Annotated in this window: 45 protein-coding genes and 1 tRNA gene (1 of these 46 only partly in view); 23 read left to right on the top strand and 23 right to left on the bottom strand. The window is 64.7% G+C overall.

The window, feature by feature from the left end; translation table 11 throughout:
- Positions 1-1,011, top strand: a complete 1,011-nt coding sequence (locus AC13C7_RS17230; RefSeq protein ID WP_482868194.1) for an asparaginase — start codon at positions 1-3, stop codon at positions 1,009-1,011.
- Positions 1,012-1,111: 100 nt separating this feature from the next.
- Here the strand turns inward: AC13C7_RS17230 and AC13C7_RS17225 are convergent, their stop codons facing one another.
- On the bottom strand, positions 1,112-3,247 hold the full coding sequence (locus AC13C7_RS17225; protein WP_482868193.1) for an ATP-binding protein: 2,136 nt from the start codon (positions 3,245-3,247) through the stop codon (positions 1,112-1,114).
- Between the two features lie 262 nt (positions 3,248-3,509).
- Here AC13C7_RS17225 and AC13C7_RS17220 point away from each other — a divergent pair, with 262 nt between their 5' ends.
- The 5 genes from AC13C7_RS17220 to AC13C7_RS17200 all read left to right on the top strand — a co-directional run bounded on the left by AC13C7_RS17220 (position 3,510) and on the right by AC13C7_RS17200 (position 12,880).
- Positions 3,510-8,927, top strand: coding sequence for an alpha-2-macroglobulin family protein (locus AC13C7_RS17220; protein ID WP_482868192.1), 5,418 nt, complete (start codon positions 3,510-3,512; stop codon positions 8,925-8,927).
- Positions 8,927-10,969: a penicillin-binding protein 1C gene (gene pbpC / locus AC13C7_RS17215; protein ID WP_482868191.1), complete on the top strand. Its 2,043-nt coding sequence runs from the start codon at positions 8,927-8,929 to the stop codon at positions 10,967-10,969. Before AC13C7_RS17220 ends, pbpC begins: the two co-directional genes overlap by 1 nt.
- 281 nt (positions 10,970-11,250) lie before the next feature.
- Positions 11,251-11,553, top strand: a complete 303-nt coding sequence (locus AC13C7_RS17210) for a hypothetical protein (protein WP_172318248.1) — start codon at positions 11,251-11,253, stop codon at positions 11,551-11,553.
- A 306-nt stretch (positions 11,554-11,859) separates the two neighbouring features.
- The gene (locus AC13C7_RS17205) at positions 11,860-12,168 is read left to right on the top strand and encodes a hypothetical protein (protein WP_172318250.1); all 309 of its coding nucleotides are present in this window, start codon (positions 11,860-11,862) and stop codon (positions 12,166-12,168) included.
- Positions 12,169-12,565: 397 nt separating this feature from the next.
- A complete protein-coding gene (locus AC13C7_RS17200) occupies positions 12,566-12,880 on the top strand; it encodes a hypothetical protein (RefSeq protein ID WP_446170440.1) in 315 nt (104 codons plus the stop codon).
- A gap of 118 nt (positions 12,881-12,998) precedes the next feature.
- On the opposite strand, the gene AC13C7_RS17195 is transcribed toward AC13C7_RS17200, so the two are convergent.
- The 3 genes from AC13C7_RS17195 to AC13C7_RS17185 all read right to left on the bottom strand — a co-directional run bounded on the left by AC13C7_RS17195 (position 12,999) and on the right by AC13C7_RS17185 (position 17,119).
- Complete coding sequence (locus tag AC13C7_RS17195) at positions 12,999-14,174, bottom strand: acetyl-CoA C-acyltransferase family protein (RefSeq protein ID WP_172318254.1); 1,176 nt, start codon at positions 14,172-14,174, stop codon at positions 12,999-13,001.
- A 93-nt stretch (positions 14,175-14,267) separates the two neighbouring features.
- On the bottom strand, positions 14,268-15,863 hold the full coding sequence (serA, locus tag AC13C7_RS17190; RefSeq protein WP_172318256.1) for a phosphoglycerate dehydrogenase: 1,596 nt from the start codon (positions 15,861-15,863) through the stop codon (positions 14,268-14,270).
- Positions 15,864-15,952: 89 nt separating this feature from the next.
- The gene (locus tag AC13C7_RS17185; RefSeq protein WP_482868190.1) at positions 15,953-17,119 is read right to left on the bottom strand and encodes a phosphoserine transaminase; all 1,167 of its coding nucleotides are present in this window, start codon (positions 17,117-17,119) and stop codon (positions 15,953-15,955) included.
- Positions 17,120-17,256: 137 nt separating this feature from the next.
- Here AC13C7_RS17185 and serB point away from each other — a divergent pair, with 137 nt between their 5' ends.
- Both serB and AC13C7_RS17175 read left to right on the top strand, forming a co-directional pair.
- Positions 17,257-18,126, top strand: a complete 870-nt coding sequence (serB, locus tag AC13C7_RS17180; protein ID WP_482868189.1) for a phosphoserine phosphatase SerB — start codon at positions 17,257-17,259, stop codon at positions 18,124-18,126.
- A 227-nt stretch (positions 18,127-18,353) separates the two neighbouring features.
- Positions 18,354-18,578, top strand: a complete 225-nt coding sequence (locus AC13C7_RS17175; RefSeq protein ID WP_446121276.1) for a hypothetical protein — start codon at positions 18,354-18,356, stop codon at positions 18,576-18,578.
- Between the two features lie 286 nt (positions 18,579-18,864).
- Here the strand turns inward: AC13C7_RS17175 and AC13C7_RS17170 are convergent, their stop codons facing one another.
- The 5 genes from AC13C7_RS17170 to AC13C7_RS17150 all read right to left on the bottom strand — a co-directional run bounded on the left by AC13C7_RS17170 (position 18,865) and on the right by AC13C7_RS17150 (position 27,522).
- Positions 18,865-19,773, bottom strand: a complete 909-nt coding sequence (locus AC13C7_RS17170) for a Hint domain-containing protein (protein WP_172318262.1) — start codon at positions 19,771-19,773, stop codon at positions 18,865-18,867.
- Between the two features lie 160 nt (positions 19,774-19,933).
- Positions 19,934-24,472, bottom strand: coding sequence for a glutamate synthase large subunit (gene gltB, locus AC13C7_RS17165; protein WP_482868188.1), 4,539 nt, complete (start codon positions 24,470-24,472; stop codon positions 19,934-19,936).
- A gap of 91 nt (positions 24,473-24,563) precedes the next feature.
- Positions 24,564-25,244, bottom strand: coding sequence for a hypothetical protein (locus tag AC13C7_RS17160; protein WP_482868187.1), 681 nt, complete (start codon positions 25,242-25,244; stop codon positions 24,564-24,566).
- Complete coding sequence (locus AC13C7_RS17155; RefSeq protein WP_172318266.1) at positions 25,241-25,951, bottom strand: hypothetical protein; 711 nt, start codon at positions 25,949-25,951, stop codon at positions 25,241-25,243. The genes AC13C7_RS17160 and AC13C7_RS17155 overlap by 4 nt, the downstream gene beginning before the upstream one ends.
- A gap of 137 nt (positions 25,952-26,088) precedes the next feature.
- Entirely contained in the window at positions 26,089-27,522 is a 1,434-nt protein-coding gene (locus AC13C7_RS17150; protein ID WP_482868186.1) for an NAD(P)-dependent oxidoreductase, read from the bottom strand.
- Between the two features lie 230 nt (positions 27,523-27,752).
- On the opposite strand from AC13C7_RS17150, the gene AC13C7_RS17145 reads away from it, so the two are divergent.
- The gene (locus AC13C7_RS17145) at positions 27,753-28,556 is read left to right on the top strand and encodes an undecaprenyl-diphosphate phosphatase (protein ID WP_172318270.1); all 804 of its coding nucleotides are present in this window, start codon (positions 27,753-27,755) and stop codon (positions 28,554-28,556) included.
- Here the strand turns inward: AC13C7_RS17145 and AC13C7_RS17140 are convergent.
- Positions 28,547-29,539, bottom strand: a complete 993-nt coding sequence (locus tag AC13C7_RS17140; protein WP_172318272.1) for a complex I NDUFA9 subunit family protein — start codon at positions 29,537-29,539, stop codon at positions 28,547-28,549. The genes AC13C7_RS17145 and AC13C7_RS17140 overlap by 10 nt on opposite strands.
- 153 nt (positions 29,540-29,692) lie before the next feature.
- Between AC13C7_RS17140 and AC13C7_RS17135 the strand changes: the two genes are divergently transcribed.
- The 7 genes from AC13C7_RS17135 to AC13C7_RS17105 all read left to right on the top strand — a co-directional run bounded on the left by AC13C7_RS17135 (position 29,693) and on the right by AC13C7_RS17105 (position 33,612).
- Positions 29,693-29,779 (top strand) — tRNA-Leu (locus AC13C7_RS17135).
- Positions 29,780-29,817: 38 nt separating this feature from the next.
- On the top strand, positions 29,818-30,429 hold the full coding sequence (locus tag AC13C7_RS17130) for a ribonuclease D (protein ID WP_172318274.1): 612 nt from the start codon (positions 29,818-29,820) through the stop codon (positions 30,427-30,429).
- Between the two features lie 4 nt (positions 30,430-30,433).
- A complete protein-coding gene (locus AC13C7_RS17125) occupies positions 30,434-31,030 on the top strand; it encodes an LPS export ABC transporter periplasmic protein LptC (RefSeq protein WP_482868185.1) in 597 nt (198 codons plus the stop codon).
- A gap of 10 nt (positions 31,031-31,040) precedes the next feature.
- Positions 31,041-31,526 (top strand): lipopolysaccharide transport periplasmic protein LptA, encoded by a 486-nt coding sequence (gene lptA, locus AC13C7_RS17120; protein WP_482868184.1) that lies wholly within the window; start codon positions 31,041-31,043, stop codon positions 31,524-31,526.
- Positions 31,527-31,530: 4 nt separating this feature from the next.
- On the top strand, positions 31,531-32,292 hold the full coding sequence (gene lptB, locus AC13C7_RS17115; RefSeq protein ID WP_172318280.1) for an LPS export ABC transporter ATP-binding protein: 762 nt from the start codon (positions 31,531-31,533) through the stop codon (positions 32,290-32,292).
- Between the two features lie 229 nt (positions 32,293-32,521).
- Complete coding sequence (gene hpf, locus AC13C7_RS17110) at positions 32,522-33,088, top strand: ribosome hibernation-promoting factor, HPF/YfiA family (protein ID WP_446121256.1); 567 nt, start codon at positions 32,522-32,524, stop codon at positions 33,086-33,088.
- A 59-nt stretch (positions 33,089-33,147) separates the two neighbouring features.
- Entirely contained in the window at positions 33,148-33,612 is a 465-nt protein-coding gene (locus AC13C7_RS17105) for a PTS sugar transporter subunit IIA (protein ID WP_482868183.1), read from the top strand.
- A gap of 1 nt (position 33,613) precedes the next feature.
- Here AC13C7_RS17105 and AC13C7_RS17100 read toward each other — a convergent pair whose 3' ends face one another.
- The 8 genes from AC13C7_RS17100 to cysQ all read right to left on the bottom strand — a co-directional run bounded on the left by AC13C7_RS17100 (position 33,614) and on the right by cysQ (position 42,798).
- Positions 33,614-35,047, bottom strand: a complete 1,434-nt coding sequence (locus tag AC13C7_RS17100) for a nodulation protein NodH (RefSeq protein WP_482868182.1) — start codon at positions 35,045-35,047, stop codon at positions 33,614-33,616.
- Positions 35,048-35,050: 3 nt separating this feature from the next.
- Positions 35,051-36,748, bottom strand: coding sequence for a DUF5927 domain-containing protein (locus AC13C7_RS17095; RefSeq protein WP_446121250.1), 1,698 nt, complete (start codon positions 36,746-36,748; stop codon positions 35,051-35,053).
- Positions 36,745-37,755: a glycosyltransferase family 2 protein gene (locus AC13C7_RS17090; RefSeq protein ID WP_446121248.1), complete on the bottom strand. Its 1,011-nt coding sequence runs from the start codon at positions 37,753-37,755 to the stop codon at positions 36,745-36,747. The genes AC13C7_RS17095 and AC13C7_RS17090 overlap by 4 nt, the downstream gene beginning before the upstream one ends.
- Before the next feature lie 7 nt (positions 37,756-37,762).
- Positions 37,763-38,971 (bottom strand): glycosyltransferase family 4 protein, encoded by a 1,209-nt coding sequence (locus AC13C7_RS17085; protein WP_482868181.1) that lies wholly within the window; start codon positions 38,969-38,971, stop codon positions 37,763-37,765.
- Positions 38,972-38,975: 4 nt separating this feature from the next.
- Positions 38,976-39,866: a UTP--glucose-1-phosphate uridylyltransferase GalU gene (galU, locus tag AC13C7_RS17080; RefSeq protein WP_172318294.1), complete on the bottom strand. Its 891-nt coding sequence runs from the start codon at positions 39,864-39,866 to the stop codon at positions 38,976-38,978.
- A 139-nt stretch (positions 39,867-40,005) separates the two neighbouring features.
- On the bottom strand, positions 40,006-41,205 hold the full coding sequence (locus AC13C7_RS17075; RefSeq protein ID WP_482868180.1) for a glycosyltransferase family 2 protein: 1,200 nt from the start codon (positions 41,203-41,205) through the stop codon (positions 40,006-40,008).
- Positions 41,202-41,999: a 3-deoxy-manno-octulosonate cytidylyltransferase gene (locus tag AC13C7_RS17070; RefSeq protein WP_172318298.1), complete on the bottom strand. Its 798-nt coding sequence runs from the start codon at positions 41,997-41,999 to the stop codon at positions 41,202-41,204. The genes AC13C7_RS17075 and AC13C7_RS17070 overlap by 4 nt, the downstream gene beginning before the upstream one ends.
- A 1-nt stretch (position 42,000) precedes the next feature.
- A complete protein-coding gene (cysQ, locus tag AC13C7_RS17065; RefSeq protein WP_172318300.1) occupies positions 42,001-42,798 on the bottom strand; it encodes a 3'(2'),5'-bisphosphate nucleotidase CysQ in 798 nt (265 codons plus the stop codon).
- A 130-nt stretch (positions 42,799-42,928) separates the two neighbouring features.
- On the opposite strand from cysQ, the gene AC13C7_RS17060 reads away from it, so the two are divergent.
- On the top strand, positions 42,929-43,753 hold the full coding sequence (locus AC13C7_RS17060) for an ABC transporter permease (protein WP_446121237.1): 825 nt from the start codon (positions 42,929-42,931) through the stop codon (positions 43,751-43,753).
- Positions 43,750-44,367 carry an SH3 domain-containing protein gene (locus tag AC13C7_RS17055; protein WP_482868179.1) on the top strand — a complete coding sequence of 206 codons (618 nt, stop codon included), beginning with the start codon at positions 43,750-43,752 and terminating at the stop codon, positions 44,365-44,367. The genes AC13C7_RS17060 and AC13C7_RS17055 overlap by 4 nt, the downstream gene beginning before the upstream one ends.
- Before the next feature lie 52 nt (positions 44,368-44,419).
- Here the strand turns inward: AC13C7_RS17055 and AC13C7_RS17050 are convergent, their stop codons facing one another.
- Positions 44,420-45,025, bottom strand: coding sequence for an alpha-ketoglutarate-dependent dioxygenase AlkB family protein (locus AC13C7_RS17050; RefSeq protein WP_482868178.1), 606 nt, complete (start codon positions 45,023-45,025; stop codon positions 44,420-44,422).
- A 191-nt stretch (positions 45,026-45,216) separates the two neighbouring features.
- On the opposite strand from AC13C7_RS17050, the gene dnaK reads away from it, so the two are divergent.
- Together dnaK and dnaJ are read left to right on the top strand one after the other, a co-directional pair.
- Positions 45,217-47,136: a molecular chaperone DnaK gene (gene dnaK / locus AC13C7_RS17045; protein WP_172318308.1), complete on the top strand. Its 1,920-nt coding sequence runs from the start codon at positions 45,217-45,219 to the stop codon at positions 47,134-47,136.
- Between the two features lie 79 nt (positions 47,137-47,215).
- Positions 47,216-48,370 carry a molecular chaperone DnaJ gene (gene dnaJ / locus AC13C7_RS17040; RefSeq protein WP_446121232.1) on the top strand — a complete coding sequence of 385 codons (1,155 nt, stop codon included), beginning with the start codon at positions 47,216-47,218 and terminating at the stop codon, positions 48,368-48,370.
- Positions 48,371-48,584: 214 nt separating this feature from the next.
- On the opposite strand, the gene AC13C7_RS17035 is transcribed toward dnaJ, so the two are convergent.
- Together AC13C7_RS17035 and AC13C7_RS17030 are read right to left on the bottom strand one after the other, a co-directional pair.
- Positions 48,585-49,472, bottom strand: coding sequence for a cation diffusion facilitator family transporter (locus tag AC13C7_RS17035; protein WP_482868177.1), 888 nt, complete (start codon positions 49,470-49,472; stop codon positions 48,585-48,587).
- 177 nt (positions 49,473-49,649) lie between these two features.
- On the bottom strand, positions 49,650-51,911 hold the full coding sequence (locus AC13C7_RS17030) for an NADP-dependent malic enzyme (protein WP_474888307.1): 2,262 nt from the start codon (positions 51,909-51,911) through the stop codon (positions 49,650-49,652).
- A gap of 181 nt (positions 51,912-52,092) precedes the next feature.
- Between AC13C7_RS17030 and mutS the strand changes: the two genes are divergently transcribed.
- Positions 52,093-54,732, top strand: a complete 2,640-nt coding sequence (gene mutS, locus AC13C7_RS17025; RefSeq protein WP_235952615.1) for a DNA mismatch repair protein MutS — start codon at positions 52,093-52,095, stop codon at positions 54,730-54,732.
- On the opposite strand, the gene AC13C7_RS17020 is transcribed toward mutS, so the two are convergent.
- A complete protein-coding gene (locus tag AC13C7_RS17020) occupies positions 54,729-55,331 on the bottom strand; it encodes a nucleotide exchange factor GrpE (protein WP_172318316.1) in 603 nt (200 codons plus the stop codon). The genes mutS and AC13C7_RS17020 overlap by 4 nt on opposite strands.
- 11 nt (positions 55,332-55,342) lie before the next feature.
- Entirely contained in the window at positions 55,343-56,407 is a 1,065-nt protein-coding gene (gene hrcA, locus AC13C7_RS17015; protein ID WP_446170636.1) for a heat-inducible transcriptional repressor HrcA, read from the bottom strand.
- A 123-nt stretch (positions 56,408-56,530) separates the two neighbouring features.
- Here hrcA and rph point away from each other — a divergent pair, with 123 nt between their 5' ends.
- A complete protein-coding gene (gene rph, locus AC13C7_RS17010) occupies positions 56,531-57,244 on the top strand; it encodes a ribonuclease PH (protein ID WP_474888304.1) in 714 nt (237 codons plus the stop codon).
- Positions 57,244-57,671: the 5' portion of an RdgB/HAM1 family non-canonical purine NTP pyrophosphatase gene (rdgB, locus tag AC13C7_RS17005; RefSeq protein WP_482868176.1), read on the top strand. The gene runs 181 nt beyond the window's last position; the window shows 428 of its 609 coding nt (coding positions 1-428); it begins with the start codon at positions 57,244-57,246; its stop codon lies off the right edge, out of view. Before rph ends, rdgB begins: the two co-directional genes overlap by 1 nt.

Below are 57,671 nucleotides of genomic sequence, written 5' to 3'. Positions count from 1 at the left end.
ATGGGACAGGTACAGAGTTTGGTGGAGATCTGGCGCGGTGCGATCTGCGAAAGCCAGCATCGCGGCCACGCCGTTATCTGGGATTCGGGCGGCGATATCGTGGCCTCCTGGGGCGATCCGCGGGCGGTGATCCTGCCCCGGTCGTCATGCAAGATGCTGCAAGCACTGCCGCTGGTCGAAAGCGGTGCCGCGGATGCCTTCGGGCTGGACGAGGCGCGGCTGGCCCTGTCCTGCGCCTCGCACCAGGGCGCGAAGGTGCATACGGACATGGTGCGCGCATGGTTGGATGAGTTGGGGCTGGACCCCGAGGCGGCGCTGCGCTGCGGGTCGCATGAGCCCTATGACAAGCAGACCGCGAACGACTTGATCCGCGCGGGCCAGACGCCGTGCCAGGTGCACAACAACTGCTCTGGCAAGCATTCGGGGTTCCTGACGCTGACCAGACACCTGGGCGCGGGGCCGGAATACCTGGACCTGGATCACCCGGTGCAACGGGCCGTGCTGGCCGCGGTCGAGGAGGCGACCGATGAGGACAGCCCCGGCTACGGCATCGACGGCTGCTCCGCGCCCAACCATGCCTGCACCATGACCGGGCTGGCCCGCGCCATGGCGAAGTTCTCCGCAGCGACCGGCGATGGCGATGTGCGTGACAAGGCGATGTCCCGCCTGACCCGCGCCATGGCCACGCACCCGGTCCTGGTGGCGGGCGAGGGCAAGGCCTGCACCAACCTGATGCGCGCGATGGAGGGCCGGGTCGCGGTCAAGACCGGGGCCGAAGCCGTCTTCGTCGCCATCGTGCCGGAGCGCCGGATGGGCGTCGCCGTCAAGATCGAGGATGGTGGCACCCGCGCGGCGGAGGCGGTGGTGACGCAGATCCTGGTGGGCCTCGGCGTGCTGGACGCGAACCATCCGGTGGCGGTGAAATACACGCATGGGCCGATCGTGAACCGGCGCGGCATCAACACCGGCCACATGAAGCCGGTCGAGGCGCTGGCGGGCTGGTCGCTTTAGGGTTCGTCGCGTTCATACGCATTCACGCAACGCCCTCTAACCTCTTGATGACGCATGTCCGAGAAGCTCAAAACCGGTTCCCACTTTTGAGCGACATGCTCTAACCCTCGGGCAGGACCGGCAGCACGGTGTCAGGGGCAAGGGCGGTGATCTTCTCGATGATCAGCGGTTTCTTGAGCGGCTTGGTCAGGTAGTGGTCGATCCCGGCCTCGAAGATCCGCGACTCGTCGCCATCCATCGCGTGGGCGGTCATGGCGACGATGGGCACGCGGGGCAGGCCGGTTTCCGCTTCATGGGCGCGGATGAGGCGGGCGGCCTCCAGCCCGTCCATCTCGGGCATGGAGATGTCGGTGAAGATCAGATCGGGCGGCGCGGATTTGTAGGCGGCCAGCGCCTCGGCCCCGTTACCCGTCATTTCCATCTCCAGGGTCAGCGGTTTGATCATCTTGGCGAACACAAGCTGGTTGGTCTTGTTGTCCTCGGCCGCCAATAACCGCAGCTTGCGCGGGGCGGGCGTCTGTTCGGGGATGATGAGGTCGGGCGGCGGTGCCTCCTCCTCCTCCGCCTCGCAGGCCGCGATCAGGGCCGCGCGCAGATCGGCAAGCGAAAGGCCCGCGAATATCCCGTCACAGCCCGAATCCCTGCAGCAGCGCGTCACCGGCCCGTCATGCCCCGCGGCGCGCAAGGCCGACAGCGTGGCCTTATCCCCCGCGCAAAGCAGCGCCAGGTCCACTGGCCCCTTCAGGCGCGCCGGGTCCACCACGGTCTGCACCTCGGCGCGCAGTTTCAGAAGCTGGCGTTCAAGAACCGCGCGGCTAGGCAGTTCCGGGCCGATCACGGCGATCCGCTTCAACCCCTCGGGCAGCGGCGGCACCGGCCTTGTGTCATCACCCTCGGCGCGGGCAAGCCGCAGCAGGAACCCGAAGGTGGACCCCTCGCCCGGCACCGAATCGAGCCACATCTTGCCGCCCATCAGCCGGATCAGCTTGGCCGAGATCGCCAGACCCAGCCCGGTGCCCTCATATTTGCGGTTGGCCTGATCCTCGACCTGGTTGAATTCGCCGAAGACATGCGCCTGTTTTTCCTGCGGTATGCCGATCCCGGTATCCTCGACCGCGATGCGCAGGGCGATCTGGCCATCTTCGCCCTCCTCCCCCAGCACGCGCACGGTGACATGGCCCTTCTCGGTGAATTTCACCGCGTTTCCGATCAGGTTGGTCAACACCTGCCGCACCCGCCCCCGGTCGCCGATCAGCTTTTCGGGCAGGAAGATGTCGTAATCGACGATCAATTCCAGATCGCGGCCCTGGATGGTGGGTTTGAGCAGCCGGAAGATCTCGTGGATCATCCCCTCAAGGTCGAACGCCTCCTCATGCAGCACCAGCTTGTCGGCCTCGATCTTGGAGTAATCCAGCACGTCGTTGATGATGACCAGCAGCGCCTCACCCGAGTTCTTGATCGTATCGGCATACATCCGCTGTTCTTCGTCCAGTTCGGTATCGCGCAGCAGGTCGGCCATGCCGACGACGCCGTTCATCGGCGTGCGGATCTCATGGCTCATATTCGCAAGGAAAGCCGATTTCGCCCGGTTCGCCGATTGCGCCAGGTCGCGGGCTTCGCGCAGTTCCTGCTCGCGCTCGATATCGGCGGTGATGTTGAGGGCGAGGCTGACCATGTCACCCTCGGGCGAGCGCTTGTCGACCAGCTTGACATAGCCGCCATTCCAGAGCCTGAGCGTGCGGGGCGGGATCGGGTCCTGTTCCCAGCGCCCGATCATGTCGTCGATCCAGTCATCGGGATCGGTGCCCTCGACGTCGATGATGCCTTCGTCCACCGCGATGCGCAGGATCGCCTCATAGCTGGCGCCGGGGCCGATTTCGGCAATCCCGTCAAAGACCTGGATAAAGGCGTCATTGGCCGCCACCAGCCGCCAGTCGCGGTCATAGATGGCAAAGCCGTCCTCGATGATGGCCAGCGAATCCCAGAGCCGCCGTTCGGCCCGCTGCGCGTGTTCGGTGGCCACCTCAAGATCGGCGCGCACCTTGGTGGTCTGGCCCACCAGTGCCGCGTTTTCCTGGCGCTGTTCGATGACCTGGTCCGACATCGCGTCGGCATGGGCGGCGAGGCGCTTGTTGGCCGAAAACAGCTCCTCCGATTTCTGCGCCAGGAGGCGTTCGGCGGCCAGCCGCGCGCGGCGTTCCTTTGCCAAACGGTCCTCCATTCCGGCAGGCGTCATCGGGCCCCTCTTGTCTCGCGCAGCGTCATCCGCCCGTAAACTGCCGTGAATTTGATTGAGATAGGATTAACGCCGCGGCCTTTCCGTGGACAGACCCGGGCCCGGCATGCGATGCTGAGACAAAGATTTTTGATATAGAGCGTTTCAGGTTCTCATTGAATCAGGGATCGATCTTCGCGTTCAGCCCTGAAAGGGATGAGGCAGGGAAAACCGATGCAATAGGAACCTGAAACGATCTCGCTTTTTTGAGCAGGAGGATGCGATGCGAGGGTTTCTGGCCGCGATAATCTGTCTCTTCATCTCGGGCGCGGCACTGGCGCAGCAGGCCCCGGTGGCCGAGCGATTCTATTCGTTGGCGCGCGGCGTGGACTATCCGGGCGGCGATCTGGGGCCGATCTTCGACACCAGTTTCGCGGCCTGCACCGCCGCCTGCCTGAACGACCCCGATTGCGTCGGCGCCACCTTCAACCGGGCCAGAAACGCCTGTTTCCCGAAATCCGAGATCGGGGCAAGCGAGCCTTTCGACCTGGCCGATTCGATCACCGTGCGGCAGACCGTGCCGGGGGTGCTGGACCGGCTGCCTGCCCGCGTCGCGGCGCTCGATTTCCTCTCGGAAACCGACCTGAGCCGCGCCCGCCAGCAGGCGGCTGGCCTCGCGCAGGACCACCCGGCAGAGCACTGGACTACGCAGCAATTGCTGGACGCGGCGCGCGATCAGCGCGTGGCGGGCGATCTGCGGCAGGCGATGCGCTTTACCGGCGCGGCGATCACGCTGACGGATGATCCGAACCATTGGGCCGATTACGCCCGCCTCGCGCTGGCCGTCGATACGCCCGCCAGCCGCGAGCGCCGCAACCTCGACCAGACCGCCCTGCGCGCGGCGACAAATGCCGTGCTGCGCGCGGAAGATGGCCCGCAACTTGCCCTGACGCTGGCCGTGCTGGCCGAGGCGCTGGAAGCGAATGACAGGGGCCGCGACATGATCCCGGCGCTGCGGCTTGGATTGGAAAACGCCGATATGGCGGCACTGGAGGAGGCGCTGGACAGGGCCGTGCGGCTCTATGGCTTCCGGGTGCTCTCCACCGAGGTAGAAAGCGATGCCGAGGCGCCGCGGATTTGCGCCGTGTTCTCGGAAGACCTGTCGGAAAGCGCCGATATGGGGGCGTTCCTGCAAACCACCACGTCCGGCCTGTCGGTGCAGGCCGAGGGGCGGCAGTTCTGCATCACGGGCGTTGAGCATGGGGCCCGCTACGAGGTGACGCTGCGCGCGGGCCTGCCCGCCGCCTCGGGCGAGACCCTGCGCCACCCCGCCGCCCTTGCGCTTTATGTCCGCGACCGCACCCCTGGCGTCCGCTTTCCGGGGCGTGCCTATGTGCTGCCGCGCGCGGCAAACGGGGCCCTGCCCATCGTCACGGTGAACACCGACGCGGTGGACCTGTCATTGCACGCGATCACCGACCGCAACGTCCTTCGCAGCTTGCAGGAGGATTATTTCGGCCGCCCCCTGAATGAATGGGAGATCGACCGCTTCACCACCGAACTGGCCGAGACCGTCTGGACCGGCACGGGCGACGTCACCATGCGCCTCAATGAAGATGTCACCACCAGCCTGCCGATGGGCGAGGTTCTGGCGGGGCTGGAGCCGGGTCTCTACGCGCTTGAGGCAAGGATTCCGGGGCCGGTGACGCGCGACCAGCCGCCCGCGACGCAATGGTTCCTGGTCTCGGACCTGGGGATTTCGGCAATGACGGGCGAGGATGGCGTGCATGTGATCCTGCGCGCGCTGTCCGATACCTCGGCGCTGGCGGGCACGCCGGTGCAACTGATCTCCGGCTCCAACCGCATCCTGGCGACGTTGCAGACCGACACGCAGGGCTACGTGCATTTCCCCCCTGACCTGGCCGCCGGACGGGGTTCGACCGCGCCCGCGATGGTGGCGGTGGATACCGGGCAGGATTTCGCCTTTCTGTCGCTGACCGAGGCCGAGTTCGACCTCTCCGACCGGGGCGTCGAGGGCCGTGCGCCCGCGCCTGCCATCGACGTGTTCCTGACCACCGAACGCGGGGCCTACCGCGCGGGCGAGACCATCCACGCCACCGCGCTGGCCCGCGATGGGCGGGCCGGGGCGATCACCGGCCTACCGCTGACCGCGATCCTGACGCGCGCCGACGGGGTGGAGTATGCCCGGACCCTGCTGGAGGAGGCGGGCGCGGGCGGTTACGTCTGGGCCATGCCGCTTGGCGGCAATGTCCCGCGCGGCACCTGGCGGCTGGATGTCCACGCCGATGTGGATGCCGCGCCCTTGGCGACGCAGACCCTGCTGGTCGAGGATTTCTTGCCCGAACGCATCGACGTGGCGCTTGGCCTGCCGGACGGCCCGCTGCCCGCCGATGCCAGCCCGGTGCTGGAGGTGCAGGCCGATTACCTCTTTGGTGCGCCTGCCCCCGATCTGCCCATCGAGGGCGAGATCGTGATCCGTCCCACCGCCACGCTGGAAGCCCATCCCGGCTACAGCTTCGGGCGGCATGACGACCGGCCCGGTGCGCAGTTCACCTCTCTGCCTTCGGGCGCGCGCACGGATCAGACCGGGGCCGCCGCGCTGCCCCTCGACCTGCCGGAGATCACCGGCGTGCCGCATCCGCGCAACCTGATCGTCACCGCGCGCGTCAGCGAAGGCTCGGGCCGCCCGGTGGAACGCCAGATCACCCGCCCGCTGGCACCGACCGGCACGCTTCTGGGCCTTCGCCAGATGTTCGACGGCACCCTGCCCGAGGGCGCGGAAGCACAGTTCCAGGCCATCGCCGTGGGGGCCGAGGGCGTGCCGGTGCGCTGGACCCTGAACCGGGTCGAGCGGCGCTATCAATGGTATACGCAGAACGGCAGTTGGTACTGGGAGCCCGTCACCACGCGCACCCGGATCGCCACCGGCGAGGCCGTGGCGGGCAGCACCCCCATCGACATTGCCGCCCCGGTGGACTGGGGCCAGTTCGAGCTGAGGATCGAGACGCTGGACGGCCCCTATTCCAGCAGCTCAATCGGCTTTTCCGCCGGGTGGTATGGCAGTGGCGACAGCAGCGGCACGCCGGACCTGCTGGAGGTCTCACTAAACGCGGAGAGCTACACGGTCGGCGACACCGCCACCCTGCGCATCGTGCCGCGCAGGGGGGGCACGGCGCTGGTCCGTGTCGTCTCGAACCGGCTGATTGACATGCAGGTGGTCGAGGTCGGCGACGATCCAACCGAGATCGCGCTGGACGTGACCGAGGACTGGGGCGCGGGCGCCTATGTCACCGCGACCCTGCTGCGACCGCTTGAGGGGCTGGATGCCCGCACGCCTGCCCGCGCGCTTGGACTGGCCCATGCCAGCGTCGCGCCGGGGGATCATGCGCTGGACCTTGTGATGCAGGCCCCCAATACGGCGCAACCCCGCGACAGTTTCGAGGTCGCGCTGAGCGCGCAGAACCTGCAACCCGGCGATACCGTCCATGCCTCCATCGCCGCCGTCGATCTGGGCATCCTCAACCTGACCGGGTTCGAGCCCCCCGATCCGCGCGGGCATTACTTCGGCCAGCGCCGCCTTGGCGTGGCCCTGCGCGACCTCTACGGGCGCATCATCGAGACCGGCGGCGAGCCGGGGCAGGTCCGCTCCGGCGGTGGCTCGGCCCTGGGGATGCGGATGCAGGCACCGCCGCCGACCGAGGCGCTGGTTGCCTTCCAGACCGGCCCGCTGACCGTGGGCGATGACGGCATGATTCGCGCCCGGTTCGACATGCCCGCCTTCAACGGTACCGTGCGCGTCAGCGCGGTGGCGTGGTCGGAAACCGGCGTCGGGCAGGCCACTGCGGATGTGCTGGTGCGCGACCCCGTGGTCGTCACCGCAAGCGTGCCGCGCTTCATGGCCCCCGGCGATTCTGCCCGGCTGCTGCTGGAGGTGACCCATGCCGAGGGCCCGACCGGCGAAATGCCCATCGAGATCGCGGCCTCGGGCGGCCTCAGCCTCGGCACCGGGCTTGCCACCGTGACGCTTGGCGACCAGGAGACCGAGCGCCTGCGCATTCCGCTGCAGGCGGGCGACCGCGAAGGCGTCGAGCAGATCACCATCACGCTCACCACCCCGAATGGTCAGCGCCTCGCCCGCACCCTGACCCTGCCGGTGCAGGTCAATGACCCGGTGGAATCGGCCACCACGCGCTTCACCCTCGCCCCCGGCGAAAGCTACCGGTTCGATGCCGCCGTGCTGGCGGGCTACCGGCCCGGATCGGGGCAGGCGGTGCTGTCTGCCGGGCCGCTGGCGCGTTTCGATGCGCCGGGCCTCTTGGCGATGCTCGACCGCTACCCCTATGGCTGCACCGAGCAACTGACCTCTGCCGCGATGCCGCTGCTCTACATGGCGGATGTGGCCGAGACGCTGGAGTTGGAGACCGCCACCGGCCTCGCCACCCGTATCCAGGACGCCATCGAAGCGATCCTGGCCAATCAGGCGGGCAATGGCGGCTTTGGCCTCTGGGGGGCCTATTCCGGCGATCCGTGGCTCGATGCCTATGTGACCGATTTCCTCAGCCGCGCGCGGGCCGAGGGGTTCGAAGTGCCCGACCTCGCCTTCCGCGCCGCCATCGACAACCTGCGCAACCAGGTCGCCACCGCCAGTGACTTCGAGAACGGCGGCGAGGCGATTGCCTATGCGCTGATGGTGCTGGCCCGTGAAGGTGCGGCGGCGATGAGCGATCTGCGCTACTACGCGGATGTGAAGGTGAGCGATTTCGCAACGCCCTTGGCGCTGGGTCAGTTGGGCGCGGCTTTGGCGATGTATGGCGACCAGCCGCGCGCCGATGCGATGTTCCGGGCGGGCTATGCGCTGCTGCGGGGCCAACTCACCCGATCCGAGGAAACCGGTTGGCGCGCCGATTACGGCACGCGGGCGCGCGATGCGACGGGGCTGTTGACCCTCGCCGCCGCCTCGTCCTCGGACGCGATCCCGCTGATGGACCTGGCCCGCGCGCTACCCGCGCCGGGGCGGCATGTCTCGACGCAGGAGGCCGCGTGGTCCCTGATGGCCGCAAACGCGCTCATTGACCAGGCAAGCTGGTCCGGCCTGACGCTGAACGGGGCGGCGGTTGACGGGCTGCTGCTGGAACGCCTTGTTGCCGGAGACCAGACCACGCGAACCCTGACCAATGCGGGCGAACGCGAGGAAACCCTGCTGCTGACCACTTATGGCCAAACGGCGGGCGAGACGCAGGCGGGCGGCAACGGCTACCGCATCGCGCGGCGCTACGTGACGATGGAGGGCACGCCTGCCGATCCGTCTGAGGTCAGCGTCGGCACGCGGCTGGTGGCGTTGATCACAGTCACGCCCTTCGATGACCGCCGCGCACGGCTGATGGTCAGCGATCCGCTGCCCGCGGGTTTCGAGATCGACAATCCGAACCTCCTGCAAGGCGGCGACCTGCCCGCACTGGAGGGGATCCCCGTCAGCAACGCGGCGGAGCATACCGAGTTCCGGCAGGACCGCTTCCTGGCCGCCATCGACGGGGTCAACGGCGAGAGCTTCACGCTGGGCTATATCGTGCGCGCGGTGACACCCGGCCAGTTCCACCACCCCGCCGCCTCGGTCGAGGATATGTATCGCCCGCAGTTCCGGGCGCAGACCGCATCCGGCGCCGTGGTGATCACCGAGTAATGCGCGTCAGGTGGCTAATCGCTCTGGTCGCGGCCCTTTGGCTTGGTGCCCTCGGGCGCGACCGGGCCGATGCCTGGATCGACGCGACGGTGCTGCCGCCCTTGGTGCCCGCCACATCGGTGGAGGTGCTGGACCGAAACGGCACCCTCCTGCGGGCCTACACGGTCGAGGATGGCCGCTGGCGGCTGCCCGTCACGCTGGCCGAGGTGGACCCTGCGTTCATCGAGCTTTTGCTGACCTATGAGGACCGGCGGTTTTACGAACATTCCGGCGTCGATCCCCGCTCGCTTGGTCGGGCCCTTCTACAGGCCCTCCGCAACGGGCGCATCGTCTCGGGCGGGTCCACCATCACCATGCAGGTCGCGCGCCTGTTGGAGGATAGCGGCACCGGGTCTTGGCGCGGCAAGCTGCGCCAGATGCGGCTGGCGCTGGCGCTGGAACGCCAGCTTTCCAAGGACGAGATCCTCACGCTCTACCTGCATCTCGCACCCTATGGCGGCAATATCGAGGGCATCCGCGCCGCCAGTTTCACCTGGTTCGGGCATGAACCGCAGAATCTGACCACCGCCGAGGCCGCGCTCCTGGTGGCGCTGCCGCAATCGCCCAACTACCGCCGCCCGGATCGCTACCCCGAGACCGCCCTTGCCGCACGGGGCCGCGTGCTGGAGCGCGCGGTCCGCTTCGACATGCTGGAGGAGGACGAGGCCGCCTGGGCAAACCGCGCCCCCCTTCCCGGCACCCGCCATGACTTCCCGCTGCTGGCCCCGCACCTTGCCGACAGGATCATCGCCGAGCGCCCCGCCGCGCAGCATCACCTGACGCTGGACGCCGAGCTGCAGGCCGCGATGGAACGGCTGGCGGTACAGGCCGTGCGCGGCCAATCGGACCAGATGAACGCCGCCATCATGGTGATGGACCATGCGACGGGCGAGGTGCTCGCCTCGGTCGGATCGGCGGGCTATTCCGACAATCCGCTGCAAGGCTTCAACGACATGACACAGGCCCTGCGCTCGCCCGGATCGACGCTGAAACCGCTGATCTACGGGCTCGGTTTCGAGGCCGGTCTGATCCACCCCGAAACCATGATTCAAGATCGCCCGGTGCGCTTCGGCTCCTACGCGCCGCAGAACTTCGACAACCAGTTCCGGGATGAAATATCCGTGGCCCGCGCGCTGCAATTCTCGCTCAATACCCCCGTGGTCAGCCTGCTGGAGGAGATCGGACCGGCCGAGATGATGAACCGGATGCGCCGCGCGGGCATGCAGCCGGAATTGCCCGCCGGTCAGCCGGGGCTGGCCGTGGCCCTTGGCGGGGTCGGGACGACGATGGAGGATCTGATGCGGCTTTACGGGGCCATCGCCTCGGGCGGCGGATCGGTGCCGCTGCATTACCGGCAAGGCGACCGGGGGGGCGCGCCAGTGCAGGTGCTGTCGCCCGTTGCCGCCTGGTATCTGGGCGATATCCTCTCGGGTGTCGCACCGCCCGCAAACGCGCCGCGCAACGGGCTGGCCTACAAGACCGGCACCAGCTATGGCCATCGCGATGCCTGGGCCTTCGGCTTTGATGGGGCCCATGTGGTGGGGATCTGGCTTGGCCGCGCCGATGGCGCCTCGGTGCCGGGGGCCTTCGGGGCCGACCTTGCCGCGCCGCTGCTGTTCGAAGCCTTCGCCCGCATCGCCCCCAACCTCACGCCTTTGCCACCGCCACCCCCCGGCGCGTTGACCGTCCCGCTGTCCGAGCTTCCCCAACCCCTGCGCCGCTTCGCCCCCCGCGCCGAACCTGTCGCCAACGCTGAGGCCCCGCGCATCGCCTTCCCGCCGGATGGCGCGACACTGGCCCGCCAGTCCGGTCTGCCCTTCCTCGCCCGCGTCGAACGGGGCACGCCGCCCTTCACATGGCTCTGGAACGGCGCGCCCGCGCGGATCGCCAGCCATGACCGGCAGGTCGACCTCGGCAACCCCGATCCCGGCTTCGTCGATCTGACGGTAATAGATGCGCGCGGGCAATCAGCCTCGGTCTTCCTTGAGATCGTGACCCCTTAGAGCATGTCGCTCAAAGGTGGGAACCGGTTTTGAGCTTCTCGGACATGCGTCATCAAGTGGTTAGAGGGCGTTGCGTGAATGCGAATGAACGCGACGAACTCTAGTCCCTGATTTCCGTCGGTGAGATTTGGCAGAGAGCTATGTGCATAGGTGCACTGAAAAGCATGTTCTTTTTAAGTATTGTGGGGTGGCACACAGAATTTCGATCCTTAAATAGCACTGCATGGACGGCACGAGCCGCCAACACCATACACACCACACTTTCTGAAGGACTTAAGACAATGAAAGCTCTCGCACTCTCCACCGCCCTCGTCGCTGCCCTGGCCGCCCCGGTTCTGGCAAACGCGGCCCCCGCCGCCGAAGCGATCTTCAACGCGGAAGCCGCCTCGTCGCAGGAACTGGTTCTGATCGGCAACAGCGTCGGCAACGCCACCGCCGACGCAATCCTCGCCGCAGAAGCCCGGGCCGATGACGACCTGAACCTCTTCGGTGCAACTGCCGGGTCCGAAGTGATCTCGACCCAGAGCTTCGACACCAATGCCGTCGCCGCCCGCATCTTCGCAGCCGAGGCCGCGTCCAACTAAGCGGACGATCCCGTAAGGCCGGGTTGTCTTTCTCTCCCTGTGGCGACCCGATCCTGACTGACCCCCCCGCCATCCGGCCGGGGGGTTTTTTCGTCCCTCAGCCGCGCCCGGATCACAGCGCCGTAAGCCCCCGTTACCCACCTGCCATTCCGGCAGATGTCGTTGTGCGCAGATGCACTCATCTCACGCCTTTGTCGCGGTCTTGTTGGGTGAAACACGGTAATGGAACGCCTAGATTGGATGTCATGGAAGGCAAAACCCTTCCCCACACATGACACACACTGCACACACCGAAAGGAACACGACATGAAAACCCTGACCCTCACCACCGCCCTGATCGCAACCCTGGCCGCTCCGGCCTTTGCCGCCGCCAATCCCGTTGCCGAGGCGATCTTCGCCGCCGAGCGCGCCTCGCAGCAGGAACTGACCCTGACCGAGCGCAGCAGTGGCGACGCCGGAATGCTGTTCCTGTCCGAAGCCCGGTCCAATGACGAGCTGACCACCGTGCCCGCCGATATCGGCACCGAGGTGATCTCGACCCAGAGCTTCGGCACCAACGCCACCGCCGCCCGCATCTTCGCCGAGCAGCGCGCGATGAGCCTGGAAGACGAATAAGACCCGGACGACAACCGGGCAGGGTCTCCTCCCCCCCGTTCTCTCCCTGGCCCTGCCCGGACCACGTCCAACCAGCCCCCTGCCCGAATCGGCAGGGGGCTTTTTTTGTCCTGAAAAGAAGGGAAATGGCGGAGCCGGACGGGCAGACCTCCGCATCCGGAACCTCGCCGATAAACGCGGTGCGACGGGACATAGTTTCACGTCATCACGGCTTTGTAACCGGCTATGACGGTGCCGCCGTTGGGGCAGATCGCGATGTGCATGAACGCACCAATATCACGCGGTTTTCGCGCGTTCGTTGGGTGAAACACAGCAGCGGGAGGCATAGGTTTGATTGTATCGAAGGCAGCGACCTTCACCACGACACACACACACCGCACTCCGAAAGGACTACATTATGAAAACCCTGACCCTGACCACCACCGCCCTCATTGCCGCCCTTGCCGTTCCGACCCTGGCCGCGGCCAACCCCACCGCCCAGGCCATCTTCGAGCGTCAGGCCGCCAACAACATGGAGCTCTACCTGCAAGGTTCCAGCAGCGGCGACGCCGGCGGCATCTTCCAGGCCGAAGCCCGCTCGAGTGACGAGTTTCCCTATCCCGCGGCCGGTCTCGGCACGACGGAAGTGATCTCGACCCAGAGCTACAGCACCAACGCGACCGCCGCGCGCATCTTTGCCCAACAGCGCGCCGCGAGCCAGGAAGACGAATAACCCGTCTCCCCCCCGATCAGGTCCTGGGCCGCGTCCCCCCGCGGAGCCCCTGACCTGGCTCACGGGACCGCCCCCCAGCCGCAAGGCCGGGGGGCGTTTCTGTTTGTCGGATAGGCTTTCAGATACGCTCGATCGCCAGGGCAATGCCCTGCCCACCGCCGATGCACATGGTGATCAGCGCGCGCTTGCCACCGATACGCTCAAGCTCATGCAGCGCCTTGATGGTGATGATCGCGCCGGTCGCGCCGACCGGATGGCCCAGCGCAATCGCGCCGCCATTGGGGTTCACCTTGGCCGGGTCCAGCCCCAGCCCCTTGTTCACCGCCAGCGCCTGCGCGGCAAACGCCTCGTTCGATTCGATGACGTCGAAATCCTCGACGCTCAATTCGATCCGCTTGAGCAGCGCCTCGACCGCAGGCACCGGGCCGATACCCATCACCTCGGGGCGCACACCGGCATGGGCATAGCCCAACACACGCGCGCGCGGTTTCAGCCCGGCCTTTTCCGCCGCCTCGGATCGCGCCAGCACAATCGCCGCCGCGCCGTCATTGATGCCCGAGGCATTGCCCGCCGTGACGCGGCCATCCTTCTGGAACACCGGGCGCAGGCCCGCCAGCTGTTCGAGGCTGGTGGCCTTGGGATGTTCATCCGTGTCGAAATCGACCATGTCGCGCTTGACCCGCACCTGCACCGGCGTGATCTGGTCCTTGAACCGGCCTTCGGCAATGGCCTTGGCGGCACGCTCCTGGCTTTCCATCGCGAAAGCGTCCATCGCCTCGCGGCTGATGTCATGTTCTCCCGCGACGTTTTCCGCCGTCACACCCATATGGCCGGTGCCGAACGGGCAGGAGAGCGCGCCAAGCATCATGTCCTGCGCGCCCGCATCGCCCATCTTCTGGCCCCACCGCGCGGCGGGCAGGATATAGGGCGAGCGGCTCATGTTCTCGGCCCCGCCCGCAACGCCGAAATCGGCATCGCCCAGCGCGAGGTTCTGGACCACCGAGACAATCGCCTGCGCGCCGGACCCGCACAGCCGGTTGACGTTCATCGCGGGCGTGCTGTCGGGGATGCCCGCATCCATCGCGGCGACGCGGCTCAGATACATGTCACGCGGTTCGGTGTTGATGACATGGCCAAAGGCGACATGGCCGATCTGGCCCCCTTCGACGCCCGCACGTTCCAGCGCCGCCCTGGTCGCCGTGCTGGCGAGGTCGATCGGCGGCGTGGCCGCCAGCGAGCCGCCGAACGTGCCGATGGCGGTGCGCGCGCCGGACAGGATTACAATATCGTTCATATGTGCCTCCAATGGGGATTTGGCGAAACCTTAGGAGGATTCGCCGCGCGTCGCTATCGTCTGATCTGACGCGCGGCGACACGTCACGCGGCGTCAGACACCGGTGAACTCCATCGGCGTGACCTGCATGAACATGCCGGTGGCGCGCAGTTTCTCCAGCACATGCGCGGGCGGCTGTTCGTCGAGGTAAAGCAGCGCAATCGCGCCCTCGCCCGCACCGGACCGGCCCAGCGTGAAATTGGCGATGTTGACGCCGTTTTCGCCCATGGTCTGGCCCAGGGTGCCGATGATCCCCGGCATGTCATTATTGGTGGTGTAGAGCATGTGCTCGCCCACTTCGGCGTCGATATTGATGCCCTTGATCTGGATGAAGCGCGGCTTGCCGTCGGAAAACACCGTCCCCGCGATGGAGCGTTGGCGCAGCTCGGTCTTCACCTCCAGCCTTATATAGCCCTCGAAGGCACCGGTCTTGTCCTGCGCGGTGGTCGAGATCTCGATGCCCCGGTCGCGCGCGATGACGGGGGCCGAGACCATGTTCACATCCGGGTTCACCGCTTTCATGATCCCCGCGATCACGCCGCAATTCAGCGCCTCAAGGTTCATGGTGCCGACGACACCGTTATAGGTGATGTGAATCTCCTCGATGGCCTCCTTGGTCAGTTGGCCGACGAAACTGCCCAGATGGCCCGCCAGCTTCAGCCACGGTCCCATGATCCTGGCCTCTGCCGCCGTGACCGACGGCATGTTCAGCGCGTTCTGCACCGCGCCCGTCAGCAGGTAATCCGACATCTGTTCGGCCACCTGCAACGCCACGTTTTCCTGCGCCTCGGTTGTTGCCGCCCCCAGATGCGGGGTGCAGACCACGTTGGGCAGGCCGAAAAGCGGGCTGTCGGTGGCAGGCTCAACCTCGAACACGTCGAAGCCCGCCCCCGCGACATGGCCCGATTTCAGCGCCTCGGCCAAAGCCGCCTCATCGACCAGCCCGCCGCGCGCGCAGTTGATGACACGCACGCCCGGTTTCAGCTTGGCGATGTTCTCGCGGCTGAGGATATTGGCGGTCTGCTCGGTATAGGGCACATGCAGGGTGATGAAATCGGCATGGGCGAACAGCTCCTCCAGCTCGACCTTGCGCACGCCCATCTTCTCGGCCTTCTCCTCGGAGAGGAACGGATCATAGGCCATGACCTTCATCTTGAGGCCCTTGGCCCGGTCGCAGACGATGCCGCCGATATTGCCCGCGCCGATCACGCCAAGCGTCTTGCCGGTCAGTTCGACCCCCATGAAGCGGGATTTCTCCCATTTGCCCTGATGGGTCGAGGCGCTGGCCTCGGGGATTTGCCGCGCCACGGCGAACATCATCGCGATGGCGTGCTCGGCGGTGGTGATCATGTTGCCAAAGGGGGTGTTCATCACGATCACGCCCTGCTTGGAGGCCGCGACCTTGTCGATATTGTCGGTGCCGATCCCGGCCCGCCCGATGACTTTCAGATTGGGCGCGGCGGCCAGGATCTTCTCCGTCACCTTGGTGGCAGAGCGGATGGCGAGGCCGTCATAATCGCCGATGCGCGCCAGAAGCGCGTCCTTGTCCTTGCCAAGCGCGGGTTCGAAATCCACCTCGATGCCGCGATCGCGGAAGATCTGCACGGCGGTTTCGCTGAGTTTGTCAGATACGAGGACTTTGGGGGCCATGGGTCTGGTCCTTTTGAATATGGAGGGGTGGCGGGGAAAGCCCCGCCCTACAGGTCATGGGTAGGGCGGGGTTTGACCCCGCCACCCGGTCATGCGTTGGAAATCTCGGCCTCATAGGCCCAGTCGATCCACGGAAGCAACGCCTCGATATCGGCGGTCTCCACCGTCGCGCCGCACCAGATGCGCAGGCCCGCCGGCGCATCCCGGTAGGCCCCGACATCCAGTGCCACGCCCTCCGCCTCCAGCCGCTTCGCAACCGCCTTGGCAAACGCCGCGCCGTCGGTGATCCGGTCATCGGTGAACTTGAGGCAGACCGAGGTGTTCGACCGCGTCGCGGGGTCTTCCGCCAGGTTCGCAATCCAGTCGCGCCCCACGCAAAAATCCCAGATCGCGCGCGCATTGGCATCGGCCCGCGCGCGCAGGCCATCCAGCCCGCCAACCTCGCGCGCCCATTTCAGCGCGAAGAGGTAATCCTCGACGCACAGCATCGACGGCGTGTTGATCGTGGCACCCTCGAAAATCCCCTCGATCAGCTTGCCGCCCTTGGTCATGCGGAAGATCTTGGGCAGCGGCCAGGCGGGCGTGTAGCTTTCCAGCCGTTCGACCGCGCGGGGGGACAGCACCAGCATCCCATGCGCCGCCTCGCCGCCCATCACCTTCTGCCAGGAGAACGTCGTCACATCCAGCTTGTCCCAGGGCAGATCCTGCGCGAAGGCCGCACTTGTCGCATCGCACAGCGTCAGGCCCTCGCGGTCCGCCGGGATCACATCGCCCGAGGGCACGCGCACCCCCGAGGTGGTGCCGTTCCACGTAAAGCACACGTCCTGATCATAGTCCAAGGCGGCCATGTCGACGATGCGGCCATAGTCGGCGACATGGGTGCTGGCGTCGATCTTGAGCTGCTTGACCACATCCGTGACCCAGCCCGCGCCGAAGCTTTCCCAGGCCACCATCTGCACCGGGCGTTCCCCCAGCAGCGACCACATCGCCATCTCGAAGGCGCCGGTATCCGAAGCCGGAACGATCCCGATCCGGTAATCGGCGGGAATCCCGAGGATCTCGCGCGTGCCCTCGATCGCGGCGCGCAGCTTCTCCTTGCCGATCGCGGCCCGGTGGCTGCGGCCCAAAGGCGCATCGGTCAGCGCATCGGGTGTCCATGTGGGGGGTTTGGCGCAGGGGCCGGATGAAAAGCGCGGGTTCGCCGGAACGGCGACAGGTTTGGTGACCGGCCGCGCGGCCGGGATCGTCTTAACCATTGCTGGTATCCTTCCAGATAAGCGCCCCTCGTTGGGGAGGGGTGTCCCACCTGCCGGGATAGGGCCAAGCACCGGCTGGCACAAGTCGGAAAATGCGGCTATGCGGTCGGAAACGCGACTTGCCTCGGAACTGCCCAATGTTCATCGCCACCCTCATCGCCCGTCCCGGTGCCCTCGATCCCGCGCTTGCAGATAGCCTGCGCAATGCCTGGGGCGGCGGCGACATTCTCTGGCTGTCTCCGGATGAGGCCGCCGAATTCGGTCTGGCCACCCTGCCCGCCAACCAATGGGAGGTCTGGGAGAGCCTGCAGGCGCAGGGCGTTGATCTGGTGATCCAGCCCGACGGCAACCGCCGCAAGAAAATGCTGCTGGCCGATATGGACAGCACCATGATCTGCCAGGAATGTATCGACGAACTGGCCGCCGAGGCGGGCGTCGGCGCGCATGTCGCTTGCATCACCGCGCGGGCGATGAATGGCGAGCTGGATTTCGAGGCGGCGCTGACCGAACGGGTCGGCCTGCTGAAGAATCTGCCCGTCTCGGTCATCGACACCGTGTTGGCGACCCGCATCACCCTCATGCCGGGGGGCGCGGAACTCGTGGCGACGATGAAGGCGCAGGGGGCCTATGCCGCGCTGGTCTCGGGCGGGTTCACCGCCTTCACCGCGCGGGTGGCCGCCGATCTGGGCTTTGACGAGAACCGGGCCAACACGCTGCTGGAAGGGGGCGGAAAACTGACCGGCACCGTCGCCCTGCCCATCCTGGGGCGCGACGCCAAGGTCGCGGCCTTGCAGGAGATCACTGCCCGCCTGGGGATCGGGGTCGAGGATGTCATCGCCGTGGGCGACGGGGCCAATGACCTGGGAATGCTGCATCTGGCGGGCACCGGCGTCGCGCTGCACGCGAAACCTTCCGTCCAGGCCGAGTGCGACATCCGTATCAATCAAGGCGACCTGACGGCGCTTCTCTATTTGCAGGGCTACAGCCGGGATGAGTTCGTCGTGTAAACGTCAGCTATTCTGACAGATTCGGCTGCATCAAGATATTGTGGAAACTTGGTCGATTTCCCCATTATAAAGTGCCTTCATCAATCATTTTTCATGAAATTGAATACCATGTATCTGTTTTAAAACGAAAAAACAGATTCGCGGCAAAAATCAGAATACCCTATAATTAGTGAAGCGGGACAGCTGCAACTGTCCCGCTCCGACACTCACATCAAAAGGAAAAAAGGATGAGTGACCATTTTGGTAATATTGAGCTTAACTCAATCCAAATCGTTCGCAAAGGCCTCAGCTTTGATGAGGCTGTCGCCGTCTGGTTGATGCACTGGTCTGGCGTGAAACAGCATGTGATAGCGGCACGCTTTGGAACAAATGGCGGGCGTATCGCTGACGTCCTGACAGAGAAAAAACATGTCGGCTCGCGGCAAGCAGCGGCAGTGCAACGCTTCTCGTAGGCATTCCCGCATTCATAGAAAGAGCATTGGGCCTTACCGGAAGGTAGGGTCCAATCTCAGCAACATCCTCCCGAAACATGCACCGACTTCATACCGACCTGCGACCCTAATGAGACGGAAACCCGGCGGCGGCCCGTGTCACCTCTGAACCGCAAGAGGATGGCCCGCAATGACCTGATTTACCCTGATCCTCGCCGCCGCCGGCATGGCAATCACCTTCGCCGCGACGATCGCCACCAGCGAGGCCCTGTGGCCCGAGACCGAGACCGTGGCGATTGACCTCTGATCACGCCGCCAGCACTGCCCCCTCGAACCGGCGCGCCACCTGCCGTGCCGGGACCAGGTCGCGCGCACCGGGGGCGAGGTCGGGGAACAGCGCCAGAAGCTCGGCCCGCGTGTCGGCATCGCAGGCGCGCAGGGCATGGCCCAGGAAAAAGCTTTCCGACGGGACGCCGCCCGCCATCACGATCTCATGCGCCGCGAAGAGCAGGTGGATATAGGTCACCTCGGCCCTCTCCACCTGCCGGATCGTGTTGCCATTGACCAGGTGCCTGGCCGCCACCAGCACCTCCGCCTCACCAAAGTAAAGCTCCGCCCGCCAGCCGGTGACCAGCATCCGGTGTTGCGGCGAGACGGTCAGCGGATCGGGGTTGCCGATGGCCCCCGCCGCGAAGCGCACCGGCGCGAAGGCACCGGTTCCGGGCATTGTTCGGCGACCGATCCACAGGACCGGCTGCATCCCCCGGTCGCGCGTCAGCACCCTGTCACCGGGCGCCAGCGTCTCGATCAGGCGCGGGCCGGTCTCGGTCTCGATCACCGTGCCGGGGGTGAAACAGGGCGGCCCCAATTCACCCACCGGCACCTGGGTGCTGTCGGTGACATAGGTGGCGCTTTGGAAGGTCGCGTCCTCCAACACCGTGCCATCGGTCGGTGTGAAGATCGCGGGCTGCCCGTCGAGGTAGAACGTCACGCCGGTGATGGTGACCGTGCTGCCACCCATCGTCACGGTGATCGTGTCGTCAATCCAGACGCTGGTGACCTCGGCCCCGTTGGCGGTGTCGCCCACGCCGGGCTGGATGAAACCATTATCGTCACTGTCGACGAAATCGTAATTCTGCACCGTCAGGCTGGTGCCGGAGGGGGGCGGGTTGGCCGGGTCGATGACAAAGAACTGGTCTGTATAGGTGGTGGGCATGGGCGACCTCGGGACAAACGCATGTGCCCCTGCCTAGCGGCCAAGTCGTGAAGACAAGGCAAACCGCGCCCCCGGATTCTCGTTCAACTTTTCCGCATTGCACAAGAAAAAGGCGCGCCCCGGTGGCCGAGGCGCGCCCGTTATCCCCTTGCTCCCGCCCCTATTCGGCGGGCACGGCCTGATCCTCGACCGCCAGCGGATAGGGCAGCTTGGCCTGCATCTCCTTGGGGCAGACCTGCAGGAAATGCCCCCGTTCCATATCCCAATGCTGCAGTATATCGGCCGCCTTGCGTGACCCTGTCTCGGCTGCATGACGCTCGATCAGGCCGCGCAGCTCATCCTCCCAATGGCCGTCCATCACCGGGGCGGTCACCAGCGTCTCCATGTTCATGTTGACCACCGACGCCCCGTCTGGATCGTAGAGATAGGCCATGCCGCCGGTCATGCCCGCGCCGAAATTGGCCCCGATGGAGCCGAGGATCACCGCAACCCCGCCGGTCATGTATTCGCACCCGTTCGAGCCGCAGCCCTCGATCACCACATGCGCGCCGGAATTGCGCACGGCAAAGCGCTCGCCCGCCCGACCGGCAGCAAAAAGGTAGCCGGAGGTCGCGCCGTAAAGCACGGTATTGCCGATGATCGTGTTCTCATCGGCCTTCAGCGGGCTGACCTGTGCCTGCCGGACCACGATGATGCCGCCCGACAGGCCCTTGCCGACATAGTCGTTGGCATCGCCCGACACCTCCAGCTTCAACCCCGGCGCGGCAAAAGCCCCCAGGGATTGCCCGGCGGAGCCTTCCAGCTTGACCGTCAGGTGATCGGGCTGCAGATCGTTCCGCATCCCGAAATTCTGCACGATATGGCTGGATGTGCGCGTGCCGATGGTGCGCAGCGTGTTCTGCACGGCATAGCTGAGCTGCATCTTCTCGCCGTCACGCAGGAACCGGTCGGCATCGCGCACGATCTTGGCGTCCAGCGTGTCCGACACCGCATTGCGCGGCTTGTCGCGGTCATAGACGATCCGGTCCGCCCCATCGACGGTGATCAGAAGCGGGTTGAGGTCGAGATCGTCCAGATGCGCATTGCCCCGGCTGACCTGGCTGAGCAGATCGGCCCGGCCGATGACTTCATCGAGCGACCGCGCGCCGATGGCGGCCAGCAACTCGCGCACCTCCTGCGCGTAGAAGGTGATGAGGTTCACCACCTTCTCGGCGCTGCCGGTGAACTTGTCGCGCAGTTTCTCGTCCTGGGTGCAGACGCCCACGGGGCAGGTGTTCGACTGGCACTGGCGCACCATGATGCAGCCCATCGCGATCAGGGCGGCGGTGCCGATGCCATATTCCTCGGCCCCCATCATCGCGGCCATGACAATGTCGCGGCCCGTGCGCAAACCGCCATCGGTGCGCAGCGTGACGCGGCCCCGCAGGTGGTTCATCGCCAGCACCTGATGCGCCTCGGTCAGTCCCATTTCCCAGGGCAGCCCCGCAAACTTGATCGAGGTCGCGGGCGATGCGCCGGTGCCGCCATTATGGCCCGAGATCAGGATAATATCGGCCTTGGCCTTGGCCACGCCCGCCGCGATCGTGCCAACGCCCGAGCTTGCCACCAGCTTCACCGTCACCTTGGCGCGCGGGTTGATCTGCTTGAGGTCGTAAATCAGCTGCGCCAGATCCTCGATGGAATAGATGTCGTGATGCGGCGGCGGCGAGATCAGCGTGACTCCCGGCGTCGAATGGCGCAGCTTGGCGATCAGCTCGGTCACTTTCATGCCCGGCAACTGCCCGCCCTCACCGGGCTTGGCGCCCTGCGCGACCTTGATCTCCAGCTCCTCGCAGGCCAGCAGGTATTCCGCCGTCACGCCGAAGCGACCGGATGCCACCTGCTTGATCTTGGCGCTGGCATTGTCGCCATTGGGCTCGGGCGTGAAATCATCGGGGCTTTCGCCGCCCTCGCCGGAATCCGACTTCGCGCCGATCCGGTTCATCGCGATGGACAGGGTCCGGTGCGCCTCGGGGCTCAGCGCGCCCAGGCTCATCCCCGGCGTGACAAAGCGCTTGCGGATCGAGGTGATGCTTTCCACCTCCTCAATCGGCACCGGCTTGCCCAGCGGCTTGATCTCCAGCAGATCGCGCAGATGGATCGGCGGGTTCGCCTTCATCTTGGCGCTGTATTGCTTCCACATCTCGTAGGACGCGGTGTTGCAGGCCATTTGCAGCATGTGCATGGTCTGCGCCTCCCAGGCGTGTTTCTCGCCCGAGCGCCGCGCCTTGTAGAAGCCGCCGATGGGCAGCAGGTCGGTGCCCGCCTTCCAGCCGCGCGCGTGAACCTCAAGGGCCTTGCGCTGCACACCGGTCACGCCGATGCCGCTGATCCGGCTGAGCATGCCGGGGAAGAACTCGGCCACCATGGAGCGTGACAGCCCCACAGCCTCGAAATTCAGCCCGCCGCGATAGGAGGAGATCACCGAGATTCCCATCTTCGCCATGATCTTGAGCAGCCCCTGGTCAATCGCGTTGCGATAGCGCGCCATCGCCGTGGTCAGGTCGCAATCCAGCAGCCCCCGGTCGATCCGGTCGGCAAGGCTGTCCTGCGCCAGGTAGGCGTTCACGGTCGTCGCCCCCGCCCCGATCAGCACCGCAAAGTAATGCGGGTCGATACATTCGGCGGATCGCACATTGACCGAACAGAAGGTGCGCAAGCCCTGCCGCGTCAGCCAGCTATGCACCGCGCTGGTCGCCAGGATCATCGGCATGGCGGCGCGGTCCTCATCCTGCGCCCGGTCGCTCAGCACCAGATGCCCCGCGCCCGAGCGCACCGCATCCTCGGCCTCGGCCCGGATCCGGTCCAGCGCCTTGCGCAGCGCGCCCCGGTCGCCATCGCCCGGGAAGGTGCAGTCGATGGTGGTGACGTTCTTGCCGAAATGTCCCAGCATCGCGTCGAATTGCGCATTGGTGACAAAGGGGCTTTCCAGCACCAGGATCTCGGTCTGGCTCGAATCCTCGTCCAGCACGTTCTTGAGGTTGCCGAACCGGGTCTTGAGGCTCATCACCCGGAACTCGCGAAGCGAGTCGATGGGCGGGTTCGTCACCTGGCTGAAATTCTGCCGGAAATAGTGGCTCAGCGGTCGGTAGGTCGAGGACAGCACCGCGCTCGGCGTGTCGTCGCCCATCGAGGCCAGCGCCTCCTTGCCGTCCTCGCCCATCGGGGCCAGCACGCTCTCAAGCTCCTCTATCGTGTAGCCCGCCGCGATCTGGCGCTTGCGCAGATCCTCGCCCTGGTAGTCGCGGGTCTCGGTCAGGCCGGCGGTCTCGCTCTCCAGCTCGGTGATCCGGCCCACCCAGTCGCCGAAGGGCCGCGAGGCCGACAGCATGTCCTTCATCTCGGCATCGTGGTAGAGCTTGGATTCAACCATATCCACCGCGATCATCTGGCCGGGGCCCAGCGCGCCCTTCTCGACGATCTTCGCCTCGTCGACCGGCACCATCCCGGCCTCGGAGCCCGCGATCAGCAGCCCGTCGCCCGTCACCACATAGCGCATCGGCCGCAGCCCGTTGCGGTCCAGCCCGGCGCAGACCCAGCGCCCGTCGGTCATCGCCAGCGCGGCGGGGCCGTCCCAGGGCTCGATGACGCTGTTGCAGTAGGAATACATGTCGCGCCACGCCTTGGGCAGCTCGGTGGTGGATTTCGACCAGGCCTCGGGCACCAGCATCGTCTTGGCCATCGGCGCGTTGCGGCCTGCCCGCACCAGCACCTCGAACACCGCATCAAGTGCTGCAGAGTCGCTCGACCCCCCCGGAACGATGGGTTTTATATCGTCGGCCAGATCGCCGAAATAATTCGACGCCATCCGGATCTCGTGGCTTTTCATCCAGTTCAGGTTGCCCTTCAGCGTGTTGATCTCGCCGTTATGGGCCAGCATCCGGAACGGCTGCGCCAGCCACCATTGCGGAAAGGTGTTGGTGGAATAGCGCTGGTGATAGATCGCGAAGGCGCTCTCGAAGCGGTCATCCTGCAGATCCGGGTAGAACTCGGCGACCTGCTCGGCCAGCATCATGCCCTTGTAGATGATCGACCGGCACGACAGGCTCGCCAGATAAAGCTCGCGCACCCCCGCCGCAAAGGCCGCCTTCTCGATCCGGCGGCGGATGACGTAAAGCTCGCGCTCGAAGGTCTCCTCATCCACGCCCTTGCTGTTCGAGATCAGGATCTGCTCGATCTCGGGCCGGGTCGCGTTCGCCTTCTCGCCCAGGCAGGCGATGTTCACCGGAACATGACGCCAGCCATAGATGTAATAGCCCATGCGCAGAACTTCCGATTCCACGATGGTGCGGCAGGTCTCCTGCGCGCCGAAATCGTTGCGCGGCAGGAAGACCTGGCCGACGGCGATCAGCTGGTCCCAATCCGGCTCATGCCCGGTGCGGCGGATCTGGTCGTAGAAGAAGGTGACGGGGATCTGCACGTGAATGCCCGCGCCATCGCCGGTCTTGCCATCGGCATCGACCGCGCCGCGATGCCAGATCGCTTTCAGCGCGGCAATCCCTGACTCCACCACCGACCGGCGCGGCTTGCCATCCAGCGACACGACCAAGCCCACCCCGCAGGAGGAATGCTCATCCGCCTCGGAATAGAGACTGTGTTCCGCCATCCACTTGCGCTTTTCCTGCTCGGCGCGGGCCCAGTTGGCATCGTATTTGGTCATTGCGGGGTTCCTTCATTCTGGGGCCTGCGCAGGGGTGTCCGGGCGACGGCGGGGTGGTCCTTGTCTCGGGAAGCGGGCGGATGTCGGCGGCTCATGACATCATGTCTCCGCAATCGTAAAGCGGCTGATCCGACAGGAAGCCGCGCTCGCCGGGTTCGGCGAACTCCATCGGGGAGAAGTCGCGCTCGACCGTTTCGCCACCCGGCAGGGTCTCGACCTCGATGCCGCCGAAGAAACTGCGCCAGGTCTCGCTGACCAGCTGGTTGCCCTCGACCCGGTGCATCCCGTCGCCGGGATCGAACTCATAGGAGAACTCGGTCTCCTGCAACACGCGGCCATCGACCTCGACGGTATCGCCGGTCAGCCGGTCGACCCCGGAATACTCGGTGCGCAGGCGCCGCGTGCCGGGGCCGGTGCGGATGGTGGAAAACCTGTAGCTGTCGACGCCGTCGGCCAACAGGGTGGACAAGGACGCCGCGTCCTCCTCCGGCTCGACCAGCATGGTTTCGCCGCCCTGGCGCAGGTCATAGGAGACCAGCCAGCGGTATTCGGCATCGGTGAAGAACAGGTTGAACGGGCCGTCGCCATCCATCGCCAATTCCCAATGCGCGCCCTCGGGGTCGCCCTCGCAGGTCCAGTAATGCGACACCACGCAAGCGCGCGATTGCACCGTCAGATATGCGGTGCAACCCGGCGGCGGCGTCAGCACCCCGGCCTGCGCCGCGCCCGCGGTCAGGATCGCAACCGTCGAAAGGATCGGGGACCGGCTCATGACATCATGTCTCCGCAATCGTAGAGCGGCTGATCCGACAGGAAGCCGCGCTCGCCGGGTTCGGCGAACTCCATCGGGGAATTGTCGCTTTCGATTGTTTCGCCGCTCGGCAGCGTGGTCACTTCCTGACCGCCGAAGAAGATGCGCCATCCCTCGTGGACATATTGATTTCCCTCAACCCGGCGCGGACCTTCGCCAAGGTCGTATTGATAGGAGAACTCGGTCCGGTTCAGAACCCGCCCGTCGATCTCGACCGTCTCGCCGGTCAGCCGGTCGAACCCGGTGTAATCGCGTTGGATGCGCATTCCGCCGGGGCTCTCGTAGATCGTGCTGAACACCATGGAATCGCTGCCGGTCGCGAAAAGCTCGGTGACCGAGGCCGGGTCTTCCTCGGGCGTGATCAGCGTGTTCTGCCCGCCATTGCGCAGGTCATAGGACAGCAGCCAGCGGAACTCGCGATCGGTTTGCGACAGGGCAAACGGCCCGTCGCCATCCATCGACATGCGCCAATGCGTGCCCTCGGGATCGCCTTCGCAGGTCCAGTAATGCGACACGAAACAGCCGCGCGACTGCACCGTCATGAACGCCGTGCAACCCGGCGGCGGCGTGACCGTGCCCGCCCCCTGCGCCGAGGCGGGTGCAGGGGCGAGGGCCGGCACAATTGCCAGCGCCCCAAGGGTGAGTGCGGCGCGGATGGATAGAAACATGTCAGCCTCCTTGACCATTAACAAATCTCCGGTTTCCCGTTTTGCCCGCATAGCACATCCCGGTCTGCACAGGGGGTGCATCGGGGGGTGTACGGGGGGTGACAGGCCGAAATTCGCCCCGATCCGCCCCGTTAACCCTATTCCGCCGCGACCGAGGCGGATGTGGCGAGCCGCTCCAGGATCGCATCCGCCGCCTCGCGCCCGTCGCGGATCGCCCAGACCACAAGGCTCGCGCCGCGCGCGATATCGCCCACCGCGTAGACACCGGGCAGGTTGGTTTCATGGGTCTGGAAACTGGTCTTGACGGTGCCCCAGCGGGTGACCTCCAGCTCCGGCTGGTCCCACAAGGCGGGCAGGTCTTCCGGTTCAAACCCCAGCGCCTTGATGACCAGGTCGGCCTCCTCGACATAATCCGCGCCTTCGATCAATTCGGGGCTCTGGCGGCCGGTCACATCGGGCTGTCCCAACCGCATCCGCTGCACCATCGTGCCGGTCACGGGGTCGCCCGCAAAGCCGTTGGGCGCGGTCAGCCAGACAAATTCCACGCCCTCTTCCTCGGCATTCGCAACCTCGCGCTGCGACCCCGGCATGTTGGCCCGGTCGCGGCGATAGAGGCATTTCACGGATGTCGCGCCCTGCCGCACGGCGGTGCGCACACAGTCCATCGCGGTGTCGCCGCCGCCGATCACGACGACGCGCTTGCCCTCGGCATTGAGCTCGCCCGAGTCGAACTCGGGCACGTCATCGCCAAAGCTCTTGCGGTTCGACGCGGTCAGAAAATCAATCGCCCGGACAAGACCAGCAGCCCCGGAACCCGGCCCCGGCAAATCGCGGGATTTGTAGACGCCGGTGGCGATGACCACGAAATCATGGGCTTCGCGGATCTCGGCAAAGCCGATCTCCTCGCCGACATTGCAGTTCAGCCGGAAGGCGACGCCGCCCTGTTCGAGCTGATCGTTGCGGCGCATCACGACGTCCTTCTCCAACTTGAAACCGGGGATGCCATAGGTCATCAGCCCGCCCGCGCGGTCGTAGCGGTCATAGACGGTGACCTGGAGTCCGGCACCGCGCAGACGGTCGGCGGCGGCAAGCCCGCCCGGCCCCGCGCCGATGATGCCGACGCTCTCGGGCCGCTCCTCGCGCGGGGCAATGGGCTTGACCCAGCCTTCCTCCCAGGCGGTATCGGTGATGTATTTCTCGACCGCGCCGATGGTGACGGTGCCGTGGCCGGATTGCTCGATCACGCAATTGCCTTCGCAGAGGCGATCCTGCGGGCAGATGCGGCCACAGATCTCGGGGAAGGTGTTGGTGGCCTGGCTCAGCTCATAGGCTTCCTGCAAGCGCCCCTCGGCGGTCAGGCGCAGCCAGTCGGGGATGTTGTTGTGCAGCGGGCAATGGGTCTGGCAATAGGGCACGCCGCACTGGCTGCACCGGCCCGCCTGCTCGGCCGCCTTCTCGCGCGCGTATTCGCCATAGATCTCGTGAAAATCCTGCCGCCGCGTATCCGCACTGCGCTTTTCGGGCATGTCCTTGCCCACGGTCACGAATTTCAGCATCTTCTGTTCAGCCATGGCGCGCCCCTCGAAACTTCGGCATAAGACCCAAAGCCACCCTATAAAGTGTGCGATTTCTCGTGAAAAGACAGTGATGCTGACCTATATTCATATTTCCTGTGGATTTCCACACCGAATTTCTGTCCGGAGTCTCATTAAAGGTAAGTATAGTTGACTTATCATACAGAAATATACGTAACATCAATAGCTTACGCTGACATGAATCTGTCCAACCAGGATAGCCCCACATGAGCCTGTTTCACCTTCTTCTTGTCGCGATCATCCAGGGGATCACCGAATTCCTGCCGATTTCCTCGTCGGGCCACCTGATTCTGCTGCCCCAACTGACCGGAATGGAGGATCAGGGCCAGGTGATCGACGTGGCCGTGCATATCGGCACGCTCGGCGCGGTGGTGCTGTATTTCCGCTCGGATGTGCGGATGGCGCTGACCGGGTTTCGCAGGCTTGCCGCGCGCGACACCGACAGCCGCGAGGCGCGGCTTGCGCTTGGGCTGGTCATCGGCACCATCCCCGTCATCCTCTTCGGCCTCGCGCTGAACCTGACGGGCTATAGCGATGCCCTGCGCTCGATCGCCGTGATCGGCTGGACCATGCTGATCTTCGGTCTGGTGCTCTACTGGGCCGACCAGCGCGGGCAGGAGAGGTTGGCGGCGCGGCACTGGACGCTCCGCCATGCGCTGATCATGGGTCTGTGGCAGGCGGTGGCGCTGATCCCCGGCACGTCGCGGTCCGGCATCACCATCACCGGGGCACGGATGCTTGGCTACACCCGCAGCGACGCGGCGCGGTTGTCGATGCTGATGTCGATTCCGACGATCATCGCCTCGGGCGTGCTGCTGGGGGCTGAGGTGATCGGCGATGCAAATGCAGGGCTGGCCCGCGACATGGCCATTGCCGCGATCTTTTCCTTCGCCGCCGCATTGGCCGCGCTGAGCGTCATGATGCGGCTGCTGGAAAGCGTCAGCTTCACGCCTTATGTGATCTACCGGGTGATCCTCGGGCTGGTCCTGCTGGGGATCGCCTATACCTGAGTGTTGCGCATGTTGCGCGCGCTGGCCTGAATGTCGGCATACTGCCCGCCGGGGCGGTAGACCCAGAGGTAATCATCCAGCACCGCCTCCATATCCGTGGGCTGAAGCCCCAGATCGTCAAACCCCTTCGCGTCCTCGGACACCACGTTGTCCTGGCGCAACTGGCGCACCTGGTCGCGGGTCAGGATCGAGTTGTGGAAGAGGCCACCGGTCATGACCTGCGCGGCATTCAGACCCCAGGCCATGACCGAGCCCATCCAGAACGGCATGTTCATCACCAGGCGGCGGCGGCGGATCAGGCGCAGCATCAGCTCGATGAAGCTGCGCAGCGTGCCGACATCCGGCCCGCCAAGCTCATAGATGCCGGGGGCGGCCTTGCCCGTCACACCCATCTGGGCCGCATGGGCCACGTCATCGACATAGACCGGCTGGAACCTCGTCTGACCGCCGACCAGCGGCAGGACCGGGCCGAACTTGGTCATCCGGGCGAAGCGGTTGAAGAACGCATCCTCGGTCCCGAACATGACCGAGGGGCGCAGGATCACCGCGCCCGGCATATGATCGAGGATCGCGGCCTCGCCCTCGGCCTTGCTGCGGGCATAGGCGCTGTCGGACTCCGCATCCGCGCCAATGGCGGAAATATGCACCAGCCGGTCGATCCCGGCCTCCGCCGTCAGGCGCGCGACGCGGCCCGCGCCCTCGACCTGCACGGCGTCGAAATTGTTGCGGCCGCTCATGTCGAAGGTGCCGACACAGTTGATCACCGCATCCGCCCCGCCGATCGCGGCGGCGACCGAGGCATCGTCACGGATATTGGCCAGCACCGGCACAACCTGGCCGACCGTGCCATAGGTGCGCACGAAGATCGCCTCGTTCGGACGGCGTACGGCGACGCGCACGCGCCAGCCCTGGTTGGCCATCCGCCGGGCGATATAGCGGCCCAAAAAGCCCGATCCGCCAAAGATCGTCACCAGTTTTGCCATGCCTTCATCCTCCGGTCTTGTCTGGCCATGGTGATACGCGCGCGGAGCCTGCCGGACAAGGCGCAATTCGTCTCGCCCCCGGCGCGGCATTTTTCACGAAAGCCCCGTTGACACGGATCGCGCGCGGGGCTACATCGCGGCCTCACGACACCTGCCCAGGTGGCGGAATTGGTAGACGCGCTAGCTTCAGGTGCTAGTATTCGCAAGGATGTGGAGGTTCGAGTCCTCTCCTGGGCACCACTCTTCCTCCGGCAGCCGCTAGGAAGGAAGACCCCGACGTGACCATCCATCTTTACCAGAACGACCTGCCCGATGGCCTGACGCTTGGCCCCATCGTCGCGATTGATTGCGAGACCATGGGCCTCAACCCGCATCGTGACCGGCTGTGCCTGGTGCAGATGTCGGATGGCGACGGAAATGCGCATCTGATCCAGGTGGCGAAGGGACAGACCGAGGCCCCCAACCTTGCCCGCCTTCTGGAAGATCCCGACACGCTGAAGCTGTTCCATTTCGGGCGCTTCGACATTGCCGTGATGTATCACGCCTTCGGGGCCCTCACCGCGCCCGTCTTCTGCACCAAGATCGCGTCGAAACTGGTGCGCACCTATACCGACCGGCACGGGCTGAAGAACCTCTGCCAGGAGATGCTGAACATCGACATTTCCAAGCAGCAGCAAAGCTCGGACTGGGGCGCGGAGACGCTGAGCGAGGCGCAGAAAACCTATGCCGCCTCCGACGTGCTCTACCTGCACCGCCTGCGCGAGATCTTCCAGGAGATGCTGGAGCGCGAGGGCCGCAGCGACATGGCGCAGGCCTGTTTCGATTTCCTGCCCACGCGCGCCAGGCTCGATCTGGCCGGGTGGCCCGAGATCGACATCTTCGCGCATTAGACCGATGGCCGCGTCCAACGCCTATTCGAGATTTGTCGCCTGGGTGAAGGTCATCCTGCCGCTGCTGGCGCTGGCGCTTCTGTCGACGCTGTTCCTGTTCTCGCGCACGCCCGACCCCAACCGCGCCATTCCCTTCGCCAATGTCGATGTCGAGGAGCTGGCGCGCGAGCAGAGCCTGGGCCGGCCCCGGTTCGCCGGCACGCTGAGCGACGGGCGCGAGGTGATCTTCACCGCCGACCGCGCCACGCCGGTGGCCGACCAGCCCGACCATATCGCCGCCACCGATATCGAGGCGCGGGTGGACATCTCGGCCGAGGCGATCTTGCTCATCGTGGCGGAAACCGGCCTCTTCAACCTGGCCGCGCAGATGGCCGATCTCAGCCGGTCGGTGGGGCTGACCACCTCGACCGGCTATCGGCTCTCGACCGAGATGCTGCAATTCAACCTGACCGAGTTCATGGCCGAATCGCCCGGTGCCGTTTCGGTCACCGGACCCGATCTGACGCTGGAGGCGGGCTCGATGCGGGTGACGGGAACGGAAGGCAACAATCTTGTCGTTTTCAACGGCGGGGTTCGGATGCTATATGATCCTCAAAATTGATGGAGTTTCCATGCGGATCATTGTCGCCGCTCTCATTCCGATCCTGGTGTTTTCCCTTCCCGCCCTTGCCCAGACGGCAATCGGCTTTGGCGGCGTGGCGCATGATGCCAGCCAGCCGGTCGAGGTGACGTCGGACAGTCTCAGCGTCGATCAGGCGACGGGCAACGCGATTTTCTCGGGCAATGTCATCGTCATCCAGGGTGATCTGCGCATGGCGGCGGGCGAGGTTTCGGTGTTCTATGCGGAAGAAGGCGGCGCGCAGCAGGTCAACGAGGTCGTGGCCACCGGCGGCGTCCTTCTGACCCGTGGCGACGACGCGGCCGAAGGCGACCGGGCGGAGTATTCCGTGGGCTCGGGCGCGATGGTGCTGATCGGGGATGTCCTGGTCACGCAAGGCCGCACCGCCATTGCCGGCGATCGCCTGTCCATCGACCTCACCACCGGCAACGGCACGGTCGAGGGGCGTGTGCGCACGGTCCTGCAACCGGCGGAATGACCCGATGGAGGGCAAACCCGATCTTGTCATGGCCGACGGGCAGCAAGGGCTGCATGTCACCAACCTGCGCAAGAGCTATCGCCGCCGCCCAGTGATCCGCGATGTCACCCTGTCGCTGAACCGGGGCGAGGTGGTGGCGCTGCTCGGGCCCAATGGCTCGGGCAAGACCACCTGTTTCTATTCCATCGCCGGTCTGGTCACGCCCGAGGGCGGCACCGTGATGCTGGACGGTCAGGACGTCACCCGCTTTCCGATGTATCGCCGCGCCAAGGCCGGAATCGGCTACCTGCCGCAGGAAATGTCGATCTTTCGCGGGCTGACGGTCGAGGCCAATATCATGGCCATCCTGGAGATCACCGAGAAACATCGCCACCAGCGCCATGAGCGGCTTGAGGAACTCCTGTCCGACTTCTCGATCAGCCATCTGCGCGCGGCCCCTGCCCTGTCGCTTTCGGGCGGGGAACGCCGCCGCGCCGAGATCGCCCGCTGTCTGGCCTCGAACCCGCGCTACCTGCTGCTGGATGAACCCTTCGCGGGCGTCGATCCCATCGCGGTGGCGGAAATTCGGGGCCTGGTCTCGGACCTCAAGAAGCGCGGGCTTGGCGTGCTGATCACCGATCACAACGTGCGCGAGACGCTGGAGATCGTGGACCGCGCCTATATCCTGCATGACGGCACCGTCTTGATGAGCGGCACCGCCGAAGAGGTGGTGCAGGACGAGAACGTGCGCCGCGTCTACCTGGGCCAATCCTTCCGCATCACCTGAACACATCGTTTCGCGGCGTCAGGCATTCGACCGCATTGACAGTCCCCCCCGTTTCGTCGCCAAATGGAGGTGATGTTCAAAATCGCGTCTGACCATTGCCACTTCAGACCGGACCTTTCGGGGGCCGCCAAAGGCGCAAGATCATTCCCGGTTTCTTCCCGACATCGAGGCACTGACACGCGGACCGCGGGATTGCCCCGCGGGACTGCCCAAATAAATTGGAGGCCGAATGCGTTACCAGATTAGCGGCAAGCAGATCGACATCGGAGATGCTCTTCAGACTCATGTGAAGGACGGGCTCGGGTCCGCCGTCAGCAAATATGCCGAGCGCCCGACCGATGCGTCGATCATTTTCTCGCGCAGCGGCAGCGAATACGCCTGCGAGGCGATTGTGCATCTGTCCACCGGCATGACCGCCTCGGCCAAGGCCAAGAGCCACGAGATCTATTCCTCGTTCGATCAATGCTGCGAGAAGATGGAAAAGCAGCTCCGCCGTTACAAGCGCCGCCTCAAGGACCATCACCGCGACCGGGCGCAGCCCATTGAACACATGATCGCCTCGTCCTACATCCTGGCCGGGACCGAAGACAGCGACGCGGACGAGCCCGATTCGCTGCAACCCATCATCGTCGCCGAGATGGAGGCTAAGATCCCCTCGCTCTCCGTCGGCGAGGCCGTGATGCAGATGGAGATCGCCGGCGCGCCGGTCCTGGTCTTCCGCCGCGAGGGCCATGACGGGGTGAACGTGGTCTATCGGCGCGACGACGGCAATGTCGGCTGGATCGACCCGCGCTGACCGGATAGAACCAGAGATCGGGGCCGGATTGGGGCCGGCCCCGCCAACAGGGACACCATATGCAACTTTCAACGATACTGCGCCCGCAGGCTGTCAAGCTCGTGTCGGACATCACCAGCAAGAAGCGCCTGATGCAGACAGTGGCAGACCTGGCGCGTGACGTCACCGGCCACAGCACGACCGAGATCTGCGCCGCCCTTCTGGATCGCGAGACGCTCGGACCCACTGGCTTCGGCCATGGCGTCGCCCTGCCGCATGCACGGCTGGAGGGGCTGGAGGGCGTTCAGGGTGTGTTCGTGAAGCTCGATCACCCGGTCGAGTTCGAATCCGTCGACAAGCAGCCCGTCGATCTGGTCTTCGCCCTCTTCGCACCGGAAGAGGCCGGGACGCAACACCTCAAGGCGCTGGCGCTGGTCTCGCGCACCCTGCGCGATCCGGCCCTGTGTCAGAAACTGCGTGCCACCACCGATCCGCACGCCATCCATGCCCTGCTGACCGAGGCGCGCACGTCGCAGGCGGCGTGACTCACCCCTCCCAAGGGGCAAAGCCGAAATTGACGAAATCCTTGCGATAGATCTCGCCGATCAGCGCCTCGGTCTCGTAATTGTTGATCTCGGACAGCGGGAATGGCCCGTCATCGACGGGCATATCAAACTCCACCTCCTTGCCGGTCTGCCCCCTGGCCAGCCGCGGCAACCCCTCGATCAGGTCTTCCTCGCGGAACAGGTGATCGGGAAGCGTCACGCCCGCCATGCCCTGAAGGATCGCGGTTTGCGAGGCGAAGACGGGTTCCACCTTCACACTTGTCTGCCCCGCCAGGTTGCCCTTGAGAAAATGCAGGAAGGCGATGAACGCCTCCTGATGCTGGTCGGCGTAATACCCCTTGATCACCCCCTCTTCGGGGATCGGCAGGCCATAGCGCTTGCGCAGCACCCGGCGGATATTGCTGAAGGCGGGCCGGTCATTGGGCAGGATGCAGGTGTTGAAGACGTGATAGGCGCGCTCCAGCGGGTGCCGCAGCACGGTGAAGCTGCGATAGCCCGGATGCTTGCGCATCCATTGGCGCAGGTCCTTCTGGTTCATCGCGCCCAACAGGTCGCCCGTCGCGATTCCCTCCAGCGCCGCCATCCATGACTTGACCGGCTCCACCGCCGCGCCCTTGATCGGCATGAAGAGCAACCCCGCCTCGGGCGTCGCGCAGAAATTCGGCACCCCGGCATGGCGGGGCGGCTCGAAATTCGGAGTCTTGTCCAGCTCGAACCGGTCCAGCTTGGACAGCATCCGCACCATGTGGTCGTAGTTTTCGACCTTCTCGCTCAGATCGCTCGGGTTCTGCTTCTTGAGCTTGGAATTGGTGCCGTCCAGCTCATGCTCCGACCCCAGGAACCGCGCCAGCCCGTTGATCACCTCGACATCGTTGATGTCATCGTAACGGATGTAGAACGCGGTCTGCCCGGTGGTCTGAAGCCCGCGCTGCAACCTGACCTGAAATTCCTGCAGGTCGGTCAGCATGTTTTCGAACTCCCACTGGCGAAACTCGATCTTGGCGCTGCGGGCGTGTTTCATGTCGGTCAGCCGCCATTGCCCGGTCTCCGAGGCAATCCGGCGGCTCACGTAACTGTCCAGCGGGTTGCGGGTCAGGATTACCTTGGCGATGGCCGGGTCGGGCAGGATGCGGTCCAGCACGCGCACGTCATGATCGTGGAAGAAGCGGAACCCCGGCGTCACCCCTTCCTCGGCGTTGTCGATGATGGCCTCCAGCAGGTCCAGCGGCTTCTTCTCGCGCCGGTCCATGTCGATGCCGTGCATCTCGAACCTGTTATGGTGCCCCATGAAGGTGGGGTTATAGACCTCGCCCAGGCAATCCAGATCGGGCAGGTCATTCAGCGTTGCCTCAAGATAGTTCGAGCCCGTCCGCATTTCCGCGAAGATCACGAAAGCGTCGAATTTGCGGTCCATGTCCTACCTCACCAGATATGGACGCGAGCCGTCCTGTTTCGGCTGCGCCCCGCCCAGTTCGACGGGGAAATCGCCCATCATATGCGGGTTCATGCCCTGGTTCTTCAGGTTTTGCAGGAATTGCCCGAACCCGGTCAGGTCGACCATGCGCGGCGCCTCGGTCAGGCGGCCGACGGCGGGGCCGCCCATCGAATCGAGGATGGATTGCAGATGTTCCATCGGTTCCTCGATGAACTCGGCCAGCGACCATATCCGCACCTCGGCGCGGGTCTGCACCCGGCGCAGGATATCTATGAAATCGACCTCCTGTTTTTGCAGATGCGCGGCCTGCTTGCGGATGGTCAGGAAATCCTTGTTGGCATTGAACAGCGGCACCGCCCAGGCCCCGGTGATGACCGAGATCTGCGCATTGCCATCCTCGGCCATGAACCACGCGATGCGCTGCTTGTCGCGGGGGGAAAACTGGAACACCTGCCGTTCGCCGCGCGTGTTCCAGATCAGGCTGGTCAGGAATCGTTCGGGGTTGTAGTCGCGCAAGGCCGCGCTGGCCGACAGACAGCCGGAATAGACGTCACCATCGCCCGCGAACCGGGCGCGGGTCCGGTCGAAGAGGTTGCCATGCACCCGCGTGCCCAAGCGGCGCGACAGCCAGGGCTCGAAGTTTTCAAACAGGTCGTTGAAGCCCTGGAACACCGAATAGGGCGCGCAGGTCTTGCCGTTTTCCCAGTTCGGATTGGGGAACCGGCTGTGCATATACATGCCGGCGCGGCCCCGGGTCCGGCGTTCCAGCGCCTTGGCGAAAACCCGGTCGATCTTGCCCGGCGCGGGTTCGGCCATGACGGTGCCGCGATCCTGGTCGGTCAGGAACGTGTCATAGAGACGATCCGCCTTCGACCAGATCTTGCGCGCGACGAAACAGTCGGACCGGCGCAGAAGATGCAGGTGATCGTCGTAGAAGACATGCGGCTTGCCCTGGAAATCGAACTTGGACAGCGTCAGCGACCGGCTTTCGATCCGGGTCGAGTATTTGCGCACCAGCGTCTGGTAATAGCTTTCGTCGGGGATCCAGACCAGTTTGAAATAGCGGTCATAGATCTTGCGCGACGGGTCTTGCAGGATCGCCGACAGGGTCTGCCGCGTCAGGCACCACCATTGGCTACCCAGATGCGGCACCAGCTTGTCCGGCATCTTGCGCCTGAAGCCGATGTTGCGCTGGAACTCGACGTAGCGGTCAAAGAGATACCGGTGCCGTTTCCACGAGAACGGAAACCGCAGCTGGAAGCGTTCGGAATGCAGCCCGTCAACGGTCCATTCCACATCCTCGGTGGTGACACTTTCGATGAAATCGGTGCGCGGGCGCGCGGCGAGGTAGGCGCGCAGCTCCTCCACCGGGCGCAGCGGCAGGCACGAGCCGCTGGACAGGAACACATGCCGGACCTCGGGAAATTCCCGCAGCATCATCTCGGAGCCCGATTGCGATGCGGCCACCAGCGACCAGGTGCCCCATTCGCATTTGTGCCGCCCGCAAAAGCGGATGTTGTGCAGGTCTTTCACGGCCTCGCGCAGCCCGTCGAAGGACGCCTTGGCCACCCGCTTGTCGACATGGATCACCACCGGGCAATCCCGTTCGGCCCAATGACGCGCCACCTGCGCGGCCCGGTCCAGCGCGGTGTGACACATCATGACAAACCCGACGCTCATGCCCAGTTTCCCTTGGACATGAGGCCCAGGATCTCAAGCTGGCGCCAGTTGATGTAGCGTTCCGACCATTTGCACCACAGGTTCGGATCCTCGTTCAGGCCGGAATGATAGGCCTTGTATTCATGGCTGTTGGCATAGTGCTGCTTGCGCTGAAGCTCCTCCCGCGCCTTCGTCGTGAAGGTGTCGAGGAACTTGGCGTGCATCAGCACCCCCGACGCTTTCTCACCGCCCCATTCGTCGAAGACCAGGTTCAACCCGCGCGGCAGCAGCATGTGGGTCGAACTGGCAAAGGCATAGCCCTTGTTCCATTTCACCAGCGGTATCTTGTTCAGCGCCGGCGCGCGTTCGGGGTTCTGGTCGAAGAACAGCCGCGCCCGTGGCCCCCCCTGGATCCACAGGTTGCCGTAATTCCAGTTGCGCTCGATCATGTAATTGCCGCTGTCGAACCAACAGGCGATGTCGAACGGGTTCTGCCCCTCATTATAGGGCTGCGCGGTGATCGGCCCCTTGGGATACATGTCCAGCAGCATGGCGCCAAAGGACTTGATCGAGGAGGAGTCCAGCCAGTCGGTCAGCGCCGGAATGGGCCGCGTGTCGCAAAACGGGTAGATCAGGAACTCATCCGGATCGACCACGACGCACCAATGGCCATGTGCGTATTGCCGCATCAGCGCGTTCAGCCAATCCATGCCGAACCGCGACCGCTTGTAGCTGCCCTGGCTCATCCAGACCGAACAATCGCCCTGCGCGGCCAGGTATTCGCGGGTGCCATCGGTGCTGTCATTATCGACGATGATGAAATGCGACACGCCCCGGTCGCGGTAATAGGTCAGGAAATAGGGCAGCCGGATGCGTTCATTGCGCAGCGTGACAAAACACAGCACGTCCGAGGGGCGGATATCATCCGTGCGGTCGGCGACAAGCATCAGCTCGCGCGCTTTCCGCCAGGCCCTGACAAGGAACCTCTTCCGCTCAAGGCGCAGCTTGTATCGCTGGACCGCCCTCATGCCTCACCTACTGCCTACCCGGCCAAAGCGCCGCTTCGACCGTCCTGAAATGCTCTGCCCATGTCGGCACGCGAAATTCGGCCACCGATTCCGCCGCAAGGCTAACCGCTGACCGTTTCTTTATCGTTTCCATCCAAGAATACGCATTCAGCGGGTCCAGGTAAACGGCGTAGTCGCCCAGAATCTCTCGCAAAACCGGCAGATCGGCGCAAATCGGCAGGGTTCCAAGCTGCGCGGCCTCGACCGCGGGCAAGCCAAAGCCCTCGGCATGGGTCGGAAAAAGCAGCCCATGCGCCCCGGTCAGCAGCGTCCTGACCTGCCCGTCGCTCAGCCCCTCATGCTCGAATATCGCGATGTTGCGCAGCGGATGACTGTCCAGCCGGTCAAGCAGCGCCGCATCCGCCCATCCCCGCCGCCCGACGATATGCAGATGCGGGCGGGTCGCCTCGGGCAGCTTCTCCCAGACATCCAGCAGCAGCGCATGGTTCTTGCGCGGCTCGATGGTGCCAAGCGCGACGAAGCGCGGCACATCTTTGTCGAACGCCAGCGGCTCGGGCCTTGCGGGCGCGGGCACCCCCAGATGCGCGGGCAAGACGGGGGGCGCATCCACGAACCGGCCGCGCAGCCGTTCTGCCGTGTCTTGCGAATTGCACAGGATCAGATCGGCGCGCGTCATCACCTGGGTCAGCATCTGCGCGAAATGCGCGGGAAACCCGGGGCTGGAATATTCGGGATGCTCCAGCGGGATGATGTCGTGGATGAACACGGCCGCACGCAGATCGGGCAGCGCCTGGACGGCGGCCAGCGTATGCTCGCTCAGGTTGCTGTGGCCGGTATTCAGATAGACCGTATCCTCGCGCAGGTGATCCGACAGGCGCGGCAGCAACCCCCCCGGCAGGCACCGGGCCAGCGCGTGACGGCGCAACAGCGCCTCACCCGCGTGGCGCGGATTGGCGGCTTTCCCGGTCAGGCGCGACAGGAAATCGGGCTTTCCCCACGGTCCGCCCGCGTCCAGCGCCTGCAAGAAGGCCCGCGCGCCGTCTGCCCCGCAAATCAGGTATCCGCGCGAGGTGCGCACCAGGAACCTTGGGTCGGGGTCTACCGCCAGCACCCAATCCGCATAGGCCCGTTCGACCCGGTCCACACCGGTCAGCGGCCCAAGCCCGACGCGGGACAGAAGCCGCGTCAGATCAAGGCACAGCGCCGCCCCTGCCATCAGGTCACTGGGCTGCGTTTTTCATGGAGGTGACACCGTCGAGGAATTGTGAGAACTCATCGCGCAGATCCTCACGCGCAAGGCCGAAGGCGACGGTCGCCTGCAGGAACCCGGCCTTTGACCCGCAATCGTAGCGCTGGCCCCGGAACCGGAAACCATAGACATTGTCCGCGCGCCCGATCTCCTGCGCGATGGCGTCGGTCAGTTGCACTTCGCCGCCGCTGCCCGCCTTGGCGCGGTTGAGGTTGCGCATGACGTCAGGCGTCAGGATGTAGCGCCCGATCACGGCCAGGTTCGACGGCGCGTCCTCGACCGCCGGTTTCTCGACCATGCCCTTGACCGACACGACGGACCCCATGTCTTCCTTGACGTCCAGCACCCCATAGGCCGAGGCCTTCTCGGGCGGCACTTCCATCGCCGCGACCATGTTGCCGCCAAGCTCGGCATGGGCCTCCATCATCTGTTGCAGACAGGGCTTGTCGGCGGCGATGACGTCATCGGGCAGGATCACGGCGAAGGATTCATTGCCCAGAAGCCTGCGCGCGCACCAGACCGCGTGGCCGAGGCCAAGCGCCTTGTTCTGCCGCATATAGGCGATTTCGCCCGAATCCATATTGGTGGTCTTGAGCGTCTCAAGAATGTCCAGCTTGCCCTTCTTGCGCAGCGAATGCTCAAGCTCGGGCGCGACATCGAAATAGTCTTCCAGCGCACTTTTTCCGCGAGCGGTGACAAAGATGAATTCCTTGATGCCCGCCGCGCGCGCCTCGTCGATGGCGTATTGGATCAGGGGCCGGTCGACCAGGGTCATGATTTCCTTGGGGATCGACTTGGTCGCGGGCAGAAACCGCGTTCCCAAACCTGCCACTGGAAAAATCGCCTTGGTGACTTTCTTCATTACCTATCCCAACTTACTGCGCGACCAATGCCTGGGGTTCGTGCCCCATGTTCCGACGCTGCCCGAAAACCTTGACAGTTCTTGCGCCAGATATGGCCATTTCTGTGTCTTTTGCCGGAATATGGCCCCGAATGTCCATTCATGGCCAGCGAATTCCGTGCAGCCGTGCCTCTTCTGCCGCGATACGTGCAGCAAAGCCCCAGGGGCGAAACCGGGGCTGGTCGCGCAGGGAGGGACCGAAGAGGCCGCCGGATTGCAGCCAGACCCCCGAGCGCGTGAACCTCACGCGATGCGCGCGCACGGTCGGGGCCAGCAGAAAGACACTGGAGGAGCGTCCCTCGGCGGCAGCCTGCCGTGCCGTTTCCATAAGTCTGCGGCGCTGGAACCATCGGCCCGATAGCACCAAGGGTTCGGGCGCTTCGCCGCCCACCAGCGGGACGAAATCGGGCGGCGGGGCCAAGTCCTGCGGCGGGACCATCTCGGCGCTGCGGCCCGCCTCCATCCCGGCGCGCAGATCGTCCAGCAGGCGGCGCATTTCCTCGACGTCGATCTGTCCGCTGCGCACAAAGCGCTGCACCCGTTCCGATTGCTCCTGCAAGATCTCGGTCAGCCGCTGGTCCATCCGGTCGCTGTGCTTGCGCAGGTAGATCACGCTGCTCGCCCCGATCTGGAACAGGCTGCGCGGGATGCGGCCCGCATTGCGGCGAAGGCTTTCGGCATAGCCGTGATGGACCGTGGCGAGCGGCGCGAAACCCGCCCGCATCCCGGCCTTGTGCAACCGCCAGGCCAGATCGGTTTCATCCAGGAAAAACGTGAAACCGGGATCGAACCCGCCGAGCGTTTGCAGCGCCTGCCGCCGGATCGCCATATTGGTGCCTTCCAGCTTGACCGCTTGCCCCTCGGGCAGCGGCCCATTCAGCGGATGCGCCACGCCCTCGGCATCGACGCTCCGCTGGCCCCACTGCACGGATATTCCGTTGCGGCCAAGCACGGTCCCGGTCGTGGCCATGACCTCCGGATCGGCGAAAGGCGCGGTCAGATGGTCCAGCCATGTCGGCTCCGGCACCGCGTCATCGTCGATGAAGGCCAGGATCTCGCCCGCCGCCAGACCCGCCGCCTGGTTGCGCGCGGCGGAGATATTCGCCTCGGCCTGATGCCCGGTCTTGATCCATTGCGCGAAAGGCAGGTCCGAGATCGCCACCAGCCCGGCCTGATCGGCCACCACGACCAGTTCGAACGGGCGATGGAACAGCTGGCTGACCCCGATCGCCGCGCGGCGCAGCAACTCGGGCCGCCCGTGGCTGACGATGACGACGCTGACGGTGGGGCTCTCGCTCAAGGCTCCCCCATCTCGGCCAGCATCGCCTCGATCCGGGGCACGTCCTCGGGGTTGTTCAACTCCCAGAACTTGCGCCCCCGCGCCTCGACTTCGACGCAGAGCACCTTGTGCCCGGCCTCCAGGAACCGCAATTGCTCCAGCCCCTCCAGAACCTCCAGCCTGCCCACGGGCCAGGTCGGATAGGCCAGGAGTGCATCGGGCCGGTAGGCATAGACCCCGACATGGTGAAATACCGGCGTTTCGGCCTCGGGGGCGTAGGTCTGGCCGGTATAGGGAATGACCTCCTTGGAGAAATAGAGCCCGTGGTGATCGGCATCGAACACCGCCGTGGTGCCCCCGACGCGGCCCGCCTGACGGTCGGCAACCAGCGCGGCATGGGTCTCGCCGTCGCAGCGCAGGACCGGCGTGGCCAGCGCCGCATCGGGGGCCTTGCGCAGACCCGCGATCAGGTCTTCCAGGAACCAGGCGGGCGTCAGCGGCGCATCGCCTTGCAGGTTCACCACCATGTCGACACCCGAAAGCTGCCCGAGCGCCTCGGCGCAGCGTTCGGTGCCGTTGCGGCACGCTTCCGAAGTCATCAGCACCCGCGCCCCGAACCCCTCCGCCGCCGCCCTGATCCGTGCGTCATCGGTGGCGACATAGACCGCGTCGATCCCCGCAACATTTCGCGCCGCGCGCCAGCTGCGCTCGATCAGGCTGCGCGCCTGCCCCGTGGCGCCGCGCAACTCGGCCAGCGGCTTGCCGGGATAGCGCATCGAGGCATAGCGCGCGGGGATGATGCAGACGGTCGTCATGTCACGCGCCTTTCAGATCGACGCCGGGTGCATAGGCGATGAAGAACGGGTTCTCATAGCCCGGCTTGCCATAGGTAAAGGGCGCGTGATCCTCGAACCGGACCATCTGCCCGCCCGCGCCGCGCAAGACCGCATCGCCTGCCGCCGTGTCCCATTCCATCGTGCGGCCGAGCCTCGGGTAGATGTCGGCCTCGCCGGTCGCGACCAGGCAGAACTTCAGGGACGATCCCGCGCTTTTCATGTCGGCTGTCTCATATTTCCCGATATAGGCATCGGTCGCCGCGTCCCGGTGCGATTTCGACGCCACCACCAGCAGGGCGGAATTGTCCGGGTCAGACACTGACATCCCTTTGACAGAGCCTTTTTCCCCCTCGCTGAACGGCCCCGCCTCCTCGACCGAGCGCCCCTCGGCATCGGTGTAGAAAAGCCGCGCTTTTGCTGGCGCATAGACCACGCCACGCACCGGAACGCCGTCGACCACATAGGCGATGTTCACCGTGAAATCGCCGCGCCGCTTGATGAACTCCTTGGTGCCGTCCAGCGGATCGACGATGAGGAAACTGGCCGCCGTCTCGGAATGGCTCGCCGCCTGTTCCTCGGTCACCAGCGTCACCTCCGGAAACGCCGCCCGCAACCCGGCGGAGATCAGCGCATCGGCAGCCTCGTCGGCCTCGGTCACCGGGCTGTCATCGGACTTCGCCTTCACCTCGAAATCGTCGGCGTCGTAAATCTCCATGATCCGCGCGCCCGCCTGCAATGCGAGGGTGCGGAACACGGTTTCCATCTTGTCGAAATCCATCAAGTGCCTTTCCATAGCGTCGATTGAAAAATCCGGGTTTTGCGTTTATCGTCTCCTACCAACGATTGAGCAAGAATTCCCTGCGACAAAGACAGGGGCCGCGAAGATCGGTCAGGCAAGCAGGTTAAAGATGCAATTTCGTCAAGACACACGGCGCACGACCTTCGGGATCATCCTGAACCTGTGCGAACTGACCTACCATTCCACCGTGCGCAAGGTGCGTGAAACGCATGGCAACGCGCTGATGGCCCTGTTCATGAGCATCATGCAGGCGCTGCTTTTCGTGTTCGCCTTCTATTTCATGTTCACCGTCCTGGGCACGCGCGGCATGATGATCCGCGGCGATTTCATGATTTACCTGCTGACGGGGATCTTCCTCTACCTGACGCATATCAAGGCACTCGGGGCCGTCCTGGGGGCCGAGGGGCCGACATCGGCGATGATGCAGCACGCGCCCATGAACACGCTGGTGGCAATCGCGTCCTCGGCCCTCGCGGCGCTCTATATCCAGACGCTGTCGCTTATCGTGATCATGTTCGGCATTCACACGATCCTCAACCCGATCGAGATTCACGATTGGGCCGGGGTCGGCATGATGTATCTTCTGGGATGGGCCTCGGGCTGTGCCATCGGTCTGGTGCTTCTGTCGCTGAAACCCTGGATTCCGGATGCCATCTCGCTGATCCAGACGCTCTATACCCGCGCCAACATGATCGCCTCGGGCAAGATGTTCGTCGCCAACAGCCTGCCGGGTTTCATGATCCCCTGGTTCGACTGGAACCCGCTGTTTCACCTGATCGACCAGTCGCGCGGATTTGCATTCAACAACTATTTCCCACATTATACGAATTGGCAGTACCCGATCTATATTACCCTGGCCTTCCTATTATTGGGCCTGATGGGGGATTTTTACACGCGCAAGCGCGCCTCGGCTAGTTGGATGGCACATAGATGAAAAAGCTACTTCTTTCCCTGTTCTTCGTGATCTTTGGCACCATGGCCTCGGCCCAGGTGCAGGACTACCCAGCCCTTTTCAACGTCACCGACGTGCGCCCCGGCGACATCCTGAACGTGCGCGCCGGGCCGGGCGTCAACCATCAGATCATCGGCACGCTCGCGCGCAATGCCACCGGGGTCGAGGTTATCGGCACCACCGAGGATCGCCGTTGGGGCCGTGTCTCGATGGGCGAGATGTCGGGCTGGTCCTCGATGCGCTACCTGACCCGCACCGGCCCGTCCTGGGACCAGGGCCTGCCCGCACCGCTCTATTGCTCGGGGACCGAGCCATTCTGGAGCTATGACCGCCAGGTCGGCGGCGGCAGCTGGAGCGATTTCGAGGTTCAGAACCAGCCCCATGCCGAACGGTGGTCCGGCAGCGCCTCGGGCCGGGGCCCGTCGATGTTCGCGCTGGACCTGGACAGCGGCACCGCGACGATGACCGCCTTCATCCGCCGGGGCATCTGCTCGGACGGGATGAGCGACCGGGATTACGGCATCGTCGCCCAATTCCTGCGCCGCAGCGGCGGCCAGACCGTGCTTCTGGACGGTTGTTGTTCGCTGGCGCGTTAAGGCATGTCGCTCAAAAGTGGGAACCGGTTTTGAGCTTCTCGGACATCGCGTATCAACAGTCCACCACCCGCAGCGTCAGATTGATCCGCCCGCCCTTGGGCAGGAGCGGCGAGGATCCGAACCTGATCCGGTCCACACCGTGATGGTGGAGCCGCGCCGCACCGCCCATCACCACGACATCGCCCGAGCTGAGCCAGAGAGACTCGGTCTTGCCGCCGCGCGCCTCACTGCCCATGCGGAACAGCGCCGCGTCCCCAAGCGAGACCGAGACCACGGGCATTGAGAAATCCCCCTCGTCCTTGTCCTGGTGCATCCCCATCCGCGCGCCGTCGCCGTAGAAGTTGATCAGGCAGCTATCCGGCAGCCGCTCCACACCCGATAGGGCGCGCCATATCTCCAACACACGTTCCGGGATCGCGGGCCAGTCCATGCCCGACGGATGCCGATCCTCATAGCGATAGCCGCGCCGGTCCGTGACCCATCCGACCCGTCCGGCCGAGGTCATGCGCACCGACATTTCCCGCCCGCGCGGCGTCACCGGCACCATCAGCGGCGCGGCCCGGACCACGCCCCGGATATCCTCCAGCAACGCGCCCTGCGCTTCCGCCCCAAGAAATTCCTTGTAAATCAGGAACCCCCGCGTATTCAGCACCTGCATCGTGGTTTCTCCGCCCCCTGTTGCAGAATCGTAAACCTTCCGCCCATCCCCCTGTTGCAGCGGCGCAGGCCCCCACTTATATACCCTGCGAAGCGCGGTCGGGGCAGCCCCGGCCTTTACCTAAAAGGGGGCCGGGGGCCGCAACCGGACCTGCCCTCTGCAACATCGCCTTGAAGAAGGGATCTGAAAACATGGCCAAAGTCATTGGTATCGACCTCGGAACAACCAACTCCTGCGTCGCCATCATGGACGGCGCACGCCCGCGTGTGATCGAAAATGCCGAAGGCGCCCGCACCACGCCCTCGATCGTCGGCTACACCGATGATGAGCGTCTGGTCGGCCAGTCCGCCAAACGGCAGGCGGTCACCAACCCCGACAACACCATCTTCGCCGTCAAGCGCCTGATCGGGCGCCGCATGTCCGATGCCGCGGTCGAGAAGGACCGCAAACTGGTGCCCTACGCCATCGTCGATGGCGGCAATGGCGACGCCTGGGTCGAAGTGCGCGGCGAGAAATATTCGCCCAGCCAGGTCTCGGCCCTGATCTTGGGCAAGATGAAGGAAACCGCCGAAAGCTATCTGGGTGAGGAAGTCACCCAGGCCGTCATCACCGTGCCCGCCTATTTCAACGACGCCCAGCGTCAGGCCACCAAGGATGCCGGCAAGATCGCGGGCCTGGAAGTCCTGCGTATCATCAACGAGCCGACCGCGGCGGCCCTCGCCTATGGCCTCGACAAGAAAGAGACCAAGACCATCGCCGTCTATGACCTCGGCGGCGGCACCTTCGACGTGACCATCCTCGAAATCGACGATGGCCTTTTCGAAGTGAAATCGACCAATGGCGACACCTTCCTGGGTGGCGAAGACTTTGACATGCGCATCGTCAACTACCTGGCCGATGAGTTCAAAAAGGAAAACGGCGTCGACCTGACCAAGGACAAGATGGCCCTGCAGCGCCTGAAAGAGGCCGCTGAGAAAGCCAAGATCGAACTGTCCTCGGCCACGCAGACCGAGATCAACCAGCCGTTCATCTCGATGGACCCCAAGGGCGGCCAGCCGCTGCACATGGTGCAGAAACTGACCCGTGCCAAGCTGGAAAGCCTGGTTTCCGACCTGATCAAGAAGTCGATGAAACCCTGCCAGGCGGCGCTCAAGGATGCGGGCCTGTCCAAGTCCGACATTGATGAGGTCGTGCTGGTCGGCGGCATGACCCGGATGCCCAAGGTGATCGAGGAGGTGACCAGCTTCTTCGGCAAGGAACCCAACAAGGGCGTGAACCCCGATGAGGTCGTGGCGCTTGGCGCGGCGATCCAGGCCGGTGTTCTGCAAGGCGACGTCAAGGACGTGGTCCTTCTGGACGTGACGCCGCTGTCTCTGGGTATCGAGACGCTCGGCGGTGTCTTCACTCGCCTCATCGACCGCAACACCACCATCCCGACCAAGAAGAGCCAGATCTTCTCGACCGCCGAAGACAACCAGAACGCGGTGACGATCCGGGTCTTCCAGGGTGAGCGTGAGATGGCCGCCGACAACAAGATGCTCGGCCAGTTCAACCTTGAGGATATCCCCCCCGCCCCGCGCGGCCTGCCGCAGATCGAGGTGACCTTCGACATCGACGCCAACGGCATCGTGTCGGTCAGTGCCAAGGACAAGGGCACCGGCAAGGAACAGAACATCACGATCCAGGCCTCGGGCGGTCTCAGCGATGAAGACATCGAGCAAATGGTGCGCGACGCCGAGGAAAACGCCGAGGCCGACAAGGGCCGCCGTGAGCTGGTCGAAGCCCGGAACCAGGCCGAGAGCCTGATCCACTCGACCCAGAAATCGCTGGAGGAACATTCCGACAAGGTCGATCCGACCACGGTGGAAGCCATCGAACTGGCGATCAAGGCGCTTGAGGAGAACATGGAATCCGAGGACGCCGGCAAGATCAAGGGCGGCATCCAGAACGTGACCGAAGCGGCCATGAAACTGGGTGAAGCGATCTACAAGGCACAGGCCGAGGCCGAGGGCGAAGAGGCGCCGGAAGGCTCCGACGGGCCGTCCAGTGTCGATGACGACATCGTCGATGCGGATTTCGAGGATCTGGGCGACGACGACCGCCGGTCGTAAGCGCGTGACCTGACCCACGTTGAGACCGGCCCGGGATCCCCTGGCCGGTCGATGCGTTTCAGAGGGGAACTGAATTAACATGGCAAAACGCGATTTCTACGATGTGCTCGGAGTCTCGAAAGGCGCGTCCGCCGAGGAGATCAAGAAAGGCTATCGCAAGAAGGCCAAGGAACTGCACCCCGACCGCAACTCCGACAACCCGGAGGCCGAGGCGCAGTTCAAGGAAGCCAACGAAGCCTACGAGGTTCTGAAGGACGCCAACAAGAAGGCGGCCTATGACCGCTACGGCCACGCGGCCTTTGATGGCGGCATGGGCGGTGGCCCGCGCGCGGGCGGCGGCCATGGCGGCCAGGGCGATTTCGCCAGCGCCTTCTCGGACGTGTTCGAGGATCTGTTCGGCGATTTCATGGGCGGTCAACGCGGCCCCGGCGGAGGCCGACGCGCCGCGCGCGGCTCGGACCTGCGCTACAACCTGCGCATCTCGCTGGAAGATGCCTATACGGGCCTGCACAAATCCATCACCGTCCCGGCTTCGGCCACCTGCGAGGAATGTAACGGATCCGGCGCCGAGGGCGGCGCGGAACCGCAAAGCTGCCCGACCTGCTCCGGCATGGGCAAGGTCCGCGCGCAGCAGGGCTTCTTCACCGTCGAACGCACCTGCCCGACCTGTTCCGGCGCCGGTCAGATCGTCAAGAACCCGTGCAAGGCCTGCGGCGGCGCGGGCCGGGTGCAGAAGGAAAAGGCGCTCTCGGTCAATATCCCCGCAGGCGTCGAGACCGGCACCCGTATCCGCCTCTCGGGCGAGGGTGAGGCCGGTCTGCGCGGCGGCCCGCCGGGCGACCTCTACATCTTCATCGACGTGGCCGAACACGACATCTTCAAGCGTGACGGGCTGGACCTCTTCTGCCGGGTGCCGGTCTCGATGGTCAAGGCCGCCTTGGGCGGCGAGATCGAGGTGCCCACGATCGACGGCGGCCGCAGCCGGGTGAAGGTGCCCGAAGGCTCGCAATCGGGCCGCCAGATGCGCCTGCGCTCCAAGGGGATGCCCGCGCTGCGCGGCCCCGGTCAGGGCGACATGTATATCGAGCTGGCGGTCGAAACCCCGGTCAAGCTGACCTCCCGCCAGAAGGAGCTGATGCGCGAGTTCGACGAGGCGTCCTCGGGCTCGAACAACCCCAATGCCAGCAGCTTCTTCGACAAGGTCAAGAGCTTCTGGGATTCGATCAAGGACTGACCGCCCGCGCCAGGCGGGGTGCGCGAAAGGTTGTCGCGCCAGCCCTTTGCCGAATGTGTTGGACCGCTTTTGCAAAACGCCCCCGCAGGTTTTCTGCGGGGGCATCTTGGTTTGGCACATCCGGTTGGCGCTGCAGAGCGGTCTTTCGACGCCCGTTCACCACAATCTGCTTGGCCCGGCACACTATATTTGGCATCGCGGCCAGGAACATCCCTCAATCAAGGACGATGATCCCGGATTGCTTCGATTTGTGCTCCGGTTCGACATGAATTGTAATCCGCGCATCCGCCAACGCATCCCTCAAGCCATTCTCGATCCGATCACAGATTTCATGTGCGCGGAACACGGTCGTCTCTCCGGGCACGATGAGGTGGAAATCTATGAAGATCACGGACCCTGCATGGCGTGTCCGAAGGTCGTGAGCCTCCATCGCCCCATCCGCCTCCGCCGCGATGATCTCTCTGATACTGCTCAGCGTTTTCTCTGACACGGCTTCATCCATCAGGCCGCTCAAGGATTCCTTGATGATCTTCGAGCCCGACCAAAGGATGTTGACGGCCACCAGGACGGCCAGCGCCGGATCAAGGATCCACCACCCCGTCGCAACCGCAAGAAGAACGCCCACGGCCACGCCGACTGAGGTAAGAACATCCGTTACCAGGTGTTTTCCATCGGCCACCAACGCCGGAGATTGTCGTTTCCGTCCACGAGAGATCAGAACCCATGCCCAAACACCGTTGATGACGGTCGCCCCGAGATTCACAAGAAGCCCCTCAATCGGCGCATCAAGCCTGATCGGCTCCATGAAGCCGTGGTAGGCTTCTCGCAAGATCAGCAGCGCGGCGACGATAATCATCACACCTTCAAGGACCGCACTGAAGAATTCCGCCTTGTTATGCCCGTAAGGATGATTGGCATCGGCGGGTTTGGCCGCGACCTGAATGGCAATGAGGGCGGCGAAGGCCGTTGCGACATTGACCGTGCTTTCAAGCGCGTCTGACAACAGCGCGACCGAACCGGTCATCCAATACGCAAGCGCCTTTACGCCCAGGACGACAAAGCCTACGAAAATGCTGCAAATCGCCAGCTTGATAGTGGTCACCTTGTCGGTCCTCTTTTCCGCATCGCACACCAATCAGACCAAGCAGCAGGAACACAATGTAAGGGGCTTGGATTCAGCGCCGGGGGCTACGTCATTTCCGGGCTCTGGCGCCGACCCGTCTGTACGGGGGGCGCATCGGGGGGTGTACAGGGGGTGTACGCCCGTTTTCGTCCCCTTTTACCGCCCGATCTCACACGCCGCCATCACCGCCATGTTCAAAATGTCATTCGCGGTGGAGACGTTCGAGCAGATCTGCACCGGGTGATCCAGACCCGTCAGGATCGGCCCGATCACCGTCGCGCCCGCCATCTCCTGCATCAGTTTCACCGAGATCGAGGCCGAATGCCGCGCCGGGACCACCAGCACATTGGCGGGGCCGGTGAGGCGGCTGAACGGGTAATTGTCCAAGACTTTCTGGTTCAGCGCCACATCCACCGTCATCTCGCCATCATATTCAAAATCAACGCCAATTCGGTCCAGAACGGCAGGTGCCTGGTGCATCTTCTCGGCCCGCTCGGACACCGGATAACCGAAGGTCGAGAAGCTGACAAAGGCCACGCGCGGCTCGATTCCAAGGCCCCGCGCCACGGCGGCCCCGCGCCGCGCGATCAGCGCCATATCCTCGGCGCTCGGCCATTCATGCACCAGCGTGTCGCAGATCAACACGATCCGCCCCTTGTGAAACAGCGCCGTCACACCCACCGCGCCATCCTCGGCCTTGGCGTCGAAGACATGTCCGATCAACCCCAGAGCATGCGCCGATTTCCGCGTCGCCCCCGTCACCAACCCATCCCCATGCCCATGCGCCAGCATCAGCGAGGCAAAGACATGCCGGTCGCGCGCGGCCAGCCGGTGGATGTCCTGGCTGTCGAACCCCTTGCGTTGCAGGCGCTGGTAGAGGAACGACTTGTAGCTTTCCAGATGCCGCGTGTTGGCTGCGTTCACGATCTCCAACTCGCGCGCGGCATCGCCAAGGCCCACCGTCTCCAGCATCTCGCGCACCTGCGCTTCGCGCCCCACGACGACGGCATTGCCCATGCCATTGCGCTGATAGGCGACGGCGGCGCGCAGCACGCGGATATCGTCGCCCTCGGCAAAGATCATCCGCGCCTGCGCCTTGCGGGCACGGGAATACATGCCGCTGAGGATCGAGGCGGTCGGGTCCATCCGGGCCTGCAGGGAATGTGCATACCCGTCCATATCCACGATGGGCCGCCGCGCAACGCCGGTATCCATCCCCGCCTTCGCCACGGCGGGCGGGATCGTGTAGATCAGCCTTGGGTCGAAGGGCGTGGGGATGATGTAGTCGCGCCCGAAGGTCAGCTTGCGGCCATAGGCCACCGCGACCTCGTCGGGCACATCGGCGCGCGCAAGTTCGGCCAGCGCCTCGGCGCAGGCGATCTTCATCTCGTCATTGATGGCGCGGGCATGGATGTCCAGCGCGCCGCGGAAGAGATAGGGAAAACCAAGCACGTTGTTGACCTGGTTGGGGTAATCGCTGCGGCCCGTTGCCACGATGGCGTCGGCGCGGACCTCATGCGCCTCTTCGGGTGTGATCTCGGGGTCCGGGTTGGCCATGGCGAAGATGACCGGGTTGTCGGCCATGGATTTCACCATCTCCTGCGTCACCGCGCCCTTGGCGGAAACGCCCAGGAACACGTCACACCCCACCATCGCCTCTTCCAGGCTGCGCGCCTCGGTCTTGACGGCATGGGCCGATTTCCACTGGTTCATGCCCTCGGTGCGGCCCTGGTAGATGACGCCCTTGGTGTCGCACATGATGCAATTGTCGTGCCGCGCACCCATCGCCTTCAGCAACTCCAGGCAGGCGATCCCGGCGGCACCTGCCCCATTGAGGACGATCTTCACCTCCTCGATCCTCTTGCCGCTGAGATGCAGCGCGTTGATCAGACCGGCGGCGCAAATCACCGCCGTGCCGTGCTGGTCGTCGTGAAAGACGGGGATGTCCATCTGTTCCTTGAGCGTCTGCTCGATGATGAAGCATTCGGGGGCCTTGATATCCTCAAGGTTGATGCCGCCAAAGCTCGGCCCCATCAGGCGCACCGCGTTTATGAAGGCCTCCGGGTCTTCGGTGTCCAGCTCGATGTCGATGGAGTTCACGTCGGCGAAGCGCTTGAACAAGACCGCCTTGCCCTCCATCACCGGCTTGGAAGCCAGCGCGCCCAGGTTGCCAAGGCCCAGAACCGCGGTCCCGTTCGAGATCACGGCGACCATGTTGCCCTTGGAGGTGTAGTCATAGGCACATTCCGGGTTCTCGGCGATGGCCTCGCACGGCACCGCCACACCAGGGGAATAGGCCAGGCTCAGGTCGCGCTGCGTCGTCATCGGCACCGAGGCCTGGATGTCGATCTTGCCGGGGCGCGGCTCCAAGTGATAGGACAGCGCCTCTTCGCGGGTGATTTTCGACTTTGTCGCCATGGGTCCGGTGCATCCTTTTTCGGGGCTCAGCGGTCGAGTGATACCGCCCCGCGCGCGCTATCTCAACAAAGCTGTTTCAGGATGTCTTTCATCCACAACCTTAAAGCCGCCCGCTCGGATTGCGGTCTTTCACCCGCCCGCCACAATTTGTAGACTTCGCGGAACGGGCCAGGGGGCGGGGATGAACGCACAAGTGACGCCGATGATGGCGCAGTTTCTGGAGATCAAGGCGCAGCATCGCGATGCGCTTCTGTTCTACCGGATGGGCGATTTCTACGAAATGTTCTTTGACGATGCGGTCGCCGCCGCCGAGGCGCTGGATATCGCGCTGACCAAGCGCGGCAAGCACCAGGGCGAGGATATTCCGATGTGCGGTGTGCCCGCCCATTCCGCCGAGGGGTATTTCCTGACCCTGATCCGCAAGGGGTTTCGCGTTGCGGTTTGCGAACAGATGGAAGACCCGGCGGAGGCGAAGAAACGCGGATCCAAATCCGTGGTCCGGCGCGAAGTTGTCCGGCTGGTCACCCCCGGCACCTTGACCGAGGACAGCCTGCTTGAGGCACGTCGCCACAATTTCCTGGCGGCTTACGCGGATATTCGCGGTGACGGCGCGCTGGCCTGGACGGACATTTCCACCGGCGCGTTTCACGTGATGGCCTGCCCGCTGGTACGGTTGGGGCCAGAGCTTGCCCGGCTTGGCGCGCGGGAGGTTCTGGTCGCCGACGGGCTGGATCAGGCCGCGATGCAGGTGCTGGAGGAGACCGGCGCCGCGATCGCCCCGCTCTCGCCCGCCAGTTTCGACAGCCGGTCTGCGGAGACACGGATTCAGTCTTTGTTTCAGGTGAAATCGCTCGATGCCTTCGGGCAGTTCAGCCGCGCGGACCTTTCGGCCATGGGTGCGATTGTCGATTACCTGGAGATCACGCAGAAAGGAAACCTGCCGCTCCTGCGCCCGCCCGTGGGTCAGGTCCCGGGGCGGATGATGCAGATCGACGCGGCGACCCGGCGCAATCTGGAGCTGACCTCGGCGCTGGCGGGGGGCCGTGCGGGATCGCTGCTCGCCACGATTGACCGGACGATCACCGCCGCCGGGGCGCGGTTGCTGGAACGTCGGCTCTCCAGCCCCTCGACGCAGGCGGACGTGATCCAGGGACGACTCGACTCCATCGGGTTCTTTCAGGATCAGGACCGGATCGCCGAGGATCTGCGCGACGCCCTGCGCCGGGTGCCCGACATGGACCGCGCCCTGTCGCGCCTGTCGCTGGATCGGGCCGGCCCGCGTGACCTTGCCGCGATCCGAAATGGGCTGATCGAGGCGCGGATACTGCACAAGATGCTGGAAAGGACCGACCTGCCCCCGCTGCTGGCCGAGGCAAGCGCGGGGCTGGCGGGCCATGACACGCTGATCGCGCTGCTCGAAAGCGCGCTGATCGCCGAACCGCCGCTTCTGGCGCGGGACGGCGGCTTTATCGCCAGCGGCTATCACGCGGAACTGGACGAGACCCGGCGGCTGCGCGACGAGGGGCGCGGCGTGATCGCCGGGATGCAGGCCGAATTCATCGAGGCGACGGGGATAACCTCGCTCAAGATCAAGCATAACAACGTCTTGGGCTATTTCATCGAAACCACGGCCACGCATGCGCAGAAGATGCTGTCGCCGCCGCTGTCCGAACGCTTCATCCATCGCCAGACCACCGCCAACCAGGTGCGGTTCACGACCGTAGACCTGTCCGAGATCGAGACCCGCATCCTGAACGCGGGAAACCGGGTGCTGGAAATCGAGAAGTCCCTGTTTCAGTCTCTAAAGCAGGCCGTTCTGGACCAGCATGAGGCCGTCAGCACCGCCGCCAGCGCCCTCGCGGAGATCGACCTTGCCAGCGCGCTGGCAACGCTCGCACGGGAGGAAAACTGGGTCCGACCGGTCGTGAATGACAGCCGCGATTTCGTGATCGCGGGCGGGCGGCATCCCGTCGTGGAACGCAGCCTGCAAAAGTCGGGTGAGCCCTTCATCACCAATGACTGCCAGCTTTCCGCGCAGGTGGACGAGGCCGCGCTGATCCTTCTGACCGGCCCCAACATGGCCGGTAAATCGACCTATCTGCGGCAGAACGCCCTTATCGCCATCCTCGCGCAGATGGGCAGCTATGTGCCGGCCTCCAACGCCACCATCGGCCTTGTCAGCCAGGTCTTCAGCCGCGTGGGCGCGTCGGACGACCTGGCGCAGGGGCGCTCCACCTTCATGGTGGAGATGGTCGAGACCGCCGCGATCCTGAACCAGGCCGATGACCGGGCGCTTGTGATCCTGGATGAAATCGGGCGCGGCACGGCGACCTATGACGGCCTCTCCATCGCATGGGCGACGCTGGAACACCTGCATGACGTGAACAAGTGCCGCGCGCTTTTTGCCACGCATTACCACGAGATGACGTCGCTTGCCGACCGCATGAAGGGGGTCGAGAATGCCACCGTCGCCGTGCGGGAATGGGAGGGTGACGTGATTTTCCTGCACGAGGTGCGCCCCGGCGGTGCGGACCGCTCCTACGGTGTGCAGGTGGCGAAACTGGCGGGCCTGCCGCAGGCGGTTGTTTCACGTGCGCAATCGGTGCTGGAGGCGCTGGAAAAGGGCGAGCGCGAGGGCGGTGAACGGCAAAAGGCGCTGATCGACGATTTGCCGCTTTTCTCTGCCGTGCAGGCACCGCCCCCTGCCCCGTCCAAGCCCTCGCCCCTGCTCGACCGGCTCAAATCCATCCATCCCGACACGCTTTCACCGCGGGATGCGCTGGATTTGATCTATGAGCTGAAAGAGCTGTCCGGCGATTAACCGGGGTTCGACGAGACGCCGACCTGTGCCGGGCGCAGCAGGCGGTCATGCAGCATGAAGCCCACGGCCATCACCTGGATGATTTCGCCCTTCTTGGTGTTGGGCAGCGGCGCCTCGAACATCGCCTCATGCTCCTGCGGGTTGAACGTGTCCCCCACCTCGGGCACCAGCGGCGACACGCCGTGCTTGGAGAAGACGTTGAGCAATTCGCGCAAAGTCAGTTCCACGCCCTCGATCACCGCGGTTGCGGCCTCATTTTCCTTTTCCTTCGCCGATTGCAGCGCGCGGTAAAGGTTGTCGTAAACCGGCAGCAGATCGCGGGCCAGTCTCGAGCCTCCATATTGCTCACCCTCGCGCCGGTCCCGGTCGGCGCGTTTGCGCACGTTTTCCGATTCCGCCAGAACCCGCAGCAGCCGGTCCTTCATCTCGTCACGCTCGGCGCGCATCAGTTCCAGCTCGGACGGGCCCTGATCCTCGGTGATGTCGACCGTCTCCTTGCCGCCATCAAGCGCGGCCTCCTCGCCTTCGAGGGCCGCCTCGATCTCGGCCTCTATGGCCTCGGGGTCGTCCAGGAACGTATCGTCTTTCGGTTCAGCCATGCCATTGCCTCTTATCCCTGGTCGGCAATCAGCTTTCCGACCAGTTGTGCCGTGTAATCCACTATCGGAACGATGCGACCGTAGTTCAGCCGCGTGGGGCCGATGACCCCGACCGCTCCGATGATCTTTCGATCAGCGTTCATATATGGGGAAACCACCAGAGAGGAACCCGAAAGTGAGAAAAGTTTGTTCTCCGACCCGATAAAAATGCGCACACCGTCGCCTTCCTCGGTCAGTTCGAGGAACTCGGCGATATCGCGTTTGCGCTCAAGATCGTCGAAGAGGGTGCGGATACGCTCCAGCTCCTCCGTCTCGGGCCCCGAATCGAGCAGATGGGACCGCCCGCGCACGATCAGCCGCTCGGTCCGGTCGCCTTCATCCACCCACATGGCGGCACCGCTCTCGATCAATTCGCGCGCCAGGCTGTCGATTTCCTGACGCCGCGCCTGCACCTCGGTCTCCATCGCGCGGCGCAATTCGGTCACGGTCTTGCCCGCGGCCAATGCGTTCAGGAAATTCGCCGCCTCGCGCATCGAGCTTGGGGTTTGACCGGGGGGCGGCCTGAAAACACGGTTCTCGACATGACCATCGGCAAAGACCAGCACCACCAGCGCGCGGTCGGGGGAAAGCGAGACAAATTCGACATGCTGGATCGGGGCCTCGCGCTTGGGCGTCAGGACAAGGCTGGCCCCCTGCGCCACACCCGACAGGGCCGAGCCCAAGCGGTCCAGCTTATGCGTCACATCCGCCGTGTTGTCGCCGAGCGTGTCATCCAGTCGCTTGCGGTCATCGCTGGTCAGGTCGCCGACCTCCAGCAACCCATCGACGAACATCCGCAGGCCAAGCTGCGTCGGAACCCGACCGGCCGAGACATGCGGACTGCCGAGCAGGCCCATATATTCCAGATCCTGCATGACATTGCGCACCGTGGCGGCCGACACTTTCTCGGACAGGCTGCGGGTCAGCGTGCGGGACCCCATCGGCGCGCCGGTATCCAGATAGCCTTCGACCACGCGGCGGAACACCTCGCGGGAGCGGTCGTTCATTTCGGCAAGGATCTTGGTGGTTTCTGTCATCATTTCGGGCCGGGTCGGGTCCGGGATATTAAGCGGGGTCGTGCCCGCAAGGTCAATCGGGGTTGCGTGTGGGCCGGGCGTGGGTCTATCCCCGGTCCAAACCAACCCTATCGGGAGACAGATATGCGCCCCTCCGGCCGAAACCTAGACCAGATGCGTCCGATTTCCATTGAAACCGATGTGACGCGCTATGCCGAGGGCTCCTGCCTGATCAAATGCGGCAACACCCAGGTGCTTTGCACCGCCTCGCTTGAGGAACGCGTGCCTCCCTTCCTGCGCAACACTGGCCAGGGATGGGTGACGGCGGAATACGGGATGCTGCCGCGCGCCACGCATACGCGGATGCGGCGGGAGTCCTCCGCCGGTAAGCAATCCGGAAGAACACAGGAAATTCAACGTCTTATAGGTAGGTCTCTGCGCGCGGGCATCGACAGGGTGGCGCTTGGCGAACGGCAGATCACGGTCGATTGCGATGTCATCCAGGCCGATGGCGGCACCCGCTGCGCGGCAATCACCGGCGGTTGGGTCGCGCTGCGCCTTGCGGTGAACAAGCTGATGAAGGCGGGTGACGTGATCTCGGACCCAATCACCGATCACGTCGCCGCAGTGTCCTGCGGCATCTATGCCGGGCAATCGGTGCTGGACCTGGATTACGACGAGGATAGCGAGGCCGGGACCGACGGCAATTTCGTCATGACCGGCGCGGGCCGGATGATCGAGCTTCAGGCCAGTGCAGAGGGCGCGACCTTTGGCAAGGATCAGTTTCTGGAATTGATGGGCCTGGCCGAGAAAGGCGTGGCCGAGCTGGTCGCGGCACAGAAAGCGGCCACTACCTGATGCGGCGCTTTACCGGCGATACCTTGCTGATTGCGACCCATAACCAGGGCAAGCTGGAGGAGATTGCGCATCTCCTCCAACCGCTCGGCATCGCGGTGACCTCCGCCGAAGCCCACGACCTGCCCGAACCCAAGGAAACCGGCACTACCTTTGTGGAGAACGCCCGCATCAAGGCCCATGCCGCCGCGAAGGCCACCGGCCTGCCCGCGCTGGCCGACGATTCCGGGATCGAGATTGACGCCCTGGATGGCGCACCCGGTGTCTACACCGCCGATTGGGCCGAGACGCCTGCGGGCCGCGACTTCGTCATGGCGATGACCAAGACACATGAGAGGCTGGTCGCGTCGGGTGTCCGCGCCCCGCATACCGCGCGGTTTTGCTGCACCTTGGTCCTGGCTTGGCCCGATGGCCATGATGAAGTCTTTCC

The sequence above is a fragment of the Alterinioella sp. B-7 genome (assembly GCF_056857775.1).
Note: the sequence above shows the minus strand (reverse complement) of the source record. Positions and strands in the feature narration are given on the sequence as shown.

Coding starts and splice junctions, on each gene's coding strand:
- pbpC (WP_482868191.1), top strand. CDS start 8,927: ATGCGCGTCAGGTGGCTAATCGCTCTGGTCGCGGCCCTTTGGCTTGGT.
- AC13C7_RS17150 (WP_482868186.1), bottom strand. CDS start 27,522: ATGGCTGAACAGAAGATGCTGAAATTCGTGACCGTGGGCAAGGACATG.
- AC13C7_RS17105 (WP_482868183.1), top strand. CDS start 33,148: ATGCAACTTTCAACGATACTGCGCCCGCAGGCTGTCAAGCTCGTGTCG.
- AC13C7_RS17085 (WP_482868181.1), bottom strand. CDS start 38,971: ATGGCAGGGGCGGCGCTGTGCCTTGATCTGACGCGGCTTCTGTCCCGC.
- AC13C7_RS17020 (WP_172318316.1), bottom strand. CDS start 55,331: ATGGCTGAACCGAAAGACGATACGTTCCTGGACGACCCCGAGGCCATA.
- AC13C7_RS17225 (WP_482868193.1), bottom strand. CDS start 3,247: ATGACGCCTGCCGGAATGGAGGACCGTTTGGCAAAGGAACGCCGCGCG.
- AC13C7_RS17050 (WP_482868178.1), bottom strand. CDS start 45,025: ATGCAGGTGCTGAATACGCGGGGGTTCCTGATTTACAAGGAATTTCTT.
- AC13C7_RS17095 (WP_446121250.1), bottom strand. CDS start 36,748: ATGAGCGTCGGGTTTGTCATGATGTGTCACACCGCGCTGGACCGGGCC.
- lptB (WP_172318280.1), top strand. CDS start 31,531: ATGGAGGGCAAACCCGATCTTGTCATGGCCGACGGGCAGCAAGGGCTG.
- AC13C7_RS17145 (WP_172318270.1), top strand. CDS start 27,753: ATGAGCCTGTTTCACCTTCTTCTTGTCGCGATCATCCAGGGGATCACC.
- serA (WP_172318256.1), bottom strand. CDS start 15,863: ATGGCCCCCAAAGTCCTCGTATCTGACAAACTCAGCGAAACCGCCGTG.
- rph (WP_474888304.1), top strand. CDS start 56,531: ATGCGCCCCTCCGGCCGAAACCTAGACCAGATGCGTCCGATTTCCATT.
- AC13C7_RS17055 (WP_482868179.1), top strand. CDS start 43,750: ATGAAAAAGCTACTTCTTTCCCTGTTCTTCGTGATCTTTGGCACCATG.
- AC13C7_RS17070 (WP_172318298.1), bottom strand. CDS start 41,999: ATGACGACCGTCTGCATCATCCCCGCGCGCTATGCCTCGATGCGCTAT.
- cysQ (WP_172318300.1), bottom strand. CDS start 42,798: ATGGATTTCGACAAGATGGAAACCGTGTTCCGCACCCTCGCATTGCAG.
- hrcA (WP_446170636.1), bottom strand. CDS start 56,407: ATGACAGAAACCACCAAGATCCTTGCCGAAATGAACGACCGCTCCCGC.
- AC13C7_RS17220 (WP_482868192.1), top strand. CDS start 3,510: ATGCGAGGGTTTCTGGCCGCGATAATCTGTCTCTTCATCTCGGGCGCG.
- mutS (WP_235952615.1), top strand. CDS start 52,093: ATGAACGCACAAGTGACGCCGATGATGGCGCAGTTTCTGGAGATCAAG.
- AC13C7_RS17155 (WP_172318266.1), bottom strand. CDS start 25,951: ATGTTTCTATCCATCCGCGCCGCACTCACCCTTGGGGCGCTGGCAATT.
- AC13C7_RS17195 (WP_172318254.1), bottom strand. CDS start 14,174: ATGAACGATATTGTAATCCTGTCCGGCGCGCGCACCGCCATCGGCACG.
- AC13C7_RS17230 (WP_482868194.1), top strand. CDS start 1: ATGGGACAGGTACAGAGTTTGGTGGAGATCTGGCGCGGTGCGATCTGC.
- lptA (WP_482868184.1), top strand. CDS start 31,041: ATGCGGATCATTGTCGCCGCTCTCATTCCGATCCTGGTGTTTTCCCTT.
- dnaK (WP_172318308.1), top strand. CDS start 45,217: ATGGCCAAAGTCATTGGTATCGACCTCGGAACAACCAACTCCTGCGTC.
- AC13C7_RS17205 (WP_172318250.1), top strand. CDS start 11,860: ATGAAAACCCTGACCCTCACCACCGCCCTGATCGCAACCCTGGCCGCT.
- AC13C7_RS17160 (WP_482868187.1), bottom strand. CDS start 25,244: ATGAGCCGGTCCCCGATCCTTTCGACGGTTGCGATCCTGACCGCGGGC.
- AC13C7_RS17140 (WP_172318272.1), bottom strand. CDS start 29,539: ATGGCAAAACTGGTGACGATCTTTGGCGGATCGGGCTTTTTGGGCCGC.
- gltB (WP_482868188.1), bottom strand. CDS start 24,472: ATGACCAAATACGATGCCAACTGGGCCCGCGCCGAGCAGGAAAAGCGC.
- AC13C7_RS17030 (WP_474888307.1), bottom strand. CDS start 51,911: ATGGCGACAAAGTCGAAAATCACCCGCGAAGAGGCGCTGTCCTATCAC.
- AC13C7_RS17125 (WP_482868185.1), top strand. CDS start 30,434: ATGGCCGCGTCCAACGCCTATTCGAGATTTGTCGCCTGGGTGAAGGTC.
- AC13C7_RS17175 (WP_446121276.1), top strand. CDS start 18,354: ATGAGTGACCATTTTGGTAATATTGAGCTTAACTCAATCCAAATCGTT.
- AC13C7_RS17170 (WP_172318262.1), bottom strand. CDS start 19,773: ATGCCCACCACCTATACAGACCAGTTCTTTGTCATCGACCCGGCCAAC.
- AC13C7_RS17210 (WP_172318248.1), top strand. CDS start 11,251: ATGAAAGCTCTCGCACTCTCCACCGCCCTCGTCGCTGCCCTGGCCGCC.
- AC13C7_RS17200 (WP_446170440.1), top strand. CDS start 12,566: ATGAAAACCCTGACCCTGACCACCACCGCCCTCATTGCCGCCCTTGCC.
- AC13C7_RS17185 (WP_482868190.1), bottom strand. CDS start 17,119: ATGGTTAAGACGATCCCGGCCGCGCGGCCGGTCACCAAACCTGTCGCC.
- galU (WP_172318294.1), bottom strand. CDS start 39,866: ATGAAGAAAGTCACCAAGGCGATTTTTCCAGTGGCAGGTTTGGGAACG.
- AC13C7_RS17090 (WP_446121248.1), bottom strand. CDS start 37,755: ATGAGGGCGGTCCAGCGATACAAGCTGCGCCTTGAGCGGAAGAGGTTC.
- AC13C7_RS17100 (WP_482868182.1), bottom strand. CDS start 35,047: ATGGACCGCAAATTCGACGCTTTCGTGATCTTCGCGGAAATGCGGACG.
- serB (WP_482868189.1), top strand. CDS start 17,257: ATGTTCATCGCCACCCTCATCGCCCGTCCCGGTGCCCTCGATCCCGCG.
- hpf (WP_446121256.1), top strand. CDS start 32,522: ATGCGTTACCAGATTAGCGGCAAGCAGATCGACATCGGAGATGCTCTT.
- AC13C7_RS17060 (WP_446121237.1), top strand. CDS start 42,929: ATGCAATTTCGTCAAGACACACGGCGCACGACCTTCGGGATCATCCTG.
- dnaJ (WP_446121232.1), top strand. CDS start 47,216: ATGGCAAAACGCGATTTCTACGATGTGCTCGGAGTCTCGAAAGGCGCG.